Source organism: Pelagibaculum spongiae, from assembly GCF_003097315.1.
GTDB classification, from domain to species: Bacteria; Pseudomonadota; Gammaproteobacteria; order Enterobacterales; family Pelagibaculaceae; genus Pelagibaculum; species Pelagibaculum spongiae.
The window spans coordinates 288,358-346,028 of record NZ_QDDL01000004.1 but is presented as its reverse complement, the minus strand read 5'-3'; the positions used below and the strand labels follow the sequence as shown (position 1 = coordinate 346,028).

Annotated in this window: 52 protein-coding genes and 2 tRNA genes (2 of these 54 only partly in view); 23 read left to right on the top strand and 31 right to left on the bottom strand. The window is 45.4% G+C overall.

From position 1 onward, the window contains the following. Positions 1-405 carry the 5' portion of a ubiquinone anaerobic biosynthesis protein UbiU gene (ubiU, locus tag DC094_RS12025; RefSeq protein WP_116687354.1) on the bottom strand. It extends 588 nt beyond the left edge of the window, so only the first 405 of its 993 coding nucleotides appear in the window; its start codon is at positions 403-405; its stop codon lies off the left edge, out of view. 626 nt (positions 406-1,031) lie between these two features. Between ubiU and DC094_RS12020 the strand changes: the two genes are divergently transcribed. Continuing rightward, positions 1,032-1,352, top strand: a complete 321-nt coding sequence (locus DC094_RS12020) for a YciI family protein (RefSeq protein WP_116687353.1) — start codon at positions 1,032-1,034, stop codon at positions 1,350-1,352. Positions 1,353-1,580: 228 nt separating this feature from the next. On the opposite strand, the gene cobB is transcribed toward DC094_RS12020, so the two are convergent. Then, positions 1,581-2,321: a Sir2 family NAD+-dependent deacetylase gene (gene cobB, locus DC094_RS12015; protein ID WP_116687352.1), complete on the bottom strand. Its 741-nt coding sequence runs from the start codon at positions 2,319-2,321 to the stop codon at positions 1,581-1,583. 198 nt (positions 2,322-2,519) lie between these two features. Here cobB and DC094_RS12010 point away from each other — a divergent pair, with 198 nt between their 5' ends. Both DC094_RS12010 and DC094_RS12005 read left to right on the top strand, forming a co-directional pair. After that, a complete protein-coding gene (locus tag DC094_RS12010) occupies positions 2,520-4,211 on the top strand; it encodes a glutamine--tRNA ligase/YqeY domain fusion protein (protein WP_116687351.1) in 1,692 nt (563 codons plus the stop codon). Positions 4,212-4,494: 283 nt separating this feature from the next. Further along, the gene (locus DC094_RS12005) at positions 4,495-5,124 is read left to right on the top strand and encodes a riboflavin synthase subunit alpha (protein WP_116687350.1); all 630 of its coding nucleotides are present in this window, start codon (positions 4,495-4,497) and stop codon (positions 5,122-5,124) included. A gap of 145 nt (positions 5,125-5,269) precedes the next feature. Here DC094_RS12005 and DC094_RS22135 read toward each other — a convergent pair whose 3' ends face one another. Next, positions 5,270-5,431, bottom strand: a complete 162-nt coding sequence (locus DC094_RS22135) for a hypothetical protein (RefSeq protein WP_158527310.1) — start codon at positions 5,429-5,431, stop codon at positions 5,270-5,272. Between the two features lie 232 nt (positions 5,432-5,663). Here DC094_RS22135 and cysD point away from each other — a divergent pair, with 232 nt between their 5' ends. The 4 genes from cysD to DC094_RS11985 all read left to right on the top strand — a co-directional run bounded on the left by cysD (position 5,664) and on the right by DC094_RS11985 (position 8,860). Then, positions 5,664-6,572 (top strand): sulfate adenylyltransferase subunit CysD, encoded by a 909-nt coding sequence (gene cysD / locus DC094_RS12000; RefSeq protein ID WP_116687349.1) that lies wholly within the window; start codon positions 5,664-5,666, stop codon positions 6,570-6,572. Positions 6,573-6,659: 87 nt separating this feature from the next. Beyond that, complete coding sequence (cysN, locus tag DC094_RS11995; RefSeq protein ID WP_116687348.1) at positions 6,660-8,309, top strand: sulfate adenylyltransferase subunit CysN; 1,650 nt, start codon at positions 6,660-6,662, stop codon at positions 8,307-8,309. A 189-nt stretch (positions 8,310-8,498) separates the two neighbouring features. Further along, positions 8,499-8,574 (top strand) — tRNA-Gly (locus tag DC094_RS11990). Between the two features lie 210 nt (positions 8,575-8,784). After that, positions 8,785-8,860 (top strand) — tRNA-Gly (locus tag DC094_RS11985). Between the two features lie 240 nt (positions 8,861-9,100). Here the strand turns inward: DC094_RS11985 and DC094_RS11980 are convergent. Both DC094_RS11980 and DC094_RS11975 read right to left on the bottom strand, forming a co-directional pair. Then, the gene (locus DC094_RS11980; protein WP_116687347.1) at positions 9,101-9,538 is read right to left on the bottom strand and encodes a hypothetical protein; all 438 of its coding nucleotides are present in this window, start codon (positions 9,536-9,538) and stop codon (positions 9,101-9,103) included. Between the two features lie 128 nt (positions 9,539-9,666). Next, positions 9,667-12,273 (bottom strand): GIY-YIG nuclease family protein, encoded by a 2,607-nt coding sequence (locus tag DC094_RS11975; RefSeq protein WP_116687346.1) that lies wholly within the window; start codon positions 12,271-12,273, stop codon positions 9,667-9,669. A gap of 352 nt (positions 12,274-12,625) precedes the next feature. Between DC094_RS11975 and prpB the strand changes: the two genes are divergently transcribed. The 4 genes from prpB (at position 12,626) to prpF (ending at position 18,863) form a co-directional block, all read left to right on the top strand. Beyond that, entirely contained in the window at positions 12,626-13,522 is an 897-nt protein-coding gene (prpB, locus tag DC094_RS11970; RefSeq protein ID WP_116687345.1) for a methylisocitrate lyase, read from the top strand. A gap of 37 nt (positions 13,523-13,559) precedes the next feature. Continuing rightward, a complete protein-coding gene (gene prpC / locus DC094_RS11965) occupies positions 13,560-14,699 on the top strand; it encodes a bifunctional 2-methylcitrate synthase/citrate synthase (RefSeq protein ID WP_116687344.1) in 1,140 nt (379 codons plus the stop codon). A 194-nt stretch (positions 14,700-14,893) separates the two neighbouring features. Next, positions 14,894-17,500: a Fe/S-dependent 2-methylisocitrate dehydratase AcnD gene (gene acnD, locus DC094_RS11960; protein WP_116687343.1), complete on the top strand. Its 2,607-nt coding sequence runs from the start codon at positions 14,894-14,896 to the stop codon at positions 17,498-17,500. A 193-nt stretch (positions 17,501-17,693) separates the two neighbouring features. Beyond that, positions 17,694-18,863, top strand: a complete 1,170-nt coding sequence (gene prpF, locus DC094_RS11955; protein WP_116687342.1) for a 2-methylaconitate cis-trans isomerase PrpF — start codon at positions 17,694-17,696, stop codon at positions 18,861-18,863. A 123-nt stretch (positions 18,864-18,986) separates the two neighbouring features. Here prpF and ppsR read toward each other — a convergent pair whose 3' ends face one another. Beyond that, positions 18,987-19,811 carry a posphoenolpyruvate synthetase regulatory kinase/phosphorylase PpsR gene (gene ppsR, locus DC094_RS11950; protein ID WP_116687439.1) on the bottom strand — a complete coding sequence of 275 codons (825 nt, stop codon included), beginning with the start codon at positions 19,809-19,811 and terminating at the stop codon, positions 18,987-18,989. 340 nt (positions 19,812-20,151) lie between these two features. On the opposite strand from ppsR, the gene ppsA reads away from it, so the two are divergent. Continuing rightward, on the top strand, positions 20,152-22,542 hold the full coding sequence (ppsA, locus tag DC094_RS11945; protein WP_116687341.1) for a phosphoenolpyruvate synthase: 2,391 nt from the start codon (positions 20,152-20,154) through the stop codon (positions 22,540-22,542). A 340-nt stretch (positions 22,543-22,882) separates the two neighbouring features. Here the strand turns inward: ppsA and DC094_RS11940 are convergent, their stop codons facing one another. The 5 genes from DC094_RS11940 to DC094_RS11920 all read right to left on the bottom strand — a co-directional run bounded on the left by DC094_RS11940 (position 22,883) and on the right by DC094_RS11920 (position 28,280). Then, positions 22,883-23,149: a hypothetical protein gene (locus DC094_RS11940; RefSeq protein WP_116687340.1), complete on the bottom strand. Its 267-nt coding sequence runs from the start codon at positions 23,147-23,149 to the stop codon at positions 22,883-22,885. Positions 23,150-23,389: 240 nt separating this feature from the next. After that, entirely contained in the window at positions 23,390-23,572 is a 183-nt protein-coding gene (locus DC094_RS11935) for a hypothetical protein (RefSeq protein WP_116687339.1), read from the bottom strand. A 237-nt stretch (positions 23,573-23,809) separates the two neighbouring features. Then, entirely contained in the window at positions 23,810-26,338 is a 2,529-nt protein-coding gene (gene aceE, locus DC094_RS11930; protein ID WP_116687338.1) for a pyruvate dehydrogenase (acetyl-transferring), homodimeric type, read from the bottom strand. Between the two features lie 375 nt (positions 26,339-26,713). Next, on the bottom strand, positions 26,714-27,529 hold the full coding sequence (gene xthA, locus DC094_RS11925; protein WP_116687337.1) for an exodeoxyribonuclease III: 816 nt from the start codon (positions 27,527-27,529) through the stop codon (positions 26,714-26,716). A 94-nt stretch (positions 27,530-27,623) separates the two neighbouring features. Beyond that, a complete protein-coding gene (locus tag DC094_RS11920; protein ID WP_116687336.1) occupies positions 27,624-28,280 on the bottom strand; it encodes a hypothetical protein in 657 nt (218 codons plus the stop codon). An 80-nt stretch (positions 28,281-28,360) separates the two neighbouring features. On the opposite strand from DC094_RS11920, the gene dinG reads away from it, so the two are divergent. After that, positions 28,361-30,472 (top strand): ATP-dependent DNA helicase DinG, encoded by a 2,112-nt coding sequence (gene dinG, locus DC094_RS11915; protein ID WP_116687335.1) that lies wholly within the window; start codon positions 28,361-28,363, stop codon positions 30,470-30,472. Positions 30,473-30,555: 83 nt separating this feature from the next. Here dinG and DC094_RS11910 read toward each other — a convergent pair whose 3' ends face one another. After that, positions 30,556-31,647 (bottom strand): RICIN domain-containing protein, encoded by a 1,092-nt coding sequence (locus tag DC094_RS11910; RefSeq protein WP_133245534.1) that lies wholly within the window; start codon positions 31,645-31,647, stop codon positions 30,556-30,558. Positions 31,648-31,879: 232 nt separating this feature from the next. On the opposite strand from DC094_RS11910, the gene DC094_RS11905 reads away from it, so the two are divergent. Together DC094_RS11905 and DC094_RS11900 are read left to right on the top strand one after the other, a co-directional pair. After that, the gene (locus DC094_RS11905) at positions 31,880-32,656 is read left to right on the top strand and encodes a hypothetical protein (RefSeq protein ID WP_133245533.1); all 777 of its coding nucleotides are present in this window, start codon (positions 31,880-31,882) and stop codon (positions 32,654-32,656) included. Between the two features lie 16 nt (positions 32,657-32,672). Continuing rightward, on the top strand, positions 32,673-33,269 hold the full coding sequence (locus DC094_RS11900; RefSeq protein ID WP_116687332.1) for a cysteine hydrolase family protein: 597 nt from the start codon (positions 32,673-32,675) through the stop codon (positions 33,267-33,269). A gap of 80 nt (positions 33,270-33,349) precedes the next feature. Here the strand turns inward: DC094_RS11900 and DC094_RS11895 are convergent, their stop codons facing one another. Continuing rightward, positions 33,350-33,892 (bottom strand): adenine phosphoribosyltransferase, encoded by a 543-nt coding sequence (locus DC094_RS11895; protein ID WP_116687331.1) that lies wholly within the window; start codon positions 33,890-33,892, stop codon positions 33,350-33,352. A gap of 19 nt (positions 33,893-33,911) precedes the next feature. Then, positions 33,912-35,201: an NCS2 family permease gene (locus DC094_RS11890; protein ID WP_116687330.1), complete on the bottom strand. Its 1,290-nt coding sequence runs from the start codon at positions 35,199-35,201 to the stop codon at positions 33,912-33,914. Positions 35,202-35,332: 131 nt separating this feature from the next. Between DC094_RS11890 and DC094_RS11885 the strand changes: the two genes are divergently transcribed. Beyond that, positions 35,333-35,929 (top strand): hypothetical protein, encoded by a 597-nt coding sequence (locus tag DC094_RS11885; RefSeq protein ID WP_116687329.1) that lies wholly within the window; start codon positions 35,333-35,335, stop codon positions 35,927-35,929. 142 nt (positions 35,930-36,071) lie between these two features. Here the strand turns inward: DC094_RS11885 and DC094_RS11880 are convergent, their stop codons facing one another. Further along, complete coding sequence (locus DC094_RS11880) at positions 36,072-36,752, bottom strand: pseudouridine synthase (RefSeq protein ID WP_241504039.1); 681 nt, start codon at positions 36,750-36,752, stop codon at positions 36,072-36,074. A 388-nt stretch (positions 36,753-37,140) separates the two neighbouring features. Here DC094_RS11880 and DC094_RS11875 point away from each other — a divergent pair, with 388 nt between their 5' ends. Next, on the top strand, positions 37,141-37,950 hold the full coding sequence (locus DC094_RS11875) for a threonine/serine exporter family protein (RefSeq protein WP_116687328.1): 810 nt from the start codon (positions 37,141-37,143) through the stop codon (positions 37,948-37,950). A 3-nt stretch (positions 37,951-37,953) separates the two neighbouring features. Further along, entirely contained in the window at positions 37,954-38,445 is a 492-nt protein-coding gene (locus DC094_RS11870) for a threonine/serine exporter family protein (protein ID WP_116687327.1), read from the top strand. 60 nt (positions 38,446-38,505) lie between these two features. Here DC094_RS11870 and DC094_RS11865 read toward each other — a convergent pair whose 3' ends face one another. Continuing rightward, positions 38,506-39,003: a hypothetical protein gene (locus DC094_RS11865; protein ID WP_116687326.1), complete on the bottom strand. Its 498-nt coding sequence runs from the start codon at positions 39,001-39,003 to the stop codon at positions 38,506-38,508. 171 nt (positions 39,004-39,174) lie between these two features. Between DC094_RS11865 and DC094_RS11860 the strand changes: the two genes are divergently transcribed. Beyond that, entirely contained in the window at positions 39,175-40,362 is a 1,188-nt protein-coding gene (locus DC094_RS11860) for an aminotransferase class V-fold PLP-dependent enzyme (protein ID WP_178030900.1), read from the top strand. Between the two features lie 60 nt (positions 40,363-40,422). Here the strand turns inward: DC094_RS11860 and DC094_RS11855 are convergent, their stop codons facing one another. From DC094_RS11855 to DC094_RS11795, 12 genes are all read right to left on the bottom strand, one after another. Continuing rightward, positions 40,423-41,220, bottom strand: coding sequence for a TatD family hydrolase (locus tag DC094_RS11855; protein ID WP_116687325.1), 798 nt, complete (start codon positions 41,218-41,220; stop codon positions 40,423-40,425). Positions 41,221-41,293: 73 nt separating this feature from the next. Further along, a complete protein-coding gene (locus DC094_RS11850; protein ID WP_116687324.1) occupies positions 41,294-41,659 on the bottom strand; it encodes a PilZ domain-containing protein in 366 nt (121 codons plus the stop codon). A gap of 39 nt (positions 41,660-41,698) precedes the next feature. Beyond that, on the bottom strand, positions 41,699-42,697 hold the full coding sequence (gene holB, locus DC094_RS11845) for a DNA polymerase III subunit delta' (RefSeq protein WP_116687323.1): 999 nt from the start codon (positions 42,695-42,697) through the stop codon (positions 41,699-41,701). After that, positions 42,694-43,329, bottom strand: a complete 636-nt coding sequence (tmk, locus tag DC094_RS11840; RefSeq protein WP_116687322.1) for a dTMP kinase — start codon at positions 43,327-43,329, stop codon at positions 42,694-42,696. The genes holB and tmk overlap by 4 nt, the downstream gene beginning before the upstream one ends. A gap of 86 nt (positions 43,330-43,415) precedes the next feature. Then, on the bottom strand, positions 43,416-44,426 hold the full coding sequence (mltG, locus tag DC094_RS11835) for an endolytic transglycosylase MltG (RefSeq protein ID WP_206605639.1): 1,011 nt from the start codon (positions 44,424-44,426) through the stop codon (positions 43,416-43,418). A gap of 30 nt (positions 44,427-44,456) precedes the next feature. Beyond that, positions 44,457-45,257: an aminodeoxychorismate lyase gene (gene pabC, locus DC094_RS11830; protein WP_158527309.1), complete on the bottom strand. Its 801-nt coding sequence runs from the start codon at positions 45,255-45,257 to the stop codon at positions 44,457-44,459. A 367-nt stretch (positions 45,258-45,624) separates the two neighbouring features. Then, positions 45,625-45,858, bottom strand: coding sequence for an acyl carrier protein (acpP, locus tag DC094_RS11820; protein WP_116687320.1), 234 nt, complete (start codon positions 45,856-45,858; stop codon positions 45,625-45,627). A gap of 108 nt (positions 45,859-45,966) precedes the next feature. Continuing rightward, entirely contained in the window at positions 45,967-46,707 is a 741-nt protein-coding gene (fabG, locus tag DC094_RS11815; protein WP_116687319.1) for a 3-oxoacyl-ACP reductase FabG, read from the bottom strand. A 44-nt stretch (positions 46,708-46,751) separates the two neighbouring features. Further along, positions 46,752-47,687, bottom strand: a complete 936-nt coding sequence (gene fabD, locus DC094_RS11810; RefSeq protein WP_116687318.1) for an ACP S-malonyltransferase — start codon at positions 47,685-47,687, stop codon at positions 46,752-46,754. 15 nt (positions 47,688-47,702) lie between these two features. Further along, positions 47,703-48,704, bottom strand: coding sequence for a phosphate acyltransferase PlsX (gene plsX, locus DC094_RS11805; RefSeq protein WP_241504038.1), 1,002 nt, complete (start codon positions 48,702-48,704; stop codon positions 47,703-47,705). A 3-nt stretch (positions 48,705-48,707) separates the two neighbouring features. After that, complete coding sequence (rpmF, locus tag DC094_RS11800) at positions 48,708-48,893, bottom strand: 50S ribosomal protein L32 (protein WP_116687317.1); 186 nt, start codon at positions 48,891-48,893, stop codon at positions 48,708-48,710. Positions 48,894-48,913: 20 nt separating this feature from the next. After that, the gene (locus tag DC094_RS11795; RefSeq protein ID WP_158527308.1) at positions 48,914-49,447 is read right to left on the bottom strand and encodes a YceD family protein; all 534 of its coding nucleotides are present in this window, start codon (positions 49,445-49,447) and stop codon (positions 48,914-48,916) included. Between the two features lie 89 nt (positions 49,448-49,536). Between DC094_RS11795 and DC094_RS11790 the strand changes: the two genes are divergently transcribed. Continuing rightward, a complete protein-coding gene (locus tag DC094_RS11790) occupies positions 49,537-50,136 on the top strand; it encodes a Maf family protein (protein ID WP_133245531.1) in 600 nt (199 codons plus the stop codon). 158 nt (positions 50,137-50,294) lie between these two features. Next, positions 50,295-50,729 (top strand): bacteriohemerythrin, encoded by a 435-nt coding sequence (locus DC094_RS11785; protein WP_158527307.1) that lies wholly within the window; start codon positions 50,295-50,297, stop codon positions 50,727-50,729. 112 nt (positions 50,730-50,841) lie between these two features. On the opposite strand, the gene DC094_RS11780 is transcribed toward DC094_RS11785, so the two are convergent. Together DC094_RS11780 and rluC are read right to left on the bottom strand one after the other, a co-directional pair. Then, complete coding sequence (locus DC094_RS11780; protein ID WP_116687433.1) at positions 50,842-51,822, bottom strand: S49 family peptidase; 981 nt, start codon at positions 51,820-51,822, stop codon at positions 50,842-50,844. Between the two features lie 200 nt (positions 51,823-52,022). Beyond that, positions 52,023-52,979: a 23S rRNA pseudouridine(955/2504/2580) synthase RluC gene (gene rluC, locus DC094_RS11775; protein ID WP_116687313.1), complete on the bottom strand. Its 957-nt coding sequence runs from the start codon at positions 52,977-52,979 to the stop codon at positions 52,023-52,025. A gap of 495 nt (positions 52,980-53,474) precedes the next feature. Here rluC and rne point away from each other — a divergent pair, with 495 nt between their 5' ends. Continuing rightward, complete coding sequence (gene rne, locus DC094_RS11770; RefSeq protein ID WP_116687312.1) at positions 53,475-56,540, top strand: ribonuclease E; 3,066 nt, start codon at positions 53,475-53,477, stop codon at positions 56,538-56,540. 10 nt (positions 56,541-56,550) lie between these two features. Here rne and DC094_RS11765 read toward each other — a convergent pair whose 3' ends face one another. Further along, positions 56,551-57,003 (bottom strand): low molecular weight protein-tyrosine-phosphatase, encoded by a 453-nt coding sequence (locus DC094_RS11765; protein WP_116687311.1) that lies wholly within the window; start codon positions 57,001-57,003, stop codon positions 56,551-56,553. A gap of 108 nt (positions 57,004-57,111) precedes the next feature. Between DC094_RS11765 and DC094_RS11760 the strand changes: the two genes are divergently transcribed. Then, positions 57,112-57,671, top strand: the 5' portion of a protein-coding gene (locus DC094_RS11760) for a lysylphosphatidylglycerol synthase transmembrane domain-containing protein (RefSeq protein WP_158527306.1). 400 nt of this gene lie beyond the right edge of the window; the window shows 560 of its 960 coding nt (coding positions 1-560); its start codon is at positions 57,112-57,114; the stop codon falls past the right edge of the window.

Genomic DNA, 57,671 nt, shown 5'->3' with positions numbered 1-57,671 from the left:
AATACCAAAATGCTGGTGATAAAGATTCAGTGCTTCTTTATTGGTTGCACTACCTTGAACCGACAAATGTCGTGACAGGTTGGGGTGTTTTTTTGCCGCATATTCTAAAGTGGCGACATCGGCCAGAATTAGCGCATCAACGCCTAAGTCTGCCGCTTTATCGACCGCTGATTTCCAGTGATCCAGTCGACCTTCCGATGCATAGGTATTAATCGCAACAAAAATTCTACGGTCATGCTTTTTTACATAATCAACCGCTTGCTTTAATTTGGGGCCGGCTAGATTCAAGCCTGCAAAGTGACGCGCATTGGTGTCATCTTTAAAGCCGATATAAACCGCATCGGCGCCTTCATCAACCGCTGCTTTTAATGCTGGCAAACTACCAGCTGGGCAAACCAGCTCCATCACTATCTCCTGATTAAAATTTGCTAAGCACAGTGATGTGCTTATGGCTTGATTCGTTTTTATTAAAACGAACTGGTTGAGCTGAAGATCCGCCGGTTAATTCCGAAATGAAATAATGAATTGGGGTTTCACTTACCAAATTTCAGGTTTGATCAAAAGCTTTTTCAACCTGTGTGCGATATGCCGATTGAAGCGCGTTTTTCGATTGGCCGCCTTGACCTGAAACCGCTCTAGGTCAAGCATTTTGGTCAAAATAGTTAATTATCGTCAAAGCGCTAGTATATGGGGTTATTTTTTGCTTGTGGTAATTCATAAGGGTTAACTCTAAATAGAGGGGTGTTAATACTCCTATTTATTTGCTTATTAAAATATATATTCATGATGAATTTATTTGATGTTTTTATCTATAACGCGATGACTTGTATTAATTAATGAGTTTTTAATCATATGGCTGAATCGATTAATTAGTTTTGCTTGCTGCTTTTCTATAACTGAAGTCAATCTTTAATCTGTCAGACATTTGTTTACTAACGCAGCATGACTCTGGTCAGCGTCATTCGGTGACAAAGGCGGCAGGATTTCTGGTTGATATTACAAATTCGTATAAGACCCGGAGAAAATCAGGGATGTTCTATATAGTGCTTTGTCGTGACAACCCGTCAAAAAAATCATTGCGGGTTGAGCATGAGAGTGAACACCATCAGTGGTTAAGAGAGCAGCAGCATCCTGTGATGGTTCGGCTGTCTGGCCCGCTATTGAATCAAGAAGAGAACTCTAAAGATGGTTCTTTGCTGGTATTAGATGCCGATAGTTTGGATGTGGTTGAAAAATTTGCTTATGAAGACCCGTTTCAGAAAGTGGGGCTTTATGAAGAGATCGTGATCAAGCCATGGCCGTGGGGCATAGGTTTGGCACTGGAAGGTGGTTTAGAGAGTGATCCACTGTAGGTTTATTGCACTGCAGATATTGATTAATCTGAAGTGGTTTTTCGCTTTTTTGTGTATTAATTTAAATGAAAAATAATATTAAGGTAGCTGAATATAATAAATGTCTATATCAGCATTATAATGTGCCTAAGCTTATGTTTGCGGTAGGTTTGATAAGCTAAAGACGCCATCAGACACTTTTAATTTTTTGTCTGATTTCGTTAACACTCATCAAACCTACAGCGTCGGCTAACTGTCGGTATTGCCAATTACTTCAGGTATATTTTGTGCCAGCCAACTGGCTACTAATTGAGTGGCGGTGCCGTTATGCACTTCATCGAATTGGCTCATGGTCGCTGATGGCTCTAAGTTTAATTCCACGCAATGTGCGCCGGCTATTTTTGCCGCTTCAACAAAACCTGCCGCCGGATAAACATTGCCTGATGCTCCAATGCTGATAAATAAATCGCATTGTTCTAATTGCCGATAAATTCGGTCCATCTGGTAGGGCATTTCACCAAACCAGACAATATCAGGTCGCAAGCTGCCGATTTGTTGGCAAGCAGGGCAAATGCTTTTTGATGAACTGTCGGTCAATTGTTCAGTTCGCTGATCACAGGCGAGACAAAAACTCTGCAACAACTCACCATGCATATGAATTAGATTTTGACTGCCCGCGCGTTCGTGCAAGTTATCGACGTTTTGAGTTACTAGCAGGAATTCACCTGCACACTTTGCTTCAAGTTTTGCTTCAAATTCTGCCAAGGCAATGTGTGCGGCATTCGGTTGAATCTCTTTCGAAAGTAACTGTTGGCGGCGCTGGTTGTAAAACTGATGAACCAGCGCAGGATTCTTTGCGAAAGCTTCAGGGGTGCAAACATCTTCAATTTTATGATCTTCCCAAAGGCCGTCGCTGGCACGGAAAGTTCGTATTCCAGACTCAGCTGAGATACCCGCGCCAGTTAAAACAACGATTGACTGATAATTCATTCCGCGATCTCCTTGATAATCCTTTCGCAAGTTATTAGGCACGAAAAGTATAAATTTCCGACTTTCTAGGCTCAGCTGAGATACCTACACCGATTAAAACGACAATCGAGTGATAATTCATTCATCAATCTCCTTTGCTGCTGGCCAGAAAGCTGGGATAATCGCCCATAATTTTTTTACCCAAGAGTGACGGGATTCATGAGCGAAGCCGAGAGTAAGGCCGGATCTAACTTTGTAAAAGCTATCGTAGCTGCAGATCTGGAAAGCGGTAAGTATCAGGCGATTCAAACACGTTTCCCGCCTGAGCCCAATGGCTACTTGCATCTGGGTCACGCAAAATCTATTTGTCTTAACTTTGGCTTGGCTAAAGCATTTGGTGGCGAATGTAATTTGCGGATGGATGACTCCAACCCAACCAAGGAAGACATTGAATACGTTAACTCAATTGCCGAAGACGTAAAATGGCTCGGCTTTGAGTGGGCAGGCGATATTAAATATACCTCTAGCTACTTTGATCAGCTTTATCGCTGGGCTGAAGAGCTGGTGGAAAAAGGCTTGGCTTATGTGTGTGAGCTAGATGCCGAACAAACCCGCGAATACCGTGGCAGCTTGACCGAAGCTGGCAAGCACAGCCCATGGCGTGACCGTAGTGTTGAAGAAAACTTAGATTTACTGCGCAAAATGAAAGCCGGTGAATTTAAAGATGGCGAAAAAATGTTGCGCGCAAAAATTAACATGGCCGCGCCTGATATGTGTATGCGTGACCCGGTGATGTACCGAATTCGTCATGTTGAGCATCATCAAACCGGCAATAAGTGGTGCATTTACCCAATGTATGACTTTGCCCATGGCTTGTCGGATGCACTGGAAGGCGTGTCCCACTCGGTATGTACTTTAGAGTTCGCGGCAAACCGTCCTTTGTATAACTGGTTTATCGATAACTGTACTTCAGTGGTGCCTGCTGAATTGGGCCGTCCACACCAGTATGAATTTTCGCGTCTTTCGCTGGAATACACCGTACTCTCTAAGCGCCGCTTAATTCAATTGGTTGACGACAACCATGTTAATGGTTGGGATGATCCGCGGATGCCAACTGTTTCTGGTTTGCGCCGTCGTGGTTATACCTCAGCTTCGATTCGTGAATTCTGTGATCGAATTGGTGTCACCAAGTCTGATGGCGTGGTAGAAATGGCCAGCTTGGAAAGCTGTATTCGCGAAGACCTAGAAAACAGTGCCTGTCGCGCCATGTGTGTGTTGGATCCGGTGAAAGTGATTATCACCAACTATCCAGCAGACAAAGAAGTGGAGTGGCTAACTGCACCATCACACCAGAATATTCCAGAACTGGGCGAACGTCAGCTGCCATTTACCAAAGAAATCTGGATTGACCGAGCTGACTTCCGCGAAGAAGCCAACAAAAAATTCAAGCGAATGGTAACTGGCGGCGAAGTACGTTTGCGTAACAGCTATTGCATTCGTGCCGATGAAGTGATTAAGGACGAAAGCGGTGAAATCATCGAGTTGCGTTGTAGCTACGATGAAAATACTTTGGGCGTAAATCCTGAAGGCCGTAAAGTTCGTGGCGTGATTCACTGGGTGAGTGCAAGCCATGGCAAGCAAGCGGAAGTTCGTATTTACGATCCGCTGTTCTCACAAGCTAACCCAATGGCGGCAGAAGATTTCCTGTCGACCTTGAACCCAGATTCATTGACGGTTAAGAAAAATGCCTGGATCGAGCCAAGCCTGGTTGATGTTGCTGCGGGAACCAACTTCCAGTTTGAGCGCGAAGGCTATTACGTTTCTGACCCGGATTCGACCGCAGAGAAGATGGTATTTAACCGTACTGTGCCACTGCGTGATACCTGGGCCAAGATCGAGAAGAAAAACTAGATTTTTCATTGGCTTTCGATGATTAGTTTAAAAACGGCCTTAACTGGCCGTTTTTTATTTTCCAAGTCTTCCAAACGCTCACGTGGTTGTCACTGGGAGCGATGTTGGCGGGGCCGTAATGGTTTTCGCATGTTAAGAAAGGTGCGGGTTCGATGCTGTGATTTCTTTTGCGTCTTTTTAGCTCAAATCATCCCAAGGTCATGGCAGGTAGCTTGAATATGGCCGAGATTAGCCGGATCATCGGCGGCAAAGCGATTTGCTTTCATCAATTGCAGGGTTTTCTATGTTTACCGGAATTGTGCAGGGTACCGCCCCTGTAAAATCAATCGAGAAAAAAAGCCAGTTACACCGAATTTGGGTCGAATTACCAAAAGATCGGCTAGAAAATCTGCAAAATGGTTGCAGCATTGCAATTAATGGCTGTTGTTTAACGCTGGTTGAGCATATGGGCGATATGGTGGCATTTGATGCCATGATGGAAACGCTGCGCCTGACTAACATCGGATTGTTGCAAGAAGGCAGCTTGGTAAACTTTGAGCGGGCAGCACGATTTGGCGATGAAATTGGCGGGCATTTATTGTCGGGTCATATTCATGATATGGCTGAAATTGTTGAAATTCGTCAGCCTGAAAATAACTGGGAAATCTGGTTCGAGACCGATGCCAAGTGGGCTGATTTTTTACTGGCCAAAGGTTTCGCATCGATTAATGGTTGCAGTCTGACTTTGGGTGAAGTGCTCGAACAAGGCGAGAAGGTGCGTTTCAATATTTTCTTGATTCCAGAAACACTGGCGATCACTACCTTCGATAGTTTGTTAGTCGGTGATAAGGTGAACTTGGAAATTGATGCCCAAACACAGGCAATTGTTGAAACGACTCGTAAAGTGTTGCAGCAAAAATTTGCTGATGGCTAGCGTGGGTTGAAGCCGCGCCAAAGCAGAAATGCTAGAACTACTATTCAGAGTTGATTGCATCTTTTCGTAGGTCATCCCTGAGCCTCGGCGAAGCGTGACATTTCGTTGGTGAGTCCGACCTACATTAAAGGTGCTTATTTGATGGCTAGCGTGGGTTGAAGCCGCGCCAAAGCAGAAATGCTAGAACTACTAGCAATGTGATTGCATCCAAAGTGCCTGATGGCTGACTGGCAGTTTCTGCCTGGGCCATCAGTTGGTTGCTAAAAACTAACACTGAAGTTGCGCCAATCCATAGCTTGCGTTTCATGTTTCATTCCTGTTTTTGTCTAACGATCCGTATCAGACGATCCTGACTGCATCAACTCAGCCGCCTTAAACTACCCAGAGTATTAACCAGACTGGGTTTATCTGCGAATAAATTGCTAGCTGAATTCACTGCGATTGTATGTATATTCTAAAATGATATAAAAAACACTCTTCTTATAATGTGATTTGATTTGTTATATTCATTGTCCATTCAGTTTTTCAGAATTGGACTCATGGATAAGAATTTCCTGACCCACCTAAAACAGTTGGAAGCCGAGAGCATCCATATTATTCGCGAAGTCGCTGCTGAGTTCGACAATCCGGTGATGTTGTATTCAATCGGAAAAGATTCCTCGGTGATGCTGCACCTAGCACAAAAGGCATTCTTTCCTGGCAAGATTCCTTTTCCGTTGATGCATGTTGATACTGATTGGAAGTTCCGCGAAATGATCGAGTTTCGCGAGAAAATGGCAAAGAAGTACGACTTCGAGTTGCTAGTGCACAAGAATCCAGAAGGCATGGCGATGGGAATGAACCCATTTGTTCATGGTAGTGCGACCCATACCGACGTGATGAAGACCCAAGGCTTGAAGCAGGCTTTAAATAAATACGGCTTTGATGCTGCCTTTGGTGGTGCACGTCGAGATGAAGAGAAAGCTCGCGCAAAAGAGCGGGTTTATTCTTTCCGCGATAAAAACCATCGCTGGGATCCAAAAAACCAACGCCCTGAGCTGTGGAATATTTTTAATGGCCGGGTGGATAAAGGCGAGAGCATTCGAGTTTTCCCATTATCCAACTGGACTGAGTTAGATATTTGGCAATACATCCATCTAGAACAAATTCCAATTGTTCCTTTGTATCTGGCTAAAGAACGTCCGGTCGTTGAGCGCGATGGTGCGCTGATTATGGTCGACGATGATCGGATGCCGATTGAAGATAAAGATGAAATTCAGCACAAAATGGTCCGTTTCAGAACGCTTGGTTGTTACCCATTAACGGGAGCAGTGGAGTCTGATGCGACTTCATTAACTGATGTGATTCAGGAAATGCTGTTGACCAAAACATCGGAGCGCCAAGGTCGAATGATCGACCATGATTCGGCAGGTTCGATGGAGAAGAAAAAGCAGGAAGGTTATTTCTAGCTTAATTCTTTGCTGCGTAATTTTAAAAAAGTGCGCAAAAAATACTGTGACTGACGCTAATAGGCTAACTGCTGCTGGATATTTGATATGAGCCACCAATCTGAACTGATCGCTGAAGATATAAACGAATACTTGCACCAACATGAGCAAAAAGAACTGTTGCGGCTGCTAACTTGCGGCAGTGTTGACGACGGCAAAAGTACCCTGATCGGCCGTTTGCTGCATGATTCAAAAATGATTTATGAAGATCAGCTGGCAGCCGTTACCAAAGACAGTGATCGCATGGGTAATGCCGGCGAAAAACTCGATTTGGCATTGCTGGTTGATGGTTTGCAAGCTGAACGAGAGCAGGGCATCACGATTGATGTTGCCTACCGTTATTTCTCGACAGATAAACGCAAATTTATTATCGCCGACACCCCGGGTCATGAGCAGTACACTCGCAATATGGCAACCGGTGCATCTAACTGCGATTTAGCAATTATTTTGATTGATGCCCGTTATGGCGTGATGACGCAAACGCGCCGCCATAGTTTTATTGCTTCGCTACTCGGTATTAAACATATCGTTGTCGCGATTAATAAAATGGATTTAAAAGATTTTGATCAATCGGTATATGAATCGATTAAAGCGGATTATTTAGAGTTCTCTGACAATCTGACTTTTGGTGACATTCAGTTTGTACCGATTTCAGCATTAGATGGCGACAATGTGGTCAGCGTTAGCGAGCGTTCTCCCTGGTACCAGGGTAAGCCACTAATGGAAATTCTTGAAACGGTAAAAATCGCTAACGATAAAAATTTCGATGATTTCCGTTTGCCGGTGCAATACGTTAATCGTCCTAATCTGGATTTCCGCGGTTATTGCGGCACGATTGCTTCTGGCGTCATCAAGCCGGGCGACCAAGTTTCAGTATTGCCGTCTGGAAAATCGAGTCATGTAAAATCAATCGTTACTGCCGATGGTGATTTGCAGCGGGCTTTTGCGGGTCAGGCTGTCACCGTCACTCTAGAAGATGAAATTGATATTAGCCGTGGCGATATGTTGGTTCGGGCGGATAATCCTTGTCAGGTGAGTCAGAAGTTAAAAGCACATGTAGTGTGGATGGCTGAAGACGTTATGCAGCCAGGCAAACAGTACCTGATCAAACAAGCAACCACGGTAACTCCGGGTTCGTTTACTGCAATCAATCACAAGATCGATGTGAATTCACTAGAGCAGCAATCTGCTGAGCAGCTGCAATTAAATGAAATTGCAGTATGTGAATTTACCGTTAACCGTCCGCTGGCATTTGATGCTTACCAAAACAACCGCGGTACGGGTTCTTTCATTGTTATTGACCGGCTGACCAATGTAACGATTGGCGCAGGCATGATTTTGAGCGCGGTTGATGACGGTGCACAATTATCTCCGGTGACTTTGTCAGAACGCCAAGCTCGGTTGGGTCATTCACCTGCAGTGATTGCACTTGAAGGTGAGCGAGCGGAAGAGGTCAGTAAATTAGTTGAGCGTCGTTTATTTGATGCCGGAATTTACAGCGCGATCCTCGATAACCGACAGCTTGGGCTAGGTAGTGAGCTGCAAGAGCGGTTGATTGAGAGTTATACCAACGCAGGTTTGGTTTTATTGCTGATTGGCCAAGCTGCAGTGAAAGATCACTATCAACTGGAAACTGATGGAGATTTTTCTGAAAAGCTAAATAATCTGATCGACCAGTTGTCTGGATCTAGCGAATAATCTGCATTCCTTGCGGTACGGCGCTTGAATAATACGCGGAAATACGTATTATTAGCGCCCGTTCCGACAGGGACTGCTCTTTAACTAGGGCGAAGTAGGCAAGCGAAAATTAGCTTACTGATGCAAGTGTTCAAGAGTGGCATCTTGAAAGCTTGAAGCAACGAAAGTTACTTCGAATCGCAAGATCAAGCGGGTATAGCTCAGCTGGTAGAGCGCGACCTTGCCAAGGTCGAGGTCACGAGTTCGAGCCTCGTTACCCGCTCCAAATTAAGATATTTGTAGTAATTAATCGTTACTTCAAATAGCACGACGTAAGTTGGGTAGTTAACCTGGTAGAGCGCGACCTTGCCAAGATCGAGGTCACACTATTTCCTGTAGATCAGGAGCCTCGTTACCCGCTCCAATTTTCTAAGTGTTCAGGATTGGCATCCTGAAAGCTTGAAGTAACAAAAGTTACTTCGAATCGCAAGATCAAGCGGGTATAGCTCAGCTGGTAGAGCGCGACCTTGCCAAGGTCGAGGTCACGAGTTCGAGCCTCGTTACCCGCTCCAAACACAAAAAAACCAAGTCTTCGGGCTTGGTTTTTTTTCGTGTGTAAGAAAGTAAATTAAACGAGTGGTATCTTGAAACGAAAGTTACTTCGAACCGCAAGACTAAGCGGGTATGGCTCAGCTGGTAGGACGCGACCTTGCCAAAGTCGAGGTCACACTCTTTCCTGTGAATCAGGAGCCTCGTTACCCGTTCCAAATACAAAAAAATAACAGTTTTGGCTGGGGAGGGCTCTTTACTTTCTATTCAATAGTTTTCGCTTCGCCCATGATCTCTAAATAGCATTTCTCAAAGAAATCTTTACCTTCTTTTGGTAAATCCTTTTTTAGGGTGAGGTAATTTGTTAGTGCTCTGCAGATCATCGATATCGCTTCTAGTCTTGGGTTTATCGAGAACACATCCTCATCTATGGATGTCGCATGCTTTAGGGCGTTTCTGCTTTGATTTAATCTAGCTTTGATTGCTTTAACTTCATGTTGAGGGTGGTTGTTGTGGAGGTTTTGTGCGAGCCCTTCAAAGGCGCTTTTAGAAGTGTTTTCTCGAGAAGCTAGCTTTCCTAGTATTTCTTCAGCAGCTCCAGCTAAGGTCACTGTAGAGATGTAGTTCTCTTGGCTAAATAATTCTAACGCAGTGAGTAGCTGCGTGAGGGCTGCTTGTTCCTTGGTTGTTTGAATTTCCATTTCTGTAGTTTCCATAGTTGGGAAAGCGGAAAGGTAGCAAAGAAAATATATTATCAATCACTTAATTACGCCTATAAAAAAACCCGGCAATCACCGGGTTTTTTATCGATCAAGAGAAAAGTAAAAAACTAATTTCTTCCGCCAAACCCTCGCGCACGATTACCTAATCCTGAAAGGATTTTCTGCATTTCGCTGGAGTGTCCATCTTCAGTTTTTTCAGCTTTTTTGCTGCCAATATTTGCGCTGTTGTTGCCGCCAAATAAACCGCTGCCAGAAATATTGATCGCATCTGGCGTGATTGCAGTCGGTGCTTTTTCAACAGGTTTTTTCTTTGCTGCTGCGGTTTTGCTTGCAGCGGGCTTTTTAACTTTTCCTGCGCTCTTTCGGGCGTCAATTCGAGCTAATATCGCATGCATCTCTTCAGATTCTTTTGATATTCTACTTTGCTTTTCTTGCTCAACCCGTTGTTTTTCCAAAGAAAGCATTTCTTTAATCCGACGATTTCTCGCAGATTTGCTTTCGACTTTTGCAGGCGATCGTTTGTTAGTCGGGCTGCTTTGCTTAACGGCGTTAGCCTCAAGCAAGGCTTGCTGTGCTTTTGTCGCTTGGGCGATAAATTCATCAGCTGCTTGCATATGAGAGCGTGCTGCCGCTGGCGTATTAGCAATTAATGGTTGGGCAGCCATTAAGCTGGTTTTAGTTTCTGTTGCAGCAAGTTCGCTGTTGCTAGCTACTTCAGGAGTTGCAACAACTTGGCTCTGCAAGCCTTGGTTTTCTGCTTCAACTTCTGCCGCGGCAGCGATAAGCATTGCTTTGATAGAAGCGGCTTGCTGTGTGCTTTGTAGTGCCTCTCTTTCAGACGCTACTGCATCATCGCGGTTACTTTCAGCCGTTTGATGCATTTTTGTTTGGTCGTCAGCCTGGTTGTTAGCAACGACGGCTAGATCGTCAACTATTTTTTTTTCCGCTGTTTCAGTGTTAGCTACTGGCGCTAAAGTTTGTTCTACCACGGCTGCTGGTTGGCTAGCTTCGGCTGCAGGCTCAACGGGGGCAGGCTGATTTCGCTCGGTATCCAGTTCAGCAGCCGCTGCGGCTAACATGGCTTTAATGGCTTTAGCCTGACGATTCTCTCGATCTTTTTCGCAAACGGTTTGCGCTTTTGCCACGCGCTCAGCTTCCAATTCAGCTGCCGCCGCCAGCAACATGGCTTTAATGGCATCCTTGTTGCTGGCAACTTTGCGTGTGATTTCATCGTCAGAGGTGGCAGTACTACGGTCGACAGATTGAGCTGTTGCTGCCGTGCTTTTGGCTGTAGCTGCCGCGCAGTGGTTCGCATGCTCAACTTCAACTGCGGCTGACTCAGCAATTTGCTCAGGCGACACCAGTTCAGTCAACGGATGAGGCTTGGCTGGCTGACGGTGTGTTTGTTCGACTGCAGTATTGCTAGCCAACACCTGCGGGTCTAAAGTGACGCCACTGGTGATTGCTGCTTCAAAAGCGGTTACTTCAACAGTTGTTGTCTCTGCTTTTACTTCAGGCTTAGCAGGTTTTCTGCGCAAGCTAATGTCAGCCAGCAGGGCTTTCATTGTGTCAGCTTGACTGCTTTGTAGTTCTTTCTTTTGTGCTTCTGATTGACGTTTCTTTTCCGCCATCATCAGTTTGATGCGTTTTTGCTTCTCTTCCTTGGACAAACCATCGGGAATCGACATTGCTGCTGGCTGAGCCGTTGCTTCGGTGTTGGCAGCGGCAATTGCTGCAGCACTTTCAGTCTTTTTCTTGCTAGCAGCTTTCTTACGCGGCTGGTTACATTTTTTCATCGAATTGGCTTTGGTGTGAATTCGAGCCAAAACTTTTTTCATTTCATCTGCTGCGGCTTTTTCTTTTGCCGCACGCGTCAGGATCAAGCGATCGCGCTGCGCTTCATCTTTTATATCTTCGATATTAGTTTTTGGTGCTGCGGCAGCTTCTTTGCGCGTTTTTTGCAGTTTATTCTTCAATAGCTCGCGGCTAGTGCTGCGGTTAGCGTGACGAACTAACCCTGGGCCTGCTGGCAATGTTCGAGTAATCCCACGAACTGCACCAGATCGAATCTCAGTCGCTGTGGTGTGCTTGGCCGATGTATCTTCTGGCTCTGCAACAGTTTCAGGTTCAGGTTCATTGGGCTCGCTAACAGCAGCTACTTCGGCGGCAATTGATGGCACTGGAGTGATCGCAGGGGCAGCAATGGGCTCGGGCCTAGTAAATTCGTTAGCAGTCGGCTGAGCGATAGCTGTTTTGGCCGGTTGGCTGACCGAACTCAGACCTAGCTCACTTTCTGGTTGAGCTGCCGTTGGCAGCGCAACTTTTTTGCGTCGCAACTGGGGCGGCTGTTCTTTTTCAACGTCAATGATGTCGCGAAACAATGCGCGGACATCATCGGATACCGGCTTGCTTCTTCTAGCAGGTGCATCGGATTCCGCTTTGAGACGATAGCCTTTGAGACTACGAGCGTCCGGCGTATCTTCTAAAGCTTCACGTTCCAATTCACGCAATTCAGATGAGGTGTCGGCACAGCCCCACTCATCTGCTTCAAAAGCGTCTTCACCGTGGATGCGGATTTCTTTATACAACGGAAAATCCAAGCCATTGTTAGCGGCGTTAACCAGTCTGGCCCAGATTTGCTCGACATCGTCTTCACGGGAAGAGCCGAAATAAATTTGTCCGGTTTGGGTATTGGTAATTTTGTAGACGATCAATTGAACAGACCCACACTCAAATCGTAATAAGCTGTCAGAAAAAGTAATCTACTCTGACGGCGAAAAGTGCGGGATTATACCTACCTGAGCGCTTAAGGAAATAGCCATAACAACCAACGTTGAGCACCATCAATTGGGATGCAGAACTCGTCGTCAAAGTCAATCAAACTAAGGTGTAAATGCAGCCAAGCTGCATTGGTCAGATAATGAACAGCCCAATTTGGGAAATGGATGTTGCGGCTGTTATGATGCGCAGCACAAATGCGACAAATAACAACAAAAAGTCGCAAAACAAGTATTAGAAAACAATCTAATGCAAACAATAACTTATTTGCTGCCCAGGGGTGCCAATATGTCCCGTAGCCTTTCTCCAGGTGCTATTTTTCGAAAAGCACTGACCGAAAATAATCCACTGCAAATTGTGGGTACGATTAATGCTTATTCAGCGACCATGGCGCAAAAAATTGGTCATCAAGCAATTTATTTATCTGGTGCCGGTGTTGCAAATGCTTCTTACGGATTACCTGATTTAGCGATAACCAGTCTAAATGATGTGCTAGAAGACGTCCGCCGAATTACAGCAGCCAGTCAGTTACCTCTGCTAGTCGATATCGATACCGGTTGGGGTGGTGCATTTAATATTTCACGAACTGTTCAAGAAATGATCAAAGCCGGTGCCGCGGCAGTTCATATGGAAGATCAGGTATCTCAAAAGCGGTGTGGCCATCGGCCGAATAAAGAAATTGTTTCTACACAAGAGATGCAAGATCGTATTCGCGCTGCTGTTGATGCCCGAACAGACCCTGATTTTTTTATTATGGCCCGTACCGATGCTTTGGCTCAGGAAGGGTTGGCTGCAGCGATTGAGCGAGCAAAGCAATATATAGCAGCAGGTGCCGATGGCATTTTTGCTGAAGCGGTAACCCAACTCGATCAATATCAAGCATTTCGTGATGCGCTTGGCCCAGATGTGCCGCTGTTGGCGAATATTACCGAATTTGGCCAAACCGAATTATTTAATAAAAAACAGTTAGCCGATGTCGGTGTAGATATGGTGTTGTACCCACTTTCTGCATTCAGAGCGATGAATCGTGCAGCAGAAAATGTTTATAGCAGCATATTAAGTGAGGGTGACCAAAAGCAGGTGGTCGATAGCATGCAAACCCGAAGCGAGCTCTATGACTATCTTGGTTATCACCATTATGAAGATAAGTTAGATAAATTATTCGCTGAACAAAAACAAAAATAATTACAGCATTGAAAAAATATAACTGGAGGTTGTCCCAATGGAGAAGAAACCAGTAGAGAAGGCCTTAACCGGAGCAGGCTTGCGTGGTCAAGTCGCCGGTGAAACCGCCTTATGTACCGTAGGAAAATCAGGTTCAGGTCTGACTTATCGCGGGTATGACATAAGTGAGTTGGCCGAAAAAGCTGCGTTCGAAGAAGTGTCCTGGTTACTGCAGTACGGAAGTTTGCCGACAGCCAAGCAGTTAGCTGAATATAACGCCCGTTTAAAATCAATGCGTGGCTTACCCCAAGCATTGAAAACTGTTTTACAGCAGATTCCTGCTTCCGCACATCCAATGGATGTGATGCGAACGGGTTGTTCAATGCTCGGTAATTTAGAACAAGAAGCTGATTTTTCTCAGCAAGACCATGCCATTGAAAGAATGCTGGCGGTTTTTCCATCGATTATTTGTTACTGGTATCGCTTCAGCCACGACGGCGTTGAAATTGAAACCGAAACCGATGATGAAACAATCGGCGGCCACTTCCTGCATATGCTGACCGGCGAGCAGCCATCTGAACTGCATGCTCAAGTAATGAGCGCTTCGCTGATTTTATATGCGGAACACGAATTCAATGCGTCTACTTTCACGGCGCGCGTCTCGGCATCTACATTGACCGATATTCACTCTGCGGTTACCGGTGCGATTGGAACCTTACGTGGCCCATTGCATGGTGGTGCTAACGAAGCTGCGATGGAAATGATCGAGCAATGGTCATCACCCGATGAAGCTGAACGTGAAATTATGGGCCGGTTGCAGCGTAAAGATAAAATCATGGGCTTTGGTCATGCGATTTATCGCACCAACGATCCACGTAGCGCGATTATCCAGCAATGGTCAAAGTTATTGGCAGAGCAAGTCGGTGACACCACTTTATTCCCGGTTTCTGAGCGGGTTGACCAGGTGATGTGGCGTGAGAAAAAATTATTTCCCAATGCCGATTTCTATCATGCCAGCGCTTATCATTTTATGGGCATTCCTACTAAATTGTTCACGCCAATCTTTGTTATGTCGCGGGTTACCGGTTGGACTGCACATATAAAAGAGCAGCGGGCTAATAATCGGATTATTCGTCCTAGTGCTGAATATACCGGGCCAGATAGCGCCGATTGGATTGCAATTGAAGATCGCGGTTAATTATTGAATTAATAATGGGAGCTTGTGCTCCCATTTTCATTTATGGCGATTGTGGCTCAAATGGGTTTTCGCCGTTATGTATATAGGTTTGATAAGCCGAAGGCGCAGTCAAGCAGCAGTTAGCACTGAGTTGATCAATGTCTGATTTCGCTAGCACCCATCAAACCTACGCATAGATAAAAAAAAGGTTGTGTATGAATAGCGCATACCGCAAGCCACTTGCTGGCACCACACTGGAATATTTTGATAGTCGACAGGCCATTGAAGATATTCAGCCCGGTAGTTTCGACAAGCTCTCTTATACCGCAAAAATTTTGGCAGAAAATCTGGTGCGTCGTTGCCAGCCAGAAAATCTGACCGATGCCTTAAAACAAATTATCTACCAAAAGCGCGATTTGGATTTCCCATGGTATCCGGCCCGCGTGGTTTGCCATGACATTCTTGGGCAAACCGCACTGGTTGATTTAGCCGGTTTGCGTGATGCAATTGCCGAGCAGGGCGGTGATCCGGCGCAAGTGAACCCGGTGGTACCAACTCAGCTGATTGTTGATCATTCGCTGGCGGTTGAGCATGGCGGATCTGACCCGGGCGCTTTTGATAAAAACCGTGCCATAGAAGATCGACGTAATGAAGATCGGTTTCATTTTATTGAATGGACCAAAACCGCATTTAAAAATGTCGATGTCATTCCCGCCGGCAACGGCATCATGCATCAGATTAATTTAGAGAAAATGTCACCGGTTATTCAGGCCAACCAAGGCATTGCTTTTCCCGATACTTGCGTCGGCACCGACAGCCATACGCCGCATGTTGACGCACTGGGCGTTATCGCAATTGGCGTGGGTGGCCTAGAAGCTGAAACCGTCATGTTGGGCCGACCATCGATGATGCGATTGCCCGATATCATAGGTGTTGAACTGACCGGTCAGCGCCAACCTGGCATTACCGCTACCGATATTGTGCTGGCGATTACCGAGTTTTTGCGAGGGCAGAAGGTTGTTTCTAGTTATCTGGAGTTTTTCGGTGAAGGTGCAGCAAAACTGACCATTGGTGATCGAGCGACGATTTCTAATATGACGCCAGAATTTGGCGCATCGGCTGGTATGTTTTATATCGACCAGCAAACAATTGATTACTTAAAACTTACCGGACGCGAACCCGAGCAAGTAGCATTGGTTGAGCACTACGCAAAAACCACCGGGTTGTGGGCTGACAGTTTAAAAAATGCGCAATATGAGCGAAAGCTGACTTTTGATTTATCCAGTGTCTGCCGAAACATGGCTGGACCGTCTAACCCCCATCGACGTTTACCGACTTCCGAATTGGTCAATCGCGGTATCGCGGTCGATCTAGACAAAGCGCAAGCCGAAGAAGCAGACGGAAAAATGCCCGATGGTGCGGTGATTATTGCGGCGATCACCAGCTGTACCAACACCAGTAATCCTCGCAATGTGGTGGCGGCTGCGTTGGTGGCAAAAAAAGCCAATCAATTAGGCTTGATCAGCAAACCTTGGGTGAAAACTTCTTTTGCGCCAGGTTCAAAAGTGGCCCAACTTTATTTAGAAAAATCGGGGCTATTGCCTGAACTGGAAAAACTGGGTTTCGGTATTGTCGGTTTTGCCTGCACGACGTGTAATGGCATGAGCGGCGCATTGGATCCAAAAATCCAGCAAGAAATCATCGAGCGCGATCTTTATTCCACTGCAGTGCTTTCTGGTAATCGCAATTTCGATGGCAGAATTCATCCCTACGCCAAGCAAGCTTTCCTCGCTTCGCCGCCGCTAGTAGTGGCCTATGCAATTGCTGGCACTATCCGGTTTGATATTGAAAAAGATATTTTGGGTTACGACCAACAAAATAACCCGATTACCTTGAAAACCATTTGGCCAACTGACGAAGAAATTGACGCGATCGTGGCAGAAAGCGTCACACCTGAGCAGTTCAAACAAATTTATATCCCGATGTTTGATTTAGGCACCATAGAGCAAGCAGAAAGTCCGCTCTATGATTGGCGCGAAACTAGTACCTATATTCGCCGGCCTCCTTATTGGGAAGGCGCACTAGCGGGTAAAAGAGATTTAAAAGGTATGCGGCCGCTAGCCGTGCTGGGCGATAACATCACCACCGATCATTTATCGCCTTCCAATGCCATTTTGCTTGATAGCGCCGCCGGTGCCTATCTCGATAAAATGGGTTTGCCCGAGGAAGACTTTAATTCCTACGCCACCCACCGCGGTGATCATTTAACCGCCCAGCGAGCAACTTTTGCCAATCCGAAATTGCTCAATGAGATGGTTCGAGATACTGGCGGTGAAATAAAGCAAGGTTCGCTGGCTCGAATTGAACCGGAAGGCAACGAGAGCCGAATGTGGGAAGCAATTGAAACCTATATGCAGCGCAAACAGCCATTAATCATTGTTGCAGGTGCCGATTATGGCCAAGGATCTTCTCGAGATTGGGCGGCAAAGGGTGTTCGGCTAGCGGGTGTTGAGGCAATTGTTGCCGAAGGTTTTGAACGAATTCATCGTACCAACTTGGTGGGTATGGGCGTGATGCCGCTGCAATTTAAAGCGGGTGAAACTCGCCACACCTACCAAATTGATGGAACCGAAACCTTCGACGTACAGGGTGAGTTAACGCCGGGGGCTGAAATGATTCTGATCATTCGCCGAACCAATAATCAAACGCTTGAGGTGCCAGTAACCTGTCGCTTAGATACCGCAGAAGAAGTTTCGGTATATGAAGCAGGCGGTGTATTGCAGCGTTTCGCCAAGGATTTTTTGGCGGAAAATGTAGCGTAATTTAATTGCTATTTGTTGGGTGCCGTCATCCCGAGTAGGGATGACGGCACCCAGTTGCCATGGATGGTAAGGTCAAAATAATAAAGTTGGAGTTGGCGGCTTTAACTTCTCTGTTTCTGGGTCCCCGCTAATCTCTGGCGAGAATGACCAAGGGTTTCAGCAAAGCTATCTGTTGCACAAAAAGGATAAAAAAATGTCATTCGCACCACAGATAAAAATCCCGGCAACCTATATTCGTGGCGGCACCAGCAAAGGTGTATTTTTCTCGCTTGGAGATTTGCCGCCAGCGGCGCAGGTTGCAGGTGAAGCTCGTGATAATTTGTTGTTACGGGTGATTGGCAGCCCAGACCCTTACGGCAAGCAAACCGACGGCATGGGTGGCGCAACATCTAGCACTAGCAAAACGGTGATCGTTAGTAAAAGCCAGCAAGCCGATCACGATGTCGATTATCTATTTGGCCAGGTTGCAATTGATAAAGCCTTTGTCGATTGGAGTGGCAATTGCGGTAATTTATCGGCAGCAGTCGGTGCGTTTGCAATTGAACAAGGCTTGGTTGATCCATCACGAATTCCAGTCAATGGGTGGGCAACGGTTAGAATTTTTCAGGTCAATATTCAAAAAACCATCATTGCCCATGTGCAGATTAGCAACGGCCAAGTGCAAGAAACCGGTAGCTTTGAATTAGACGGGGTCACTTTCCCTGCGGCGGAAATCAAGGTTGAATTTCTCGATCCTTCCGATAGTGTCGGCAGTATGTTTCCCACCGGCAATTTAGTTGATCAGCTAGAGGTTCCCGGTGTTGGCAGCTTGCAAGCGACCATGATTAACGCCGGAATCCCAACGATTTTCATTGAAGCTAAAGCGATTGGCTATAACGGAACCGAGTTACAGGATCAAATTAACAATGATCCCAAAGCGCTTGAAATGTTTGAAACTATTCGAGCGCACGGTGCGCTTAAAATGGGTTTAATTGAAAATATTGAACAAGCTGCACAAAGGCAACATACGCCCAAAGTCGCTTTTGTTGGCCAGCCATTGGATTACACCAGCTCCAGTGGAAAAAATATTCAACCCACCGACATAGACCTGTTGGTTCGAGCGCTTTCAATGGGCAAACTACACCACGCCATGATGGGCACTGCCGCAGTTGCAATTGCTACCGCCGCCGCAATTCCGGGCACTTTGGTGAATGCCGCAGCTGGTGGCAACGAACGTAGCCAAGTTTGTTTTGGTCATCCTTCCGGAACCCTGACCGTAGGTGCAGAGGCTGAACAACTGGATGGTCAATGGATTGCAAAAAAGGCGGTAATGAGCCGTAGTGCGCGAATTTTAATGGAAGGCTGGGTGCGGATTCCGATTTAATTAACGCCTAACCTTATGTTTTCGTAGGTTTGATAAGCCACAGGCGCAATCAGACACTTTGGGAGTGTACCGCCAGATGTCTGATTTCGTTGGAACTCATCAAACCTACGTTGTTGCGGTGTTTTAAGCCAAATGCCTTTGCACCCCGGATTCTTGAATAATTTTGGTGGCGAGCTCTTCGATGCTGCGCTGGGTGGTGGAAATATGCGGGATGCGTTCTCTCACAAATAACGCTTCTAGGTCACGCACTTCTTGGTAACAGGTATTTCTTGAGGAATAGCGGCTGTTGGCACGACGCTCGTTGCGAATGGCGTGCAGTCGTTCTGCTTCGATGGTCAAGCCAAACAGTTTGTTTCGATGGGGGCGAAGCTCTTTTGGCAAGGTGAGCTGGTCGGTATCGCTGAAATTATCTTCGGTAAAGGGGTAGTTAGCTGCTTTAAGACCAAACTGCATTGCTAGATAAAGGCAGGTTGGTGTTTTTCCGCTTCGAGATACTCCAACTAAAATAATGTCGGCTTTGTCGTAATCACGGACTCGGGCGCCGTCATCATTAGCCAGTGAATAGTTGATCGCTTCTATTCGTGTTTCGTATTGATGGCTGTCGGTTGCTGGATGGACTGCACCGACTTCGGCACTCGCCTCTAAACCCAGCGTATCTTCCAGTTGTCCTATAAAACTCCGAAAAAAATCGATGCTGACTGCGTTAGCAGTTGCGATAATTTCGCCAATTGTTCGATCGACTATAGTCGCGAAAACGATCGCTTGAGCGCCATCTCTTAAAGTAGCCTCATTGACTAGTCTGACAGCGTCTCGCGCCTTATCTGGGGTGTCTACAAATGGTAAGGTTACTTGTTCGAATTGCAGAGGAAACTGGGTCATTAGGCTGTGACCGAGCATTTCTGCGGTGATTCCTGTTCGATCGGAAATAATAAACGCTGTTCTGCCCATTTGTATTCCTGCCTGTGCAACTGTATGAAATTTGGGTAACATCCCGAGCCATTGGCGCCCAGCTTACTGAGTCAGTCATGACCTCACAAGTAACTTTTTGCTGCGAAGCGTTGCTACCAGTTGGTTTCGCATCAATTCATTACGAACTATGGCGATATTTGGGACTCTACATACCCAAGCATTTTAAGATGTGAGCTTCAGGGCTAGTGAACTGAAAACAACAATAACCTCGTTTTTTATAAAACCAGCGATAGATTGAGATTGAAGTAATTGCTTTTGACGTGATCGAACTGACTAAACATTTACTTTGAAAAACGGTTGCTTAATGGAGATCAGGACGTTGCACGAGTATATCCTTTGGTTCGAAGAGTTGGGCATGCAGGATGTTGACCGCGTAGGCGGTAAAAACGCATCTCTGGGCGAAATGATCAGTCAGCTTTCTGGCGTTGGTGTACGGGTCCCGGGTGGTTTTGCAACCACTGCACATGCTTATAGGGAATTTCTTGAGTCGGCAGGTCTGAACCAGTTGGTTCGTGACAAGCTAGAGACTTTGGATGTTGATGACGTTGCAGCATTGATGTCGGCAGGTAAGGAAATTCGACAGGCGATTATGGATGCACCGTTTACCGATGCATTGGATCAATCGCTGGAATCGGCTTATGCGCGTTTAGTTGAGCGTGAAGGCGATAATCTAGCGTTTGCGGTTCGTTCCTCGGCTACCGCAGAAGATTTACCGGATGCCAGCTTTGCGGGTCAGCAGGAAACTTTCCTCAATATTCAAGGGCTGGATAATATCCGCTATGCGATCAAGGAAGTGTTTGCTTCTTTGTTCAATGATCGGGCGATTTCCTATCGCGTTCACCAAGGCTTTGACCACTTTGAAGTGGCGTTGTCTGCCGGTGTCCAGCGAATGGTTCGCAGTGATATTGGCGCGTCCGGCGTGATGTTCACCATGGATACCGAGTCGGGTTTCCGTGATGCGGTGTTTGTTACTGCATCTTGGGGCTTGGGCGAAATGGTAGTTCAGGGTGCGGTTAATCCCGATGAATTCTATGTCAGTAAGCCTTGCTTGAATGCGGGCAAGCCTGCAATTTTGCGCCGGGTTATTGGCAGTAAATTAATTAAAATGATCTACGGTGAAGCCGCAGAGGCAGGTAAATCTGTCACCACGGTTGATGTCGCCGAAGCCGACCGCCAGCAATTCTGTATGACCGATGCTCAGGTCGAAGAATTAGCTAGAGTCGGTTTGATCATTGAAAACCATTACCAGCGCCCGATGGATATTGAATGGGGAATTGATGGTGTTGATGGCCATATTTATGTGTTGCAGGCGCGTCCTGAAACAGTAAAAAGCCGCGACAACGCCCAGGTAATGGAACGCTTCCGCATTGAAAGTAAGGGTGCTGAAGTGATTATTGAAGGCCGAGCCATTGGCCAGCGGATTGGTGCCGGTCCGGTTCGTTTGGTACGAGACATTGACCAGATGGATGATGTCCAGCCAGGTGATGTGCTGGTGACCGACATGACCGACCCAGATTGGGAGCCGGTGATGAAACGTGCTTCTGCCATTGTCACTAACAGGGGTGGACGTACTTGTCACGCAGCGATTATCGCGCGTGAATTAGGTATTCCCGCGGTGGTTGGTTGTGGTGACGCGACCAAACAGTTAAAAGCTGGCCAGCAGGTGACGGTTTCTTGTGCCGAAGGCGATACAGGCTTTATTTATGACGGTTTGTTGGACTTCAGCCTAGATAAAATCGATTTGCAACAAATGCCTGACTTACCTCTTAAGGTAATGATGAACGTGGGTAATCCGGACCGTGCTTTCAGTTTTGCTTCATTACCCAATGCGGGTATTGGTTTGGCGCGATTAGAATTTATTATCAACCGGATGATTGGTGTTCACCCGAAAGCGCTGTTGCAGTTCGATCGAATTTCTGCCGATTTGCAAAATGCGATTAAGCCGATGATGGCGGGTTATGCTGATCCAGTAACCTTCTATGTTGAACGTTTAGCAGAAGGTATTTCGACCTTGGCTGCAGCATTTGCCGATCAGAAAGTGATTGTGCGTATGTCTGACTTTAAGTCGAATGAATATGCCAATTTGGTCGGCGGCAAGTTATACGAGCCGGAAGAAGAAAACCCAATGCTCGGTTTCCGTGGTGCATCGCGTTATTTGTCTGCTGATTTCCGTGAATGTTTCGAGCTGGAATGTCGCGCATTGAAAAAAGTCCGTAACGAAATGGGCTTAACCAATGTCGAGATTATGATTCCGTTCGTGCGCAACCTAGATGAAGCGGCCGGTGTTATCGAATTACTGGAGCAGAATGGTCTTAAGCGCGGTGAAAATGGTCTGCGTGTGATCATGATGTGCGAATTGCCATCTAATGCCTTGCTGGCTGAAGAGTTCCTGGAATACTTCGATGGTTTCTCTATCGGCTCTAACGATTTAACTCAGTTAACACTGGGTCTGGATCGAGATTCAGGCATTATTGCTGACAAGTTTGATGAGCGAAATCCTGCGGTTAAAAAGCTGCTGGCAATGGCGATTCAAGCCTGCCGTAAAGCAAACAAATACGTCGGTATTTGTGGCCAGGGGCCGTCGGATCACCCCGATTTTGCCCAGTGGTTGGTGGAGCAGGGGATCGACAGCGTTTCTCTAAACCCTGACTCTGTGTTGGAAACTTGGTTGTACTTAGCAAAGCAAGGCGCTAACAGTTCAGCCGAGTAAATCAACGTCGGTTAAGCTAGTGCGGAATCATCTGTTCAAGCTTTAACTAAAAACAGCCGCAACAAGTTAACTTGTTGCGGCTGTTTTGTTTGGTGGGCAGCTCCATTACATCCCTGTAAATACCGCACCGGCATCCTGCCTCCATGCGAAATACATTACATCCCTGTAAATACCGCACCGGCATCCTGCCTCCATGCGAAATACATTACATCCCTGTAAATACCGCACCGGCATCCTGCCTCCATGCGAAATACATTACATCCCTGTAAATAAAAAAACCGCTGCAAACGGAAGGTTGCAACGGTTAATTGTTCTAGAAATGGTGCTCAGTTAGCAGTCGTTATTTACCCGTCCAGGTTTCAACAAGTGAGCCAATTGAGTCGTTAAGGATTTGGCTCAATACTTCTGTGCGTGCTTGGTATTCGGTTAAATGAGTGTTGGTTAGTGCGAATTGCTGGAGCTTTGAATTGAGATTCTCTTCTGTCAATAGTCCAAATTCTTTATGTTGCGCAGCGGTATTGGATATTAGATCTTTGAGATTCATCGGCATGGCCTCTTGTGAGCGATTGATCCAGAAATTGTCAAAATTTTGCGGCAAGTGCAGCATTAAAAAAGCAGCTGTAATCAGCTCATAACCAGATGATAAGGTGATTCGTTGTTACTTTTCAACTGTCTTAATTTTATTTTTACATGTTGTTACTTAACTGCATGTAATATACCGCTGAAGCGACTTGCAGTTGAATTTTATCGCTTCTGCAACAGCGCTCGCTTTTGCTTTTCAAGGCATTAAAAAAGGGTTCTATAAAAGAGCCCTTTTGGTATTAAATTTGTTTTATTGCAAGCAAATTCAGCTGGATAACTGATGGCGAATTCGTGATGGTAAAGGCAAGCAGCGGTCAACCAATACAGGGAACTCAATCGCACTCATTTGCTTGTTGCATTGGCTATAAAGATCTAGCCGCTGGCGATACATTTCCAAACGAGTCTGGTTGTTAACTTCTTGCGCTATTATTCTCGCTTTAACCTGCATGACCTTTTACCTCATACTAAACAAGCTAGTGGGATTAAGATTAGCCAGATCACAGATCCCTGCTGCCAACTACTTGGCATAAGCGAGGAGCAGTGGGTCACAAACTTTAAGTTATTAATAGATGAGTTTTTATAACTATTTGAAATTAGAAGTTCTTGCTTGGCAGATAGCTGACAAGTCGTTGCTAAATAAATTTATATCTCAATAGATAAAAGGTAACATTTGATCGCAAGTGCATCACCTTTGCGCTGGCTTCTGCCTTAAATTGTCGACTATTGATTTTGCATTAAGCCCAAGCCGCTCTCGCAATTGATCTCTTCCATCACACAATCCAAAATCATCTGCGCCGTAGGTTTGGCAGTTTTTAGGTAGCCAGGGGCGGATCATGTTTGGAATTGCTTGCATGTAATCACTCAATAGTATTATTTCGGCATCTTCTGGAAATAATGCCTTTAGCCAATTTGGCTGTTTGATCGTTTTATCTTTAAGGCTTCGATAAATTTGACTCCAGCTAGTAACGCTCCATACATTGACGCCTTGCAGCGTCTTTGATGCTTTGAGTGCCTGATTAACGATAGGACCACTGGCTAATAAATGAATATTTGATTCTGCATGTGATTCGATCTGATAAATTCCACGGATAATTTGCTGTTTGATTTGCTGGGTTAACAGTAAATCTGGCGCTGAGTATTTTTCGTTGTAAATGGTTAAGTAATACAAACAATCAGGCTGGTTTTCTCCCATCCGGCGAATGCCATCTTCAACAATGACTGCTAACTCATAACCAAAGGCAGGATCGTAAATATTTAAATTCGGGACTGTTTCAGCTAACAAGGGCGAATGGCCATCCTGATGTTGTAACCCTTCACCATTTAAAGTGGTTCTTCCAGCAGTGCCTCCAAGAAGAAAGCCTTGGCATAGCATGTCTGCACCCGACCAAATCATGTCGCCAACCCGTTGAAATCCGAACATTGAATAGAAAAAATAAAAAGGAACGCAGGCTATATTGTGCCGTGAATAAGCCGAGCCAGCAGCAAGAAATGAAGCCATAGCGCCGGTTTCACAAATGCCTTCTTGCAAGATTTGCCCATCAATAGATTCTTTATATGGAAGCAACGAACGATGGTCGACCGGAGTGTATTGCTGGCCTTGGGGTGAGTAAATGCCTGACTTTGCGAATAGCGCTTCCAATCCAAAAGTTCGCGCTTCATCTGGAACAATCGGCACAATGTTTTTTCCAATATGCTGATCTTTTATTAAGCAACCGAGCAATTTGACCATTTGAGCAGTGGTCGATGTTTCTCTAGACGGATCATTGTTGAGTTGCGATGGCAAATCAGCCACCGAAAACTTTTGTTGTGGCAGTTTTCTTTCTGGAATATAGCCGCCCAATCTTTTGCGACGATAATGTAAATATTGCATTACTGGGTCAGAATCAGCGGGCTTGTAAAAATCCGCTGCAATGATTTGCTGATCGCTTAAAGGAATGCCCAATTCACGAGCAATTCTTAGCCGTTCTTCAGGTTTTAACTGCTTTTTTTGATGGGCATTGTTTAGACCTTGCCCTGAGCTGCCAAGCCCCAGTCCTTTAACGGTTTTAACTAAAATAACCACTGGTTTGTCTTGGCTTTGCTGTGCTTTTTTATATGCAGCAAATAACTTTGAAGGATCTTGTCCGCCACGCCGAATTTGTTTTATTTCATCATCGCTCAGTGATTCCATTAATCCTTTTAGCTGGGGGTTATCACCGATCCATAATTCACGCTGCGCATTACCTGACAATGCAGAAAAAAACTGATAATCACCATCTCTTGCCTGCTCCATTCTTTGGCGTAATAACCCAGAATGGTCATTGTCTAATAGTGCGTCCCAGCCGCTACCCCAAATAACTTTAATTACTTCCCAGTCGCAGCCTAAAAAACTACGTTCAAGTTCTTGAATGATTTTTCCATTACCACGAACCGGTCCATCTAATCTTTGTAGATTGCAATTTACCACCAAAACTAAATTATTTAGTTGCTCTCTTGATGCCATGCGGATGCTGCCTAGCACTTCTGGCTCATCGCTTTCACCATCGCCGATAAAGCACCAAGTTTTACCGCCATCTTTTGCTTTTAATTGACGATTTTCCAAATAGCGCTCAAAGCGAGCCATGTAGATTGCAGTCGGAGTTGATAGCCCCATTGAGGCGCAAGGTATTGACCAAAATTCGGGCATTTGCCGTGGGTGCGGGTACGAACTTAAACCGCCAGATGGTTGTAATTGCCGACGAAAATCAAGTAGTTGCGCTTCACTCAATCGTCCTTCTACAAATGCCCTAGCATAAACACCCGGTGCAGCATGCGGCTGAAAAATAACGGTATCTCCACCATATTGTTCATTTTGGCACTGGAAAATATGATTAAGACCTACCTCCATCATGGTTGAAGCCGACAGGTAGGTTGATATATGACCACCCAACCCGAGCCCGCTATCGGCTGCTTTCAATACAATGGCGATAGAATTCCAGCGAATAATATTTTCTAGCTTGTGCTCTAGCTCTAGATCGCCAGGGTAGGGCGGCTGTTTTGAGTGAGGGATACTGTTTAGGTAGGGAGTTTGCAATATTGAGGCGGATTCTGAATCGCCTTGATCCAGCAGATGTTGCTGTAAGCGAAGAATTAACTGTCGAGTTAACTCTTTTCCGTGGTGTTTTTTGTAATCATCTAAGGCTTCCTGCCATTCAGTGAATTCATTTTCAAAATCAGAATGGTTTGATCCGCTCATAAAGTAAACTCTGCAACATTGTTTTTCCAGTGTAGCTGCATCAGGTGAATTTGCCGCTTTAGTATACTAATAAACCAATATCTTTACTGTCATATAACTCATTGTAAATAATGTTTTTTGGGGTTGTCTTGTAGGGAATTGCAGGAGTTGTCTTGGAAGAATTGTATAGCTGATTGTTTAACAGTCAGGGTCTTTGTATTAGTCGCTATATTTTTACCAATCACTGCAATAAAGCATATAAACCCGGGTATGCCTTAAGGCACACCTGGCTATGCAGTTAATTTCAATACTCAGACGTTGCTTTCAAGAGGCACTATCTTCTGTGAGCCCTTATGCAACAATTAGCATCGAGCAGCTGTTTTTGATTGGAAGTAGTTAGGGCTGATTTAACTCGAAATTAGTCCAAATAGGCGCGTGATCTGACGGTTTTTCCATTGCGCGATTATCGTAATCAATCCCTGACTCAGTCGCAGAGGGCGCCAGATTATTGCTTGCCAGTATCACATCAATTCTCAAGCCGCGTTTCGGCTCATCATCAAAGCCTTTGCTGCGATAATCAAACCAGCTGTATTTAATGGTGTCAGGCTCTAGCTGGCGGAAACTATCAACGAATCCCCAATCTAGTAAATTCTGTAGCCATTCCCTTTCTTCTGGTTGAAAACTACATTTGCCGGTTTTTAGCCAGCGCTTACGGTTAGGCTCACCAATTCCGATGTCATCATCAGTCGGTGAGATATTGATATCGCCCATCACAATGACATTTTGTTCAGGCTGATATTGCTCTAAATGAACCATTAAATCGGCATAGAACTTACGCTTTGCCGGAAATTTGGTTTCGTGCTTAATGCTATCGCCCTGAGGGAAGTAGCCATTAATTACAGTGACTACTTGGCCACCTACTTGAAAATCACAGCTAATTAAACGCTTTTGTGATTCTTCAGTGTCACTGGCAAAACCTTTTCTGACAGATAAAGGCTTTTGCTTGCTGAGAATAGCGACACCGTAATGGGTCTTTTGACCACAAAATTCGCTGTGATAACCCATCGCTTCAATCTGCTCGATAGGGAAATCATGATCCTGAACTTTGGTCTCCTGCAAGCCGATCACATCTGGCTGGTGGGTCTCGATTAGCGCTTGCAACTGGTGCATATGGGCGCGAACGCTATTGATATTGAATGAAAAGATTTTCACGGAAGGGATACCTATAAAGCAGTTCAATTGATTATTTATTAAAAGCGATGCTGCAGTAGCAGAAAGAGAGATTCAAGTTGTTTTTATGAAGAGGTTAAGTTGGCTCGAAAATAGACAATACTGCAACCGATAGTATTTTATCTAAATCTAAACCTATATCAACGCAGGATCTTGATTGTGCGAGAAAAAATGCTTCGCCAGCAAGTTCCATTGAAGTTTTTTTTCTAGTACTAGTAATTAGCCCGTTTTTTGCAATAGGCTGCCAAATGTCAACAATAAAAGATTCACCGCCCCAAGTGTGAGGCATGGTTATTGAGCTTGTTAGATTTCGGTTAACTAATAACCAGGTATGACGAGAACGCGAATCATTTATTATTTCAGCGTGCCCATAGCGAGCTATGCATTGGTGCGCCAGATACAAAGCCAAGCATGCTGCTGTATCACAAATGATGGGGGTAGATTTGTTGCGTTGTGAGCTTAAATAGATGCGTTCTCCTGTTTTCACCATTGTCGCTTCTGAAAAACTCATATCAGATTGTTTTAATTTTTTAGTGTCATGGCTTGCTGCGCAAGCATGCGCCAATGTTGCTTGTATGTGTAATGCTTCGGTCTTTGGGGAGGTGTTGTAGTCTGAAGCAACGGTAACACCTTCTTGGAAATTAGCGATTAGGAGCTTTGAAATGATACGGTTGATCGCAATTGTAAATTCATTTATAAAACGCTGTTTGGCGCTAATAACTGTAATATCCAAAAGTATTCCTTTACCTTAATAACTTCACCTCCCCTCTGATCTAGTAGAGAATCCCGGTAAGTTCCACTAGAATCCCCGCCATGCTGACAGATACATTGAAAAAGCAGATCCAGCACACTTACTCGGAACTGCTCAAAAACACCGGATTCAAACCACGCCAAGGCCAAAAGCAAATGGTAGCCACCATTGCTCGAACCGTCGGTGGGATTGGTTGTGATAGTAAAGGAAAACGACTAGGTGAAAATCACATATGCGTGATTGAAGCCGGCACAGGTACCGGAAAGACCTTAGGGTATTTGGTGGCGGGCTTGCCAATCGCAAAAGCGCGCAATAAAAAGCTTTTGGTTGCGACGGCAACGGTTGCGCTACAGGAGCAAATCCTCAATAAGGATTTGCCGCTGTTGCGGGAAAAAACCAGTGCAGTTTTTACCTATGCGCTGGCGAAAGGTCGTGGCCGTTATTTATGTCCATCTAATTTATATAAAACACTGGATCAGCAAATGGATCAGTCATCAATGGCTGATTTTTTTGGTTACTCCAGCGACCAACCTAGCGAATATAAATTACAGCGCTACCGCGAACTCCAAGAAACTTTTGAAGCCAAAGATTGGGATGGTGATAAAGATTCGCTAGAAAGACCGCTAGCAGATGCTGACTGGCGGCCGATTACCAGCGACCATCATCGTTGCTTGGGTCGTCGTTGTGGTTTTATTAAGCAGTGTCCATTTTTTCTGGCGCGTAATGAAGCTGAAGATGCCGATATTATTATCGCCAACCAGGATTTATTGCTGGCTGATTTGTCTTTAGGTGGCGGCATGATTTTGCCTGCGCCGGAAGATACGATTTATGTAATAGATGAAGCACACCATTTGCCAGATAAAACCTTGCAACATTTTGCTGGCAATCTAGGTGTTCGCCAAACACGAACTTGGTTAGATCAAGCGCAAAAGGGCTTGAGCAAAATGTTCAAAGACCTTGCCAGCCCAATCACCATGCAAGAGCGAATGCAGCAATTACCAGGGCAGGTTGATTTGCTGCGAGAAGGCTACCAAACCCTTTCCGATTATTTGCGCACTTTAGGCTGGCAAGATAGTAGCCCTAATGAACAAATTCGCTTTGCTCCAGATGTGCCAGAAGAATTGCAGCAGCTTTCTTTGGATATGAAACGTCGCCATGAATTGATTCATAAAATCTTCGAGCGGTGGCACAAAATTGTCGAAAGCTCACTGGAAGATGACGATGGTGATATGCCTCGTCAGCAGGCTGAAAACTGGTTGCCGCTAACGTCTATGTTGGTGATGCGAAATCAGGAAATTATTGGCTTGTGGCAGGGATATTTAACTAAAGATCCTGAAGGCAAGCCGCCGATGGCGCGTTGGGTTGCCCGCAGTGAGCAAGATGCCGATGAGTTGCGTTTAAATATCAGTCCGGTTTCTGCAGCTGAAAATTTAAGAATGACCCTTTGGTCTCAATGCTTTGGCGCGATTTTAACATCTGCTACTTTAACTGCGTTAGGTAAGTTTGATCGACTGATAAAGCGAAGTGGTTTGCCTTGGGAAGTACCGAGCATGGCAGTACCCAGCCCGTTTGATTATGCAGTGAATGGTGAACTGGTTTTGCCGCGAATGCAGTCAGAACCCAGCCGCCCTGAAGAACATACAAAAGAGATTGTTCAGATATTACCAAAGCTTTTGGATGATAAAGAAGCGACTTTGATGTTGTTTTCATCCCGGCGGCAAATGGAACAAGTGGCAGAGCAGTTGCCTGCTGACTGGAAAGATTTGTTATTGGTGCAAGGCAATACCAGTAAAGCGGAACTGCTAAAAAAACACCGGGATAGAATTGATCAAGGCAAAGGCAGTTTAATTTTTGGATTGGCCAGTTTTGCCGAAGGAATTGATTTAGCAGGCAACTATTTAAGCCATGTCGTAATCGCAAAAATTCCCTTTGCGGTGCCTGATGACCCAGTCGGCGCGACTTTGGCAGATTGGATAAGCAGCAATGGCGGCAAACCATTTTTTGACATCGCTCTACCTGATGCCAGCGTTAAGCTGATTCAGGCCAGCGGCCGATTATTGCGAAGTGAAGAAGACACCGGTCGAATTACTATGCTCGATCGACGTTTAACTTCTAAAGCCTATGGAAAGCAGCTGTTAAATAGTTTGCCGCCGTTTAAAAGAACGGTGCTTTAGTTAGCCAAAGTGATCTTCATTATGAAAAAGCCCGCACTTCGAGTTAAAAATTAACTAAGAGGTGCAGGCTTTTTTATTTGAGCCTATTGGGGGATATCCATTTGCGGGCTCTCTATCAGAAAATGCTGCCTTAAGTAATTAAACATAGTTGCAGAGCTTTTGGGGCTACGCTCACGTAATACCAGAAAAGTTTCAGAATCCATCGACAAGTCGGTTTCGGCTATTATATCTGGCACCAATATTCTGAGTTGAGTTTGCATTACCGGAACAATAAAAAAAGCCTGCACCGGATCGGAATAATCAAGAATATTTTCAATCGCAAATAATTGGCTATCTTTGTCGCTGCAAGCAGCTTGAACCAATGATGGATTGTCGCTTTCAATATTATAATCGAGGCAAAAGGTTGAAGGAGACAGATCATTATTGGCGATGCGGATTCGGTAGTAACCGGCGAATGGTTCAAAAGTAAAGCGTTTCTTTGTCGCCGCATCTGTTGCGCAGAGAATTTGCGAAGCAGGAACCTGACTTTGAGCATTTGGAACAGTTAAGCATAGAGCAGCATTCAATCGTGGTGAAATGGTGTAGTTCTTTGTTAAATCGAACTCATGATTTCTCAGCAAAGATCTTTGTGGGGAGCGTTCAAAAACAATTCTTTGCGCCAAGCTTTCTGTTGGGTTCTCTCTGATATTTGCTACGGCAGCCAGCCCTGCTTTATTGCTGCGAGTTCCATCTGCAGTGATTGTAGGGGCGGGGCCTTCGAAATTTGCTGCGAGCAAAAGCAGGCCACTGGGTGAGTTAAATTTAACCTGGAATTTTTGACCATCAACGCGCCACCAAGCACCACAAGTATACATGTTGACCCAAGGATCTCTTTCGTTGTAGTAGAAGCACTTGTTGGTATGCAATGATCGAATCATGAAATGATCAGGATCATCAAGCGGCTCAAATAGAAATTCTTGGCGTGGATTGTAAGCGAAAGAGCAGGGTTGGAAATATAGTCGACTCCAGTTAGCTTTGCTGTAACTGGCTGTTAAACAGCTTTTTTGGTTGTTGCTACCGAGTAAAACAATTCGATGGTGATCGTCCACTGAGTATGGGAAAAACTGGGCGACAGCTGACGATTGCGAAGAGAAAAGCAAGGTAAAAAGAAGAAGTAATGGACTAAGATAAAGCATTCTAAAGGCCTCTAAGGAAAAATATGAGCAGCATCCTTTGGCTTATTGGTCGTCCTTGGTGTCTCGTTTAACATCTTTGGCTAAGTGTTGTTTTTTAGCAGCTTGTGTTATCGATCAGTAGAGCTTAGTCGCAAACGTAATCATGTGAGAAATTATCAACACTATTGATATAAAAGATATTATCGTGTGGCGCTGGCTACAATTTATTCATTAAGAACAATATGGATGTTCAATGAATAAGCTGATAAGAAAAATATTTGTCATATCACTACTGTTAATGCTTTGCGCATGTGCCCAGCAGCCCGTTTTTCAGCTGAACCAAAGTGCGTTGAATCTATTTGAAAATACCCATCAGCAAACCAACCAGCAATGGTACAAATTAGCAGTGGTTTGGCATTGGCCTCAGGGTCAAAAAATAGACTGGTCGCTAGATGGATTACTTGCACATCAAGTTTTAGGGCCTTGGTTGATTGACTCTGAGCTAGATGATTTACGAGAAGCACCAAAATTGTGGCGTTTTCATCGTCGGGCTTTAAGAGAGGGCGGTCATCGGTTCAGTTTGTTAATTCTAGTGACGCCTGAGCAGGCTAAATCTTTAGAAATCTGGCTGGCCACTCAACCAATTTGGCACGAATTACAGCAGCAAGGTGTAATTGAAACAGCATCTTTGGATGTATTGCCACAAAATGATTTGCCATTATTAGCGGTGGGCGCAGACCCTATTTGGCCGGAAGATTTACAGCAGCAATGGCAATTTTATATTCATGGCGTTTCACGAATGTGGCTGGGGTTGCTGGGTTCTAGAGTGCAACAACAGCTGTTGGAAGATGACCCCAGGTCAGCGACTGAACTGGATTTAAAGCAGTTGTTGGCTTTATATCAAAAAGTACAAGATTCGATGACTATGCTGTGGCAAGAGCAGGGCAAGCATGCATTGCTGCATCATCTGAATGCAATTTTTGCTTACCAGCCTTTGGTGATAGATCAGCAGTGGTTGATTCAATTTTAAAGAAAGAGGGTTTGGGTTGGACAGTCAAAACAATAGTGCTCAGACAGAACCACGTACACTTCAAAGTAAAATTTTGGGGGTCTTAAGAGAGGAAGCCAAAGTATGTGGTGTAATCATTGATGAATCTGATCGTGATGACATGATCACAAACAATCAAATATCAATTTTGCATACCCTCAAAAGGCTTCAGCAGCCAACACTAATGATTTCTATGAATCCTAAAATTATCAATGACACGCATGAGATAGTGATTGGGCAGAATGTAAACATTGAACAGCTAACTTTGGTTAACAGGGTGTGCAATAAATCAGGAGTCAATCCATTTGATAGCATAACGAGTCCAAACCTTTTGCAGATGCTGAAAATCATGGGAGTCCAACCAGGTAGAGATTATCTCCTTTTAATGGGGTACTCGGCAGACTGTTGCGTTAAGGCAACAGCTGTTGGTTTTGAGTCAAGTGCTGAAAAAAACCAATCTAAAGGTGCGGTTCATTTGGGTTATAAAGTATTGACGAGTCCGTGCTTGCTGCATTATGCAAATGAAGCTTGGGATTATACTGAGCCGAGCTGGTGTGATTGTGATGGGGTTTTTAGTTATCGCCAGCTTTTCTAAATTACACTTAAATAGTCGGATGATGAAATTGTTAAAAAAAAGGAGCCCATTGGCTCCTTTAGCGATCTTGAAAGATCAACTTAGCTATCGCTAAAATCACACAAAGTGTAAACAGCGTAGTTGTTGTCTCTCAATTTGGCGGATCCGCCAAGCTCAGGCAAGTCAATAATAGAAGCAGCTTCTACTACTGTTGCACCGAGCTCTTCAACCAATTGACACGCTGCCAGCATAGTGCCGCCAGTTGCAATCAAGTCGTCGACCACCAGAACACGTTGACCTTCAGAGAAGGAGTCTTCGTGAACTTCGATTACAGCCGATCCATATTCCAGATCATAGCTACGAGAAACTGTACGCCAAGGCAATTTGCCTTCTTTGCGAACAGGAATCATAGATACGCCCAGCTGATGCGCTAAAGGCGCGCCAAGAATGAATCCGCGAGCTTCGATGCATGCCACAACGTCAATTTCTTGATTGCCATAGCGCTCAAGGAAAGCGTTGATTACTTTACGGAAAGTGTCCGGGCGTTGCAGGATAGTGGTGATATCGCGAAACATCACGCCTGGCTCCGGCCAATCAGGAACATTTCGAACTTGTTCCTTGATCAGGTCAGCACAACTGTTCATGCCGTATAATTACCTCGATTTAAAAAAATGCGTACTTACCCATAAAAACAACGGCAAGCACTACAAGGCTGATATTAAGCTCTTTGAAACGTCCAGCCATGGCCTTGATCATGACCCAGCTAATAAATCCGAGAGCAATACCTTCTGCTATCGAAAATGACAAGGGCATTGCCAAAGCAGTGATTACTACCGGTGCCGACTCAGTAATATCGTCCCAGTTAATTTCAACCAGACCTGAAGTCATTAACACCGCAACGTAAAGCAATGCGCCAGCCGTCGCATAGGGTGGAATCATACCTGCAAGTGGCGATAAAAACAGGCATAACAAAAACAGAATACCAACAACGCATGCGGTCATTCCGGTTCGACCGCCTGCAGCGACTCCAGAAGTACTTTCAATATAACTAGTTGTGGTAGACGTACCTAGCGCAGCACCAGCAACGGTTGCTAGAGAATCCGACATAAGCGCCTTGTTCAGGTGTGGGATGCTGCCATCTTTCTTCATTAAACCTGCTCGATGCGCTACGGCGACCAAAGTACCGCTGGTGTCGAACAAATCAACAAACAAGAATGCAAACACTACGCTGAGCATGCCAATTTCTAATGCGGCTGAAATGTCCATTGCAAGAAAGGTTGGCGCTAAGCTAGGTGGTAGAGAAACTGGCACTACTAGCTCAGTTTTTCCGAGCAAAATACTGGCAATAGTCACCAGTAAAATAGCAATCATCACCGCGCCAGGAATCTTTCTACTCACCAATGCAATGGTAAGGAAGAAGCCAAGTGCAGCCAACATAGGTTCAACCGCAGTAAGGTCGCCAAGTCCAACTAAGGTCGCCGGATTATCAACCACAATGCCAGAATTTTTAAATGCAATCAGTGCTAAAAAGAAGCCAATGCCCGCTGAAATACCCATTCTTAATGGCAATGGAATGGCATTGATAATCCATTGTCGAATCTTGAATGCAGACAGCAAGACGAACAAAATACCTGAAACGAAAACTGCACCCAGTGCTGCTTCCCAGCTATAACCCAAATCCAATACAACGGTGTAGGTGAAAAAAGCATTAAGCCCCATTCCCGGTGCTTGTGCGATGGGGTAGTTGGCGTACAAGCCCATAATAAAACAGCCGATGGCGGCCGCGATACAGGTTGCAACAAATACTGCGCCACGGTCCATTCCTGCATCGGCTAGAATTGCCGGGTTAACAAAAATGATATAAGCCATGGTGAGGAAAGTGGTAAAGCCAGCAATAATCTCAGTTCGAGGATTGCTGCCGAGTTCTGAAAGTTTGAATAGTTTTTCAAGCATTTGTTACACAGGAGGTGACCATTCGGTGCGGGCAATATACCCAGCTGAGCCTGACAAGCAACTGAAATATGACTTTTAGATGAAATTATTATCTTTTACTTACTGAACAGGTACTCTCAGGAGGGTATTGATTGATTATTCAATGTGTTATCTATGGCGCAAGATTGTTGGAAAAGACTGAAGGCCAGTTAACGTGTCAGAACCCAAAATGTTCTGAGCACTTTAAAAGGCATCTAGTTTATGACAAAGGTATGGAAAACAGTTTTCAGGTCACCATTCCACATCATCACAGTGAAATGACTGAGCCAGGCGAGGATCGTATTGAGCGTTATCAGCAACATTTGAAAGTGATAATTGATCAGGGGATTTTGGATTACTCCAGGCTGGAGCCTGATAACACTGAAGTTATCGATGATGATCCAGCTATTGAAACTGATGGTTTTCTAACTGATGCCTTTATTGAGCTGTGCACGTTATGTAAAGGCAGCTGTTGTAGTGGCGCAGCCGATCATGCACACCTTAAAGCACAAACGATTAGTAACCTCATCATGCAACAACAAGATGGCGCGCTTACCAGGCAGCAAATATTCGATCTGTATCTTGAAAAAATCCCTGAGCTTTCAATTACTAATTCTTGCATCAACCACACCAATAAAGGTTGTGCCTTGCCCAGTGATTTACGATCAGCGGTTTGTAATAGTTATTTTTGTCAGGGCTGCAATCAATAGATGAATTAGATGATTTTTACCGGCATGGAGATTCGATCTTGGCGGTCCAACGAAATTTTACCGATGCCGGATGGGCCGAAGAACACCAGGGTGAGTCAATAGAAAAAATTATCTGGTTGAAACCATCTGAAAATCAGCGCAGTTAAAATGGCAAGTTTGCTTCAAACTCAATCCAGTTTTCAGTCAACGGGTGCTTCAGCTTTAATTTCCAGGCATGCAAACACAAACGTTCGCTCAATGCTTTTACAGAATCGGTTGCATAGAACGCGTCACCAAGAATAGGGTGGCCAAGTGCTTTCATATGTACCCTAAGTTGGTGTGAACGACCGGTAATGGGCTTAAGTAGTATTCTGTTAATCAGGTTTTGTTGTAGCTGAAAACTTTCCAGTTTTTGCCAGATAGTTTGCGAAGGCTTTCCATGCTCATAACAAACTTTCTGCAGTGGGCGATTGGGCCAATCACAGATTAAAGGTAAATCAACCAAACCATCGTCGGCCGATAACTCGCCAGCAATCAGTGCTTGGTAATATTTGGTTGGAACGCGATCTTGAAACTGTCGGTTGAGGTTTTTCTGACTAGCCGCATCTAGAGCAAAAATCATCACACCTGAAGTCGCGCAATCTAACCGATGTACTACCAGCACATCTAACCCGGCTTGTTGCAAGCGAGAGGTCACACTGTCTTTAAGTACTCGGCCCGGAACAGACAACACGCCAGCGGGTTTATCTATCACAACAATATGTTGATCTTGATAAAGCACATCGATACCTGCGATTGAATCTAGGCCGGTGTTTTCAGTTGAGGCGATTGAACAGTCAGGCAAAGCGAACTCCAAAATTAACAGCTGTAACAAACAGGCGAAGCAGGTTGCTCAAAACAAACTTCGGCAGCAATCTTAGCCAAGTCAGCCAGCCATGCAAGCGAGCGTATCAGGTTTTGTTGCAAGAGCAGGGTTCTGGCTGCTGTTGCGTTAGATGTCAATATTAGTCAATTTAACATAATACATATTATGCGAAATTGTATAGGTATGATTTCACGAGAAATAACAAGCTTGCAGATGTTTACAGTTGGTAAGTTAAAGCACATTCATGATCTTACCCAATGTCAGGCTTGCTGTTGGTCAAAAACATAGTTGATAATGTTTCGGTGTTAGCTCTGATTGTCGGCAATTGCTGGGTAAAATAACCAGGTTCATTTAACGATTAGACACTATGGCCCAAGAAGTTCATTCTCAGCTCAAGCAACGTACTGCTTATTTACTACTAGATGTTGCCGCCATGCTGATGGCCGCAGGTGCTCATACCCAGCGAGTTGAAAGAAACCTTCAGCGCACTGCTGTAGCTTTAGGTTTTAAGGTAGAAGCTTTTTTTTCTTTATCGGGCATCACCTTAAGCCTTCAAGATCCAGGTCACTTGCCAATAACCGTTTTCAAGAAAATCACCAGTTACGGTGTTCAGCTAAGTATTGTTTCTGCAATTAGTCGCTTGAGTTGGAATACTTCAGAAGCTAATGGAAAGCCGCTAGCTGAAATGCTGGATGAAATTGAGCTCGAGTTACAACGAATATCAGCGATTCCTCATTATCCGAAGTTGCTGGTGATTTTTATGATTGCAGTCGCTGGAATGGCATTTTGTCGGGTAGCTGGTGGCGATATGTTGTCGGTAGTACTTACCGGTATTGCCAGTGCCACCGGGTTTGTCTGTAGAAATCACTTATTAGGTAAGCAACATAATTTGGCGGTTGCCTGGGCATCTGCATCGTTTGTTGCCAGTTTGATTGCCGGTGCGGGTACTCAATTATTAGTCATGGCCGGGTTCTCACTTGCCCATTCAGAAATTGCCGTCGCAACCTCGGTGCTCTTTTTGGTTCCCGGTGTGCCGATGATCAATAGCATTACTGATTTAATGCATGGCCACATGAGCCTTGGTTTGGGGCGCGCAATGCAAGGCACCGTGATTTCTTTTTCAATTGCGCTGGGCATTATTTTCAGCCACGCCCTGCTCTCTGCTTTAGGAGCTTGATCAATGGATATGATTTTGATCGAAAAAATCTTCTGGGCCACTGCAGCTGCTTTAGGTTTTGCAACCTTATTTACCGTGCCGCGCAGAACACTTTGGGCGGTTGCTGTGCTGGCAGCATTGGGATATGGCATTCGCGGACTTGCGCTTGAGGCTGAGCTGAGTCTGGTGCTGGCAACATTGTTAGCGTCGTGTTCTATGGGCGTGGTTGCAATTCAGTTTGCCCATTGGGTGCATACGCCAACCACGGTATTTATGGCGCCGGCGGTTATTCCGATGGTGCCGGGAATATACGCCTATCGCTTTATGATGGGATTATTAGACATTAGCACCCAGCAAAATGTTAACCCTCAAATTGTCGCTGAAACTGCCAGCAATGGATTAGTGACCGTTTTTGTGGTGCTTTGTTTGGCTGTGGGAGTTTCTTTGCCTTCACTGCTTTTTAAGAATAAAAGCGTTAAGGAAATTAGGCTGTTGCGTCGGATTTATAAAGTGTGATTTACAGGATTTCTTGTTTGGTAAGCCAGCCTCTTGAATAGATTCAAGAGGCTGGGGATTTTATGGATTGAAAGTGATTCCAACGCTCTTAATACTGCACTTGTTGTTTTTGTTATTTATGAAGAAACTATCGTAAATAATGTTGTTTGTGTAGCCACAACTAACGGCAATAAGATTGCCTGCACCGAAAGTAATATCTTTAGGTAATCCGCAAGTTAGTGTTGGGGTTGCAGTTACTGAACAAGTAATGGTTTGTACTGTATTTAGGCACGTTCCAGAACATACATTGCTGTAAATTTTATTAGAATTATCTGCAGCGTTGAACTCTGAATCAGCAGACCAAAAAAGAGCTACTTGTTTTTCTGTATCTGAAGTAATGGTGATTGATGTTGCGAACGTATTCGCACCTACCAGTGGTGCAGTTAATGTATGTTCCAGAGTTAATGTCCCTCCACCACTGCCTCCTCCACTCCCCGTTTCACCAGCATCAAATCCTCCGCCGCCACAAGCTACTAATAATGAAAGAGAAGCTAGTGCTACTAATGTTTTTATTTTCATCGAGTGGAAATCCTTTTAGAAATCAGTCGCGCTTATGGTAGCAAATGATCAAATTATTGATAGGAAGCGGGCTATAAAAAACACCATTGCCAGACAATTAAAAATTGATTGAATTGACTGCTTGGTGCAATCAAGCTTTGATAGTTGCAAATAAACAAAGCTTGAGCCGTTATGAGCCTTTCTGCCGATAAAAATAATAACGCTGCGATAATAGATCAATTGATTACTGATCAGTTCGACCAAAGCCAGCCCCATATTTACTTAAACCATGCGGCTGTCGGTGTTTGGCCAAAAGTAACCGGTCAGGCAGTGGCTGCTTTTGCGACAGAAAATGTTGCCTACGGCGCAAAAAATTATCCCGAATGGGAAAAACAATCGCAGCAACTGAAACAAAATATTGCTCGGCTGATTCATGCGACGGCGGATGAAATCAGTCTAGTGAAAAGCACTAGCGAAGCTTTATCGTTTGTAGCCAGTGGAATTGATTGGCAGGTCGGCGACAAAATAATTATCAGCGACCAAGAATTTCCTTCCAACCGAATGCCGTGGCAAGTATTAAAAAGTCGGGGCGTTGAGTTAATTGAAGTGAGTTTGGCCGATCGGCCAGAAGAACATTTGATTAATGCTTTGGCCGATAGCCAAGTAAAACTGCTTTCGGTTAGCTCGGTTATGTATGCGACGGGTTTGCGGTTAGATCTGAAAAAACTGGGCAAAGCGTGTAAAGCGGCGGGTATTTTATTTTGTGTCGATGCCATTCAGTCGATTGGTTTACACCCGATGGACGTGCAGAAAATTCAAGCCGACTTTGTGATGGCTGACGGCCATAAATGGATGCTTGGCCCAGAAGGTATCGGTCTGTTTTATTGCCGAGCGGAATTAAGAAACCAACTGAAGTTAACTCAGTTTGGTTGGCATATGGCCGAAGATTTCGGCAATTATCAAGCCGAACAATGGCAGCCAGCTAGCAATGGTCGCCGCTTTGAATGTGGCAGCCCAAATACTTTGGGAATCCATGCGCTAAATGCCAGCTTAAAATTATTACTAGATATTGGCATTGCTAAAATAAGCCAACAGGCGATTGGCCATAGGAATTATTTGGCACAACAGTTAAAGCAGATCACTGAAGTGACGGTGCTGGAAAATACCGGTGCGCTATCGCAACACACAGCGATTGTGGTTTTTAAGCATCATCAAATTGACAGTCAATTGTTGTATCAGCAACTGATGAATGCCGGTGTGGTTTGTGCTTGTCGTGGCGGCGGCATAAGGCTAGCACCACATTTTTATCATTCGAGCGAAAAACTTGAGCAAGCAGTACAAATAATTAAAGCGGTGATTGATCAACTGAAGCGGGATTGAGTCAGAGCTCCGCTCTAAAGCTCAGCCTTAAATCCCAACCCCGCTGCTGTTTAAATCTATTTACTTAGCCGATTTGCTGAATAACCGGTAATAGTTTTCAGTGGTTTGTTTGGCAAAAGTTTCGAAGCTTTCACCGCGTAATTCAGCTAGAAATTCTGCAGTATTACGAACGAAAGCCGGCTCACAAGGTTTACCGCGGAATGGGATTGGCGCTAAATAAGGGGAGTCAGTTTCAACCAGAATTCGATCGGCCGGTACTTGCCTGGCGACATCGCGTAAACTTTCGGCGTTCTTGAAAGTAACAATGCCGGAAAAAGAAATATAAAAGCCTAGCGCTAACGCTTGCTCGGCCATTTCCCAACTTTCGGTGAAACAATGCAATACACCGCGAAGTTTACCTTTACCCGCTTCCTTCAATAGTCGAATCGTATCTTCTCGTGCTTCTCGAGTATGAACAATTAATGGTAAATCTAACTGAACTGCTGCGTGAATATGGGTGGTAAACCACTGCTGCATTTGTTGTTTGTGATCTTGGCTGTAGTAATAATCCAACCCCGATTCACCAATCGCAACCACTTTAGGATGCTGTGCCAGCTCAACGAGTTTTTCGACTGTCGGCGCTAGTTCATTCTGATTGGTTTCATCTTCATCTTGTAAAGGATGAACGCCGACCGAGGCGCTGACAAAGTCATAATCTTCAGCGATTTTTAGCACTTGAGGAAAAGTTTTCAGATCGATGCCAACGCATAAAATATGATCGACACCCTGCTCTTTGGCCGCATCAAGCGCCTTTTCCAGCGAGCCGTCATATTTATTTAGTTTTAATCGATCAAGATGGGCGTGAGAGTCAACCAACATGAAAAATATCCTGCACAAATAAAAATGCCATGGTGCCTATTGAGCACCATGGCATAAAAAAACGGGTTACTTGCTACATGGTGTGAGTCGGGCGATCTGACTCTAGCGCACCGGCTAAGTAAGTTTCAATTTTGTTGCGAGCGGAGCCATTATCTTGGGCGCTAAACTGAACACCGATACCTGCGGCACGGTTGCCTTGGGCACCGCGAGGGGTGATCCAGACAATTTTACCGGCGACCGGTAATTTTTCAGTTTCTTCCATTAAGTTCAGCAGCATAAATACTTCATCACCCAATTGGTATTGTTTTACCGTTGGAATGAACAAGCCACCATTTTGTACGAAAGGCATGTATGCGGCATATAGAACGGCCTTGTCCTTTATGGTTAGCGAGAGTATGCCGTGACGTGTTCCTGGCTTAGGCGCTGAATTGGCACTCATGTTTCCATCTCACAATTAGATTATTCCATTACCCACAGTCTATACGCTGAATGGGCGAGTTTGAAATTGTTTAGTCTGTGATGTGAACAGACTCTCTAGCGCAATTTGCAGATTAGGATTTTGCCCGCTTGCCAAGGCCGCTGACAACTGCAAGGTTTGCTCAAGTAGCATGTGCAGTGCTTTCGAGCTGACCATTGGCAATTGTTGGTAACTTTTTAGCAAATCTGGCTGTTGTAATCTGACTGTCGAAGCATTATTGGTCTGACTCAAGCGAATCAAATCTTGCAACCACTGGCTGATCAATAACAAAAGATGATCTGGTGATTCCGACTTCACTTGCTCAGCTAATGTAATCGGATTTAATTTTTGAAACAGTAACTGGTTCCACAATTCAAACAAATTATTTCTTTGCTGCAAAAAACCGTTGTTGATTCGATCCAATGCAACAAATGGCGCCTGATGACAGGAAGCTAAAACGGTAGCGGCCTGCTGCGGGTCAACTTGATGTGCTTGAGTCAGCCATTGGCAGCCTTGCTCAATTGACGGCGCATGAATATGTAGCTGTAAACAACGGCTGCGCACTGTTGCTGGTAAGCGCATCGGTTGTTGGGCAACCAACAAAAGACTGCAATCGCCATTAGGTTCTTCCAGCGTTTTAAGCAATGCGTTGGCCGAAGCAATATTCATCGCTTCTGCTGGCTGAATCAGTACGCTTTTGCCGCGGCCATAGCTGGAGGTTGAAGTGACAAAACCAATCAATTTTCGAATTTGATCAACTTTAATCAGCTTGCCGTCTGGCTCAATAATCACTAAATCGGGATGACTGCCTGCCTGAATCAAATGGCAACTTTTGCACTGGCCACAAGCAAAGCCATCAGGGCTCGGCGCGGCGCATAATTTTCCGGCAGATAAATGGTCCGCCAGTAATCGCTTGCCCAGTCCTTCAACGCCTTGCAATAAAATAGCGTGGTGCTGACGATCACTGCGTAATTGTCGCCATTGTTCGATTAACCAGGGAGGAAGTGCCGCCAGCGTCAAATTAAGTGCTCCTGGATCAAGCTTTCTAATGTTTTCGCTAGATCTATTTGTACATCAAGCAATGGCTGGTCAGCATTGACCGTTTGATAACGATTGGGTTCTTGCTGGGCCATTTTCAAATATCCTTCGCGAACCCGTTGGAAAAAATCAATTTTTTCCTGTTCAATGCGATCGGTCTCACCTCTGTCCCATGCACGCTGCATGCCCACTTCGGCTGGTGCATCAAGCAAAATGGTGGTGTCGGGCATTAAATCAGCATGGGTAATTTGTGCTAGCTGCTGCACCATTTGCAGATCCATTCCGCGGCCATAGCATTGATAAGCCATAGTGGCATCGGTAAATCGACTACAAATTACCCATTCACCGCGATCCAAAGCAGGCTTAATTCTTTCTGCTAGGTGCTGTGCACGTGAAGCAAAGAACAGCAACATTTCACATAACGGGCTGACTTTTTCATCGCGATGCACCAGCAGCAGCTGGCGAATTTCTTCAGCCAGAGGCGTGCCGCCAGGTTCGCGCGTTAAATGGCAGGTGATGCCGCGATCTTCCAACCATGCTTTAGCAAAATCGATGTTGGTTGTTTTACCAACGCCTTCAATACCTTCAAATGTAATAAATTTTCCGTGGCTCATTCGATCTTCTATCTGTAGTGAGAATTGGTAGCCATGCAATTGATCGTCATGCCGTCAGTTCTCTGGAATAAAATAATGACCAGCTGTTATTTCTTGAGCTGATATTTACGGACCGCACGATTATGCTGCTTAAGGTTATCGGAAAACTTGTGACCACCGTTACCGGTTGCGACAAAGAATAGCGATTTTCCTTCTGCCGGATGTAACACGGCATCAATCGCTTCGCGACCCGGCAGTGCGATAGGTGTTGGCGGCAAGCCTCGAATTACATAAGTGTTGTAATCGGTTCTTTGTCGTAAATGCTTTCGGGTGATATTGCCGTCGAAAGTATCGCCTAAACCATAAATAACCGTTGGGTCAGTTTCCAATCGCATCCGTTTTTGCATTCGGCGGGTAAACACCCCTGCAATTTCAGGGCGCTCAGAAGCTAAGCCGGTTTCTTTTTCAACAATCGAAGCCAGAATCAAAGCTTGGTAAGGCGTTTTAATCGGCAGATCTTCCTGACGCTTTGGCCAGACTTTATCCAAATATACCTGCATTGCATTATATGAGCGCTTTAAAATATCTAAGTCGCTATCACCAACTGACAACAAATAAGTATCAGGCAAGAACAAACCTTCCGGATGGCGGTCACCCTGCCCCAGTTTTTCCATGATTTGCTGATTAGATAACCCTTTGAGGGTCACTTTGATTCTGGAATGACTTTGTACTGCTCGCAACATTTGGCGAAAGCTCCAGCCTTCGACCAGCGTAATGGGGTACTGAATGACATCGCCCTTCACCAGTTTTTGTAAGAATTGCTCAGGTGTAATACCAAATGGCAATAAATAGCTACCGGCTTTAATTGAATGACTGTTGCCTTGTAGTTTTGCCAGTAGCTTTAGATAAAGGGCTTTTTCGATCCAACCTTTTTGCTGTAGGTCTTGGGCAACTCGACTGAGATTACTTCCATTGCTAACCGTTAGCTCAACCGAGCGCATTGGAAAATTCAGCGGTGTATTTTTGAATAAATTAAATTCTTGCCACATCCAGCCAAAAGCTAAGCTGATAAATAGTAATGAAATAGCAGCAATTTTTACAATCAGGTTTTTTTTCAAGGTTAAACTCTTTCTCTGGGCCAGATATGGCTATTTATGGTCCATCAGTTTGTGCTGCAAGTGCTGATATTCAGTGCCGGTGCCTAATGCTTGATCATTGAGGCTTTCCAGTTTTCGAATACCTTGAGCGGCATTGCAAACAATCACTTCGTCGGCAGAAAAAAGCTGCTCTGGCAAAGCGCATATCAGGTTTAATTGCTGGTCTAATTGGTTAATTAACCATTCTCGGGCAACACCGTGTACGCCGCAGCTTGTTAATTCCGGAGTAAACCATTTCTGGCCTTTACGCCAAAAAAGATTGCTGCTGAGCCCTTCAACCAAATAGCCCTGTTGGTCGAGCATAATCGCTTCTTTACCTACCGGCGTGTGGGCGCTAGCCATTACCTGGTCCAGCCGATTGAGGTGCTTGATACCGGCCAGTGCCGGTTGAGATGACAAACGATAGTCAGATAACCAGCCCGCAATCGACTGCTGTTTTAGCGGTTGCGCGGCAAACCATTGAATGAGCAATTCAGGCGTGGCTTGTAAATCTGGTTGGTAGCCTCTTTGGGTCATGCCGCGGCTAACGGTGATTCGTAAAATTGCTTGCTCGGCTAATTCAGGTTGAATGTGTTCTAGCTGGCGAATAATTTCAGCAGCATCTGGCGCTGTAATTTTTAATGCTCGGCAATCACGCTGCAAGCGCTGAATATGTTGTGCGAGCAGTATAAAGCGATTGTTTTGATACCTCAGGGTGGTAAAACAGCCATCGCCAAAACAAAAGGCGCGTGTTAATGGCGGTGTTTCAATCCGCTGGCCGTTATATAACGCAGTTGCAGATTTGGAGTTCAAGAGATTTGTCATCTTTGCTAGTTATCTATTTGTTTTTACTTGCTTCATATACCCAAGCCATTTCAAGATGTGCGTTCAGGATCTCTGAGCGAATCATGATCAAGGCAGCTCTTTTTAGTAATGGTTGTTCCCTTAAAAAGAGAGGTAACAATGAGCAGGGTTTGCTCAGAGATCCCCAAAGGGCTGGTTTAGAAACGTTTTATACTTCGTTGTTGATTTTGAAAAGAGAACGACCATTAACTTCAATCAACGTCTCGCCTAAAGACGTTTCTAATTCCAGCTGAATCCTGCACCTTAAAGTGGTTTGGGTATAACAAAACGGGGCTGCAAAAAGCAGCCCCGTTTAGACTTTTCAGTCAGGCACTAATTACTGGTTAGCCAGTACATAGTCGGTAGCCTGCTGAACAGTAGTGATCTTCTCTGCGTCTTCGTCAGGAATCTCAGTTTCGAATTCTTCTTCCAGAGCCATTACCAGCTCAACAGTATCTAGGGAGTCAGCGCCTAGATCGTCAACGAAGGAAGCTTCGTTTTTAGCATCTTCTTCCTTACAACCCAGCTGCTCGACAACGATTTTTTTTACGCGCTCTTCGATAGTACTCATTAATCTTTTCCTCTAGTAGATCGCAGCTGAGAGCTGCGATGCTATTTTATTGAAACAATTTAAAGTTGCAAGCGGTCTATTGTAAATCTAACTCACAACATGACGGGATTAACCCATGTAGAGACCACCGTTAACTGCAATGGTCTCGCCAGTGATGTAACCGGCATTTTCAGACGTCAGAAACGCCGCAGTATGCGCGATTTCTTCAGGCTGTCCAAAGCGCGGTACGCTAACATTCGCAAGTAATGCGCTGCGTTGCTCTTCAGATAATTCTTTAGTCATGTCGGTATCAATAAAACCTGGAGTAATTACGTTAACTGTAATACCGCGGTTACCGATTTCTTTTGCTAATGAACGAGAAAAACCGATTAAACCTGCTTTAGCAGCAGCATAATTGGTTTGTCCTGCGTTGCCCATCTGGCCAACGACTGAACCGATTGTGACAATTCTGCCCCAACGTGCTTTCATCATGCCGCGCATACAAGCTTTGCTAAGGCGGAAAACTGAACTCAAGTTAGTTTGGATAATGTCGTCCCACTGATCATCTTTCATGCGCATCAGCAAGTTGTCGCGAGTAATACCCGCATTATTAACCAAAATAGCCGGTGCACCAAATTCAGTGGTGATTTCAGAGATCAGGCCAGTAATGCTTTCTGGCTCAGTGACGTTAAGCACTTTGCCACAACCTTTCAGGCCCAACTCTGCAAAATATGCGGAAATTTTCTCCGCGCCAGCAGCGCTGGTTGCAGTTCCAATAACCTGGTGACCTTCCCCAGCAAGCTTAATCGCGATTGCGCGACCAATACCGCGGCTAGCGCCAGTTACTAATGCAACTCTTTGCTCAGACATTTTGCTTTCCTATGTATTAGTTAACTAGTTAATGGGCAAAAGCCTTAGCCATTAACCATCGTAGTCATTTTTTCCAATCCAGCAGGTGTTTCAATGCTGCCGGCAGTCAAACCACGAACGATGCGCTTAGTTAAGCCAGACAAAACTTTGCCGGAACCACATTCAACCAGTACTTCAACGCCTAAACCATGCAAGGCCTCAACGGTTTCTACCCAGCGAACCGGTGAAAACAGTTGTTGCTCCAATGCCTGGCGAATTGAGTCAGCTTCTTGGCGAGGCTGCGCATCAACATTATGAATCACAGTGATTTCAGGCGTATTAAAAGTCAAAGCTGACATTTTCTCTGCCAGTTTTTCAGCAGCTGGTTTCATTAAAGCGCAATGAGAAGGGACGCTAACCGGCAGATCAACTACCTTTTTTGCGCCTAATTCTTTACAAGCTGCTGCCGCACGTTGCACCGCTGCTTTTTCACCAGCAATTACTACCTGACCTACAGCGTTGTAGTTAACTGCTGAAACCACATCGCCTTGCGCTTGTTCTGCGCAGGTTTGTTCAATCACAGCATTGTCTAAGCCGAGAATGGCCGCCATAGCGCCCTTTCCTTCTGGAACGGCTTGTTGCATTAACTGACCACGCAAGTGTACCAGCTGAATAGCTTCTTTAAAGTCAATCACACCAGCACATACCAAGGCGGAATATTCGCCTAAGCTATGACCGGCTAAAGCAACCGGTTGCTCGCCAGAGGTTTGCTGCCATACGCGATAAAGCGCAACACTGGCGGCCAGTAAAGCTGGCTGAGTATGCTGGGTTTGGCTCAGCATGTCGGCATCTTCCTGACATACCTGCCAAAGGTCATAACCTAATGCTTGCGAAGCTTCGGCAAAAACCTGCTGAACAATCGGCTGGCTCTCTGCCATTTCTGACAGCATGCCGAGGCTTTGTGAGCCCTGACCGGGAAATACAAATGCAAATTTAGTCATAATCGCAGTAGACCCTTATGGATTGGGCAATTTTTCTTCAATCCTGGCAGGTAGATCTTGACGCGCTTCGGTAATCGCGGTCTCGATCGCATGGTAGAAAGCTTTAACGCCTGCCCCACCATGGCTTTTTACCACAACGCCGCGCAAGCCAACTAGGCTGGCACCATTGTATTCATCAGGATTAATTTCACGGCTTAGTCGTTTTAAGATTGGCAATGCAAGCAAGCCAATCAGACGGCTGTAAATGCCGCGGTTAAACTGTTTTTTTAATACTTTAGCGATGAATTTAGCGACGCCTTCACTGGTTTTCAGTGCCACGTTACCAACAAAACCATCGCAAACTACCAGATCAATATCAGAATGATTAATCTGATTGCCTTCAATATAACCGGTGTAATTAAGGGATGATTCTTGCTCCAGCAAGGCAGATGCCTGCTTGACCACACTGTTACCCTTAATATCTTCAGAACCAATGTTTAATAGCGCTACTGTTGGATTGGGTTTGTTTTCTGTTTCAGAAATCAAAACTGAGCCCATTAGTGCAAATTGCAACAAATGTTCTGCCGTGCAATCAACGTTAGCCCCCAGATCCAGCACATGAGTGTGACTAATGGCTGTAGGAACTGTTGCAATAATTGCCGGACGATCGATACCTCTGATGGTTTTCAGCACGAAGCGTGAAACCGCCATTAAAGCGCCCGTATTCCCTGCGCTGACGCACGCAGCAGCCTTACCCTCTTTAACAAGGTTAATGGCGACTCTCATGGAAGACTGTTTTTTGCTACGCAAAGCGACCGAAACGGAATCATCCATTTCTACAACTTGCTCTGCGTGGTGAATGACCAGTCGGTCAGCGAAAGGGGTGTCAGGCAGCTCTGCCCTGAGTTTGTCTTCATGACCAACCAGGATCAGGCGAATATCAGGATATTTTTTGAGGATCTCTAGGGCAGCTGGGAGGATGATTCGGGGACCGTGGTCCCCGCTCATCGCGTCCAGCGCAATTGCTGGAGCCTGCAAGGCTTATTCTTCGGTGCTGCTAGGTTGGATAACCTGCTTGCCACGATAAAAACCTTCAGGACTCACGTGGTGACGCAGATGGGTCTCACCGCTAGTCTTGTCTACTGACAGAGCTTGCGTAGTCAGAGCATCATGAGAGCGGCGCATGCCACGCTTTGAGCGAGTTTTGCGGTTCTGTTGAACAGCCATTTATCTTACTCCTGAAAATATCAGTCTTCGCTTCTCAGCGATTTTAAAATTGCAAACGGATTATCTGATGTAGATTCCCGCTCATTCTTAACCGGTGTTTTATTAGCGTCACAAGTAAAGCTAATAAGGTCGCCGCATTCACCTTGTTCATGGCGATGAATCGGCGGTAAAGCCAGCAGTATCTCATCTTCAACCACTTGCCAAAGGGAGATCTCGCGATCAACCATTAACACCGGCTCAAGTCCTTCTGGTAGTTCAGGCTCGTCAGCTTCGGTAGTAACCGGGCTTACTGCAACCTGACCTTCCACAGAAAAATCAACCGGGCCGCCACAACGATGGCAAACCAGTTTCAACTGTGCCTTCATATCGCCACGAATGGCGATCTTTTTGCCTTCTCGACTAAAACTGAAACGTGCTTCTACTAAACCGTCAGTACTGTGCAAAAGCTCAGATAGGCGTTTAAGTGAAGAAAGTTCTATCCCACCGGCAGTATCGCGCTCCTTAAGAGCAAAGCGAACAGGATCCAGTTGGTCGAGTAGTATCTCTGATTTCATAGGCGCGGAATGATAGCGACTAGGCCTTGCCAACGCAATCGCTATCATGCATTTTCTGTGGCCAAATGATGATATTCGGACTTAGCACAATGACCGAAGTTAAAAACAACCGCCTAAGATTGGTTTTGGCGTCGTCCTCGGCTTATCGAAAAGCCTTGCTAGAAAAGCTTGTTAGCGATTTCGAAACGGCTTCACCGCAATTTGATGAAACATTAACTACCAATGAATCAGTAAAGGCTGCGGTTGGTCGATTGGCACAAGGAAAAGCACAATCTCTCAACAACCGTTTTGCTAATTCACTGATTATTGGCTCAGATCAGCTGGCATATTGTGATGGACAGATTCTAGGAAAGCCAGGCAACCACCAAAATGCCACACAACAACTACTTAGCGTTAGCGGTAAAGAAGTCATCTTTTACACCGGATTGTGCTTGCTCAATACACAAACGGGTCAAGCTCAAGTATCAGTAGAAACATTTCACGTTGGTTTTCGTCAGTTGGATGAAGCTGAAATTGATCGTTATCTAAAAAAAGACCAGCCTTATGATTGTGCTGGCAGCTTCAAATGTGAAAGTGCAGGCATTAGCTTGTTTCGCTATATGCGTGGAGATGATCCTAATACTTTGGTTGGCTTGCCGTTAATTCGGTTATGCGAAATGCTGCGCCAAGAGGGATATGCTTTATCTTGATTACCATAAAAACAATCACTTTTTTGACGAAATTCACAGTTTGAACTCAAAGACGGCTTCATCTGCGATTTATTCACTAAGCATGCCTACTTTCAATCGTATTTTTGTGTGACTGGACTACGTTGACTTCAGCAACTCTAAATAACCTTGGAATTAACGTGGAAATTAACAACCCCCTCATCGAGTGGAGCGACTCATGCCTGACGGGGATAGCCAGGATAGATGCCCAGCATCAAGGGTTAGTTAGTGGCTTAAATTCACTCGGGTATTTAGCTCTTAAGCAGAAATTCAATGCTAAAAAGTTTATCCAAGAATTAGATTGCTTGATTCGCTGCTTTAGTGAGCATTTTGCTGAAGAAGAAAAAGTGATGCTTAATTTTGAATATGAGGAAGATCGCGAGCACAGAGATCGGCATTCTGAAATTTTAAAAAAATTATTTAATTTAAGAGTTAAGGTGTTAATAACCTCTGACTTTAAAAGCAACTATCTTCTTAAGTCGCTAAAAATTTTTAAGTTGTTTCTCGAGGATGATATCAAGGTTACTAAAGATATAAGCGCGAACTCTAAACAATCAAGCATTAAAGCAGAGTAGCTAATAGAAAATGTCGCACCAGCATCCGGCTTCTTTGCGAAATACATTGCGCCCCTGAAATAAAAAAAGCAGAGCGATTAAGCTCTGCCTTTAAATTTTCAACCATCAAATCTTAGCGAATACGGGTTTCACTATTGGCAGAAAATTGTGCCAGACCAGTAGCCATAGCTTGCGCCACGCCTAAACCTACTTTCTTGGCAAAGCGTTCAAATACATCTTCTTGCTGGGTGTAGTTAACAATACGTTCTTCACCAACAACATCTCGAGCCACTTGACCTGTGCTCTTTAAACCGTCAATCAAACCAAGCGCTAAGGCATCTTCACCAGACCAAACTAAGCCTGAGAAAATTTCCGGGCTTTCTTTTAAACGATCACCGCGACCTTCACGAACCACGCTAATAAATTGCTGGTGTATGGTTGCCACCATTTTTTCAGCGAAGGCTTTTTGTTTGCTAGATAACGGTGAGAACGGATCAAGGAAGCCTTTGTTTTCACCTGCAGTAATTAACCGACGTTCAACACCAAGTAGTTTCATGGTATCGACAAAGCCAAAGGTGTCCATCAGGACGCCAATTGAACCGACCAAGCTTGCCTTGTCGGCATAAATTTCGTCGGCACCTGCTGCCACATAATAAGCCGCACTAGCCATGGTTTCATCGGCAACTACATATAGCTTTTTATCTGGGTATTCAGCTTTGAGTCTTTTGATTTCATCAGAAATTCGGCCAGCCTGAACGGGGCTGCCGCCAGGACTGTTTACTCGCAAAATAACTGCTTTGGAATTTGGGTTAGCAAAAGCTTTACGTAGGCTGCTGCTTAAATCGTCAGCAGTAACCGGGCCATCGGGCATGATCGCGCCTTGTAGCTCAACTAATGCAGTATGGGGTCGAGTCACCGGACGATCTTCAGAACCCGGTGATGCGGAAACCATAAAGCCCAAAATAATAAACAAATAAGCGAAGGTTAATGTTTTGAAAAATATACCCCAGCGACGACTGCGTTTTTGCTCGTCAAGTGCGTTGGATGCTAGTTTTTCCAATGCTTGGCGCGCCCAATCATCTTGCCCATGGATTGGTCCTTGAGGTTGTTGCATAGAACCTCCGTCATTTGGATTCATTTATTATTTCCTTTGTTAAATATTGGGCTGCGCCATTGTACGAGCCATTCAGTCGCAATTTGTGCAACTGCTGAGCATCATCAGTGTAAGCGTCAGCATATTGCGCAAACTGAAATTTTTCAAAAGCGCCGTAACTTACTCCAATTGCTGCGACCCAGCGGGTGATCCGGACAAGATTATTTTTCCAGTCGTTCTAACACTTGAAGTAACTGAGGGTCATAGTCAGCTTCAAAGCTCACTCGGCGTTCATCTGCCGGATGATTAAACTCCAACTTGGCCGCATGCAAGAACAAACGTTTCAAGCCTTTCTGTTCCATGGTCTGGTTAAATTGTTCCCGGCCATATTTGTCATCACCAGCAATTGGAAATCCGACATGCTGGCAATGGACGCGAATTTGGTGGGTACGGCCTGTTAGTGGTGCAGCTTCCATTAAATTGGCATTAGGGTAATGCTTCAACACCCGAAAACGAGTTTCAGATGGCTTGCCTTCATCGCTTACCTTAACCATCCGCTCACCAGAGCGGGTTAAAAATCGCAGCAAAGGCGCTTTAACCGTTTTGCGGTCGGCTGGCCAATCAGAACGAACCAAGCAGTGGTAGCGCTTGTTCATTTTTTTCTCGCGCAATTGTTCTTGTAGCGAGCGCAAGGCAGAACGGCGTTTGGCAATCACCATGCAACCTGATGTTGGTCGATCCAGCCGATGAACTAGCTCCAGTGATTTGGCATTGGGGCGTAGCTGGCGAAATGCTTCGATTACCCCAACCACAATGCCGCTTCCGCCATGAGAAGCCATGCCCGAGGGTTTGTTCAACACCAGAAAATAGTCATCTTCATAGATGATTTTGTCTTCAAGGAAGGCAATTTGCTGCAATGGCAGGCTTGGCTTGTCATCTTTAGCAGCCATTCTGACCGGCGGAATGCGGATTTCGTCGCCTGCCTGAATTCGATATGGTGCCTTCACTCTTTTTTTGTTTACCCTAACTTCGCCTTTTCGAAGAATGCGGTAGACCAGCGTTTTAGGAACGCCTTTAAGGAAATTAATAAGATAGTTATCAATTCTCTGACCTTGATACTCTTCATCAATGATAACTTTTTGCACTTGTGTGCGAACGCTCTGCAACTCCGAACTCATTAACCTACTATCTCTGATGCAGCTAAAGTTTTACTGCTATTGAAAGCCTGCTATATTAGCCGAGCCTGACTGCAACTCCAATTATGAGTTTGAGGCATCAGGCCGCAGGATGAAGATTCCCTGCACTAAGACAACAAAGTACATATTGCTTCAGCAATAAAAAGAAGCATGTACATGTAGGCGAAAAGCCCAGCTGCCGCAAGTTTTAATGCGGCCCTATAAACCTGGCCTTGACAGGTTTGATGCGAAGCAACCATCCGTGGGGCTAAGCCAGAATTTTTGATGCCTGTTGACGCGAAGCGCGACGGGGTCAGCAGTAGGCACGACAAAACCTGCTGCATGTGATGACGAAACTAAAAATAAGAGTAGTTTTGACGTCAGACGTCCTCTGGCAAGCGGCAGTGACTTCTTTATAAAGGTCGCCGTGTTCCCCCCAGGATGGTCTATGTAATTAATGCCGCGCATCCCCCAAGGCATAGTTTGAGACCAAACTAGATGAAACGTATGTTGATAAATGCAACCCACCAGGAAGAGGTGCGCGTTGCAATGGTTGATGGCCAACGGTTGTATGACCTAGATATCGATGCACCTGGCCGTGCACAAAAAAAAGCCAATATATACAAAGGTAAAGTAACGCGCATTGAGCCAAGTCTTGAAGCTGCATTCGTTAACTACGGTGCCGATAGACATGGTTTCCTTCCGTTAAAAGAAGTGGCCCACGAATATTTTCCTAGCAAGGATTTTCAGGGACGTCCCAGCATTAAGGACGCCTTGAGAGAAGGCCAGGAAATCATCGTACAGATTGACAAAGAAGAACGCGGTAGCAAGGGTGCAGCATTAACCACCTTTGTGAGTTTGGCTGGTTCTTTTATTGTTCTGATGCCTAATAACCCACGTGCTGGCGGTATCTCTCGTCGCATTGAAGGTGAAGAAAGAACTCAGATTCGTGAAGCACGTGAATGCCTGAACATTCCTGACGGCATGGGCTTGATCGTACGTACTGCTGGTGTTGGCCGTAGCGCCGAAGATCTGCAATACGATCTGGAAATTCTTTTGAACCTGTGGGGTGAAATTGGCAAGGTGGTCGCGGGTCGTTCCGCACCTTTCTTGATTCATCAAGAAAGCGATGTAACTATCCGTGCAATAAGAGATTATTTGCGAATAGATGTCGGTGAAATCTTGGTCGATAGTCAAACTGCCTATGATAAAGCGCGTGCGCATATCTCACGGGTACGTCCTGACTACTTGAACAAGGTCAAGATGTACCAGGACACCACGCCGCTATTTAGCCGTTTCCAGATTGAAAGTCAGATCGAAACTGCCTTTGAACGTGAAGTTCGCCTGCCTTCTGGCGGTTCGGTAGTGATCGATCCAACTGAAGCGCTGATCTCTATTGATATCAACTCTGCCCGGGCAACCAAAGGTAGTGATATCGAAGAAACGGCACTTACAACTAACTTGGAAGCTTGTGACGAGATTGCTCGGCAGTTGCGTTTGCGCGACATCGGCGGTTTGATCGTTATTGACTTTATCGATATGGGCCCTACCCGCGCACAGCGTGAAGTCGAAAATCGGATGCGTGATGCACTGCGCATGGACCGGGCTCGAATTCAGGTTGGTCGTATCTCTCGCTTTGGTTTGTTGGAAATGTCGCGTCAGCGGCTGCGCCCTTCTTTGGGTGAGTCCAGCAAGATCGTTTGCCCACGCTGTTCTGGCCAAGGCACCGTTCGTGGAGTTGAATCTTTGAGCTTATCTATTCTTCGATTAATCGAAGAAGAAAGCATGAAAGAAAAAACCACACAAATTCGTGCGATTGTTCCGGTTGAAGTCGGCACCTACCTGCTGAATGAAAAAAGATCAGAACTAGCTGCGATAGAAAAGCGTAAGCAAGTATCTGTTTTAGTGGTGCCAAACCCTCACATGTTAACTCCTGAATATGAAGTTCAGCGGTTACGTGAAGATGGTTTGATTGCTGAAGATGATGGTCCTTCTTACAGCTTTGCAGAAGCACCTGAGTTACCAGAGATTTCTCCGGTAATGCAACCAGAAAACATTGGTCGTGATGAGCCAGCAGTTAATCAAGCTGCGCTGGTCGCACCTATTGCCAAGCCAGTAATGAAAATCCCTACTGCAGTGCCTGCCGCCAAAGCCGGTAAGCCTGGTTTGTTTAGCCGCATTTGGTCAGCAATTGTTGGTGAAGCAGAAGAAGCTCCGGCTAAACCTGCCAAGCCTGCCAATAAACGCAATACAAATGATCGAAATGATCGCGGCAATCGTAACAAGCAAGGCCGTGGCAATAATCGTGATCGTCAGCGCAATAATGATCGTAATGGCGACCAGAACAACCAAGATCAGGACGGTCAAAAGGCACGTCGCCAAAATAATCGCAAGCAGCCAGTTGCTCCGCAAGATAAAGAGCAAACTGAAGCGCAACAGCAAGATGGACGTCGTAGCCGCAACAACCGTAAGCCGCGCCAGCAGAATTCAGGTCAACCTGAAACGAATAATGCACCGATGCAGCAAGCGCAGCCTGAACAGGAAGTGCGCGAAAACAACGGTCGTCGCAACAACCGTCGTCGTAATAGCAAACAAGATGATCAGCCGCAGCAGCAGGATTTGCAAAGCCCGGCAGTTCAGAATAATGCAGAAGTCGATTTCGAGCCGCTCCAAGCGCAGGAAAAGCCTGAGCGTCGCCGCAATCAACGTCGCAATCAGCAAAAATCAGATGAAAGTCTGCAGCCAGTTGAAGCGAATGCAGTTGAGCCGGAAGCAACTGAATCAGCTGAAAGCCAACAAGAGCGCCGTGAAAACGGTCGTCGTCGTCGCCGCCAAACCAGAAAACCACAGGTTGATGGCCAGCAGCAAGACGGCCAAGTTGTTGAACAGCAAACTGAGAAACCATCAGAAATCACCTTCACGGTTGATGATGAAGAGCCAGCCGCAATGCCAGCTCGTGAACCTCGCGAGCACCGTCAGCCACGCCAGCGTCGTCATCCACGACAAAAGGCCAGCAGACACCCTGCTCCTGAGTTAGATAGTTCAGAGCGCAAAGAAGTGGCGAGCGAGTCGGTTTCGGTTGAAAAGAAAGCGTTCAATCCTGAGCAAATGCTACACGCTGATGTACCGCCAGCAATGGTCAATAAGCCAGCGCAAGTGGTAAACAAGCCCCGGCCAAAACCTGTAGCGAAAGCTGAAGTTGTTGAAGCAGTAGCAAAACCTGCTGAAAAGCCGGTTGCGCCTAAAAAGCCTGCTGCCCCAGCATCTAAGCAGGTTAGAACCAGAAGGCCTCAAGCTTCGTCTGAAAAACCAGCAGTTGAAGCTCAGCCAGCACAGGTTTCTCGGCCAGCGGCTGCACCAGTTCAGGTTGCTAGTAAGCCAGCAAATTCAGCGATGCGTCAGATAAAGACCAGTCGTTCTGATGCGCCTGTAACTCAAGCGACTGCAGCACCGATTGCTCAGCCTGCTTCAGTGCCAGCATGGAAGAAGCAAAGGCAAAAGCCTGTTGCTACTGCAGCACCTGCAGCAATGAAACAAGTTAAAACCCGTGCTGAAAATGCCTAACGGTTAATGATTACTGTCGAAGCCTAGTTAATAGGCTTCGACAGCCATCTTCTACCAGATCCATCACATGATCAAAGCCGCCATTACCGCCAAAATATGGATCCGGCACTTCATCTTCCTCCTGCGACGTACCATTCAGAAATAATTCAACCTTGTGCTGTAGATTTTCCGGGCACATTCGCTGCAACTTGCTCAAATTCGAACGATCCATTGCCAAAACCAAATCAAATAGCTCGAAATCTTCGTTAGTTACCTGTCGCGCTCTTAGTTGGGTTAAATCGTAACCTCGCCTGCGTGCGGTTGCCGCAGTCCGAGAGTCAGGAGATTCGCCAATATGCCAGGCATCAGTGCCAGCAGAATCGCAACTGATATCATCTTGATCTGACAGCATTTTTCTGAAAACACCATCGGCAGTGGGAGAACGGCAAATATTGCCCATACAAACAAAAAGTACCTGTTTCATAGCGCTCACTAAATGGTCATATAACTTGTCTTACAGTATTTAAACGCCTCTGTTATAGTCCAGCGCATTGATAAAGAGGACAAAGATCCTCGGTTGCTGGAGTCAACTTTGCGTTTTTCCTATAAGGCGATTGTTGTTTCGGTTGTGGCAGCCATAGCAGGTTATGGTATCTGGCTGTTGGCAACTGACTCAGGTGATGGCTTAAAAGCGATCACACAATTTTCTCCCTGGTTGGTGTTATGGGTCAGCTTGCTGTCAATTGCCAACTATTTACTGCGTTTTTTTCGCTGGCAAGGTTTCCTGCGACAGGGGGATTATGCGGTTCCTCCGTTAAAAAGCCTTGGCTATTATCTAGCTGGCTTCGCTCTGACGACCACACCGGGTAAAGCAGGTGAAGCGGTTCGCAGTCTCTATCTTGAAAAACATCAAGTGCCGGTCACTAATAGTTTGGCAATGCTAGTGGTTGAACGGGTGCAAGACCTCCTTGCAGTATTGCTTCTAGCCAGCTTTGCCATTTTACGTTTCCCTGAATATGCCGCTTTTGGTTATGCCGCCCTGGTGTTGTTATCCGGCTTGATCTTTCTAATGCTGTCGCAAAAATGTCAGCATTTAGCAGAAAAAATCATTAATCGAATTCCAATTAGCTGGGTCAATCGGCTGGGTTTTCG

Bases quoted from the DNA above. Each gene is read 5' to 3' on its own strand.
- rne (WP_116687312.1), top strand. From the start codon at position 53,475: ATGAAACGTATGTTGATAAATGCAACCCACCAGGAAGAGGTGCGCGTT.
- prpB (WP_116687345.1), top strand. From the start codon at position 12,626: ATGTCCCGTAGCCTTTCTCCAGGTGCTATTTTTCGAAAAGCACTGACC.
- cobB (WP_116687352.1), bottom strand. From the start codon at position 2,321: ATGAATTATCAGTCAATCGTTGTTTTAACTGGCGCGGGTATCTCAGCT.
- DC094_RS11895 (WP_116687331.1), bottom strand. From the start codon at position 33,892: ATGAACAGTTGTGCTGACCTGATCAAGGAACAAGTTCGAAATGTTCCT.
- DC094_RS11905 (WP_133245533.1), top strand. From the start codon at position 31,880: ATGAATAAGCTGATAAGAAAAATATTTGTCATATCACTACTGTTAATG.
- prpC (WP_116687344.1), top strand. From the start codon at position 13,560: ATGGAGAAGAAACCAGTAGAGAAGGCCTTAACCGGAGCAGGCTTGCGT.
- DC094_RS11890 (WP_116687330.1), bottom strand. From the start codon at position 35,201: ATGCTTGAAAAACTATTCAAACTTTCAGAACTCGGCAGCAATCCTCGA.
- DC094_RS11865 (WP_116687326.1), bottom strand. From the start codon at position 39,003: ATGAAAATAAAAACATTAGTAGCACTAGCTTCTCTTTCATTATTAGTA.
- DC094_RS11875 (WP_116687328.1), top strand. From the start codon at position 37,141: ATGGCCCAAGAAGTTCATTCTCAGCTCAAGCAACGTACTGCTTATTTA.
- DC094_RS22135 (WP_158527310.1), bottom strand. From the start codon at position 5,431: ATGAAACGCAAGCTATGGATTGGCGCAACTTCAGTGTTAGTTTTTAGC.
- fabD (WP_116687318.1), bottom strand. From the start codon at position 47,687: ATGACTAAATTTGCATTTGTATTTCCCGGTCAGGGCTCACAAAGCCTC.
- DC094_RS11980 (WP_116687347.1), bottom strand. From the start codon at position 9,538: ATGGAAATTCAAACAACCAAGGAACAAGCAGCCCTCACGCAGCTACTC.
- DC094_RS11870 (WP_116687327.1), top strand. From the start codon at position 37,954: ATGGATATGATTTTGATCGAAAAAATCTTCTGGGCCACTGCAGCTGCT.
- DC094_RS11855 (WP_116687325.1), bottom strand. From the start codon at position 41,220: ATGTTGGTTGACTCTCACGCCCATCTTGATCGATTAAAACTAAATAAA.
- cysD (WP_116687349.1), top strand. From the start codon at position 5,664: ATGGATAAGAATTTCCTGACCCACCTAAAACAGTTGGAAGCCGAGAGC.
- cysN (WP_116687348.1), top strand. From the start codon at position 6,660: ATGAGCCACCAATCTGAACTGATCGCTGAAGATATAAACGAATACTTG.
- acnD (WP_116687343.1), top strand. From the start codon at position 14,894: ATGAATAGCGCATACCGCAAGCCACTTGCTGGCACCACACTGGAATAT.
- DC094_RS11765 (WP_116687311.1), bottom strand. From the start codon at position 57,003: ATGAAACAGGTACTTTTTGTTTGTATGGGCAATATTTGCCGTTCTCCC.
- prpF (WP_116687342.1), top strand. From the start codon at position 17,694: ATGTCATTCGCACCACAGATAAAAATCCCGGCAACCTATATTCGTGGC.
- rluC (WP_116687313.1), bottom strand. From the start codon at position 52,979: ATGAGTTCGGAGTTGCAGAGCGTTCGCACACAAGTGCAAAAAGTTATC.
- DC094_RS11940 (WP_116687340.1), bottom strand. From the start codon at position 23,149: ATGCTGCACTTGCCGCAAAATTTTGACAATTTCTGGATCAATCGCTCA.
- DC094_RS11935 (WP_116687339.1), bottom strand. From the start codon at position 23,572: ATGCAGGTTAAAGCGAGAATAATAGCGCAAGAAGTTAACAACCAGACT.
- DC094_RS11795 (WP_158527308.1), bottom strand. From the start codon at position 49,447: ATGAAATCAGAGATACTACTCGACCAACTGGATCCTGTTCGCTTTGCT.
- DC094_RS12020 (WP_116687353.1), top strand. From the start codon at position 1,032: ATGTTCTATATAGTGCTTTGTCGTGACAACCCGTCAAAAAAATCATTG.
- DC094_RS11860 (WP_178030900.1), top strand. From the start codon at position 39,175: ATGAGCCTTTCTGCCGATAAAAATAATAACGCTGCGATAATAGATCAA.
- acpP (WP_116687320.1), bottom strand. From the start codon at position 45,858: ATGAGTACTATCGAAGAGCGCGTAAAAAAAATCGTTGTCGAGCAGCTG.
- DC094_RS11910 (WP_133245534.1), bottom strand. From the start codon at position 31,647: ATGCTTTATCTTAGTCCATTACTTCTTCTTTTTACCTTGCTTTTCTCT.
- tmk (WP_116687322.1), bottom strand. From the start codon at position 43,329: ATGAGCCACGGAAAATTTATTACATTTGAAGGTATTGAAGGCGTTGGT.
- DC094_RS11790 (WP_133245531.1), top strand. From the start codon at position 49,537: ATGACCGAAGTTAAAAACAACCGCCTAAGATTGGTTTTGGCGTCGTCC.
- dinG (WP_116687335.1), top strand. From the start codon at position 28,361: ATGCTGACAGATACATTGAAAAAGCAGATCCAGCACACTTACTCGGAA.
- rpmF (WP_116687317.1), bottom strand. From the start codon at position 48,893: ATGGCTGTTCAACAGAACCGCAAAACTCGCTCAAAGCGTGGCATGCGC.
- DC094_RS11850 (WP_116687324.1), bottom strand. From the start codon at position 41,659: ATGAGTGCCAATTCAGCGCCTAAGCCAGGAACACGTCACGGCATACTC.
- ppsR (WP_116687439.1), bottom strand. From the start codon at position 19,811: ATGGGCAGAACAGCGTTTATTATTTCCGATCGAACAGGAATCACCGCA.
- aceE (WP_116687338.1), bottom strand. From the start codon at position 26,338: ATGAGCGGATCAAACCATTCTGATTTTGAAAATGAATTCACTGAATGG.
- DC094_RS12010 (WP_116687351.1), top strand. From the start codon at position 2,520: ATGAGCGAAGCCGAGAGTAAGGCCGGATCTAACTTTGTAAAAGCTATC.
- DC094_RS12005 (WP_116687350.1), top strand. From the start codon at position 4,495: ATGTTTACCGGAATTGTGCAGGGTACCGCCCCTGTAAAATCAATCGAG.
- DC094_RS11780 (WP_116687433.1), bottom strand. From the start codon at position 51,822: ATGCAACAACCTCAAGGACCAATCCATGGGCAAGATGATTGGGCGCGC.
- fabG (WP_116687319.1), bottom strand. From the start codon at position 46,707: ATGTCTGAGCAAAGAGTTGCATTAGTAACTGGCGCTAGCCGCGGTATT.